The organism is Mycoplasmopsis agassizii (assembly GCF_002276225.1).
Classification (GTDB): domain Bacteria; phylum Bacillota_I; class Bacilli_A; order Mycoplasmatales; family Metamycoplasmataceae; genus Mycoplasmopsis_B; species Mycoplasmopsis_B agassizii_A.
Map to the genome: position 1 here is coordinate 1 of NZ_NQNY01000013.1, position 42,605 is coordinate 42,605.

Annotated in this window: 33 protein-coding genes and 1 other annotated feature; of the genes, 3 read left to right on the top strand and 30 right to left on the bottom strand. The window is 29.8% G+C overall.

Features of this window, described 5'->3' with window-relative positions; genetic code table 4:
- Positions 1-109 precede the first annotated feature (109 nt).
- The 7 genes from CJJ23_RS03700 to CJJ23_RS03730 all read right to left on the bottom strand — a co-directional run bounded on the left by CJJ23_RS03700 (position 110) and on the right by CJJ23_RS03730 (position 11,183).
- A complete protein-coding gene (locus CJJ23_RS03700; protein ID WP_095335017.1) occupies positions 110-4,414 on the bottom strand; it encodes a DNA-directed RNA polymerase subunit beta' in 4,305 nt (1,434 codons plus the stop codon).
- A 181-nt stretch (positions 4,415-4,595) separates the two neighbouring features.
- Complete coding sequence (locus CJJ23_RS03705; protein WP_095335018.1) at positions 4,596-5,423, bottom strand: nitroreductase family protein; 828 nt, start codon at positions 5,421-5,423, stop codon at positions 4,596-4,598.
- A gap of 105 nt (positions 5,424-5,528) precedes the next feature.
- Positions 5,529-9,200 carry a DNA-directed RNA polymerase subunit beta gene (locus CJJ23_RS03710; RefSeq protein WP_095335019.1) on the bottom strand — a complete coding sequence of 1,224 codons (3,672 nt, stop codon included), beginning with the start codon at positions 9,198-9,200 and terminating at the stop codon, positions 5,529-5,531.
- Positions 9,201-9,402: 202 nt separating this feature from the next.
- Positions 9,403-10,137 (bottom strand): DNA-processing protein DprA, encoded by a 735-nt coding sequence (locus CJJ23_RS03715; RefSeq protein WP_095335020.1) that lies wholly within the window; start codon positions 10,135-10,137, stop codon positions 9,403-9,405.
- A gap of 77 nt (positions 10,138-10,214) precedes the next feature.
- Positions 10,215-10,472, bottom strand: a complete 258-nt coding sequence (gene rpmA / locus CJJ23_RS03720; RefSeq protein WP_095335021.1) for a 50S ribosomal protein L27 — start codon at positions 10,470-10,472, stop codon at positions 10,215-10,217.
- 9 nt (positions 10,473-10,481) lie between these two features.
- Positions 10,482-10,781: a 50S ribosomal protein L21 gene (gene rplU, locus CJJ23_RS03725; protein WP_084232005.1), complete on the bottom strand. Its 300-nt coding sequence runs from the start codon at positions 10,779-10,781 to the stop codon at positions 10,482-10,484.
- Between the two features lie 135 nt (positions 10,782-10,916).
- Positions 10,917-11,183, bottom strand: coding sequence for a hypothetical protein (locus CJJ23_RS03730; RefSeq protein WP_084232004.1), 267 nt, complete (start codon positions 11,181-11,183; stop codon positions 10,917-10,919).
- Positions 11,184-11,541: 358 nt separating this feature from the next.
- On the opposite strand from CJJ23_RS03730, the gene CJJ23_RS03735 reads away from it, so the two are divergent.
- On the top strand, positions 11,542-13,560 hold the full coding sequence (locus CJJ23_RS03735) for a hypothetical protein (protein WP_095335022.1): 2,019 nt from the start codon (positions 11,542-11,544) through the stop codon (positions 13,558-13,560).
- A gap of 111 nt (positions 13,561-13,671) precedes the next feature.
- Here the strand turns inward: CJJ23_RS03735 and CJJ23_RS03740 are convergent, their stop codons facing one another.
- The gene (locus CJJ23_RS03740; protein WP_095335023.1) at positions 13,672-15,633 is read right to left on the bottom strand and encodes an MYPU_1760 family metalloprotease; all 1,962 of its coding nucleotides are present in this window, start codon (positions 15,631-15,633) and stop codon (positions 13,672-13,674) included.
- Positions 15,634-16,132: 499 nt separating this feature from the next.
- On the opposite strand from CJJ23_RS03740, the gene CJJ23_RS03745 reads away from it, so the two are divergent.
- Positions 16,133-18,175: a hypothetical protein gene (locus CJJ23_RS03745; protein ID WP_095335024.1), complete on the top strand. Its 2,043-nt coding sequence runs from the start codon at positions 16,133-16,135 to the stop codon at positions 18,173-18,175.
- 52 nt (positions 18,176-18,227) lie between these two features.
- Here CJJ23_RS03745 and hpt read toward each other — a convergent pair whose 3' ends face one another.
- The 22 genes from hpt to CJJ23_RS03855 all read right to left on the bottom strand — a co-directional run bounded on the left by hpt (position 18,228) and on the right by CJJ23_RS03855 (position 41,705).
- Positions 18,228-18,809 carry a hypoxanthine phosphoribosyltransferase gene (gene hpt / locus CJJ23_RS03750; RefSeq protein WP_095335025.1) on the bottom strand — a complete coding sequence of 194 codons (582 nt, stop codon included), beginning with the start codon at positions 18,807-18,809 and terminating at the stop codon, positions 18,228-18,230.
- A 156-nt stretch (positions 18,810-18,965) separates the two neighbouring features.
- Entirely contained in the window at positions 18,966-19,640 is a 675-nt protein-coding gene (locus tag CJJ23_RS03755; RefSeq protein ID WP_095335026.1) for a deoxynucleoside kinase, read from the bottom strand.
- 7 nt (positions 19,641-19,647) lie between these two features.
- Complete coding sequence (gene greA / locus CJJ23_RS03760; RefSeq protein ID WP_095335027.1) at positions 19,648-20,124, bottom strand: transcription elongation factor GreA; 477 nt, start codon at positions 20,122-20,124, stop codon at positions 19,648-19,650.
- 10 nt (positions 20,125-20,134) lie between these two features.
- On the bottom strand, positions 20,135-20,875 hold the full coding sequence (locus tag CJJ23_RS03765; protein ID WP_095335028.1) for a BC85_0335 family putative methyltransferase: 741 nt from the start codon (positions 20,873-20,875) through the stop codon (positions 20,135-20,137).
- Between the two features lie 2 nt (positions 20,876-20,877).
- Positions 20,878-21,354, bottom strand: a complete 477-nt coding sequence (locus CJJ23_RS03770; RefSeq protein WP_095335029.1) for a hypothetical protein — start codon at positions 21,352-21,354, stop codon at positions 20,878-20,880.
- A 9-nt stretch (positions 21,355-21,363) separates the two neighbouring features.
- Positions 21,364-21,777, bottom strand: a complete 414-nt coding sequence (ruvX, locus tag CJJ23_RS03775) for a Holliday junction resolvase RuvX (RefSeq protein ID WP_095335030.1) — start codon at positions 21,775-21,777, stop codon at positions 21,364-21,366.
- A complete protein-coding gene (gene alaS / locus CJJ23_RS03780) occupies positions 21,778-24,408 on the bottom strand; it encodes an alanine--tRNA ligase (protein ID WP_095335031.1) in 2,631 nt (876 codons plus the stop codon).
- Positions 24,401-25,528, bottom strand: coding sequence for a tRNA 2-thiouridine(34) synthase MnmA (gene mnmA, locus CJJ23_RS03785; protein ID WP_095335032.1), 1,128 nt, complete (start codon positions 25,526-25,528; stop codon positions 24,401-24,403). The genes alaS and mnmA overlap by 8 nt, the downstream gene beginning before the upstream one ends.
- 64 nt (positions 25,529-25,592) lie before the next feature.
- On the bottom strand, positions 25,593-29,357 hold the full coding sequence (locus CJJ23_RS03790; protein ID WP_095335033.1) for a lipoprotein 17-related variable surface protein: 3,765 nt from the start codon (positions 29,355-29,357) through the stop codon (positions 25,593-25,595).
- Positions 29,358-29,490: 133 nt separating this feature from the next.
- The gene (gene rplT, locus CJJ23_RS03795; protein ID WP_095335034.1) at positions 29,491-29,838 is read right to left on the bottom strand and encodes a 50S ribosomal protein L20; all 348 of its coding nucleotides are present in this window, start codon (positions 29,836-29,838) and stop codon (positions 29,491-29,493) included.
- A 12-nt stretch (positions 29,839-29,850) separates the two neighbouring features.
- Positions 29,851-30,039 carry a 50S ribosomal protein L35 gene (rpmI, locus tag CJJ23_RS03800; RefSeq protein WP_084231989.1) on the bottom strand — a complete coding sequence of 63 codons (189 nt, stop codon included), beginning with the start codon at positions 30,037-30,039 and terminating at the stop codon, positions 29,851-29,853.
- Positions 30,039-30,692, bottom strand: a complete 654-nt coding sequence (gene infC, locus CJJ23_RS03805; RefSeq protein WP_095335035.1) for a translation initiation factor IF-3 — start codon at positions 30,690-30,692, stop codon at positions 30,039-30,041. The genes rpmI and infC overlap by 1 nt, the downstream gene beginning before the upstream one ends.
- 39 nt (positions 30,693-30,731) lie before the next feature.
- Positions 30,732-30,866 (bottom strand) — a sequence feature (ribosomal protein L20 leader region).
- A 67-nt stretch (positions 30,867-30,933) separates the two neighbouring features.
- Positions 30,934-31,764 carry a bifunctional 5,10-methylenetetrahydrofolate dehydrogenase/5,10-methenyltetrahydrofolate cyclohydrolase gene (locus tag CJJ23_RS03810; RefSeq protein WP_095335036.1) on the bottom strand — a complete coding sequence of 277 codons (831 nt, stop codon included), beginning with the start codon at positions 31,762-31,764 and terminating at the stop codon, positions 30,934-30,936.
- On the bottom strand, positions 31,757-34,231 hold the full coding sequence (locus tag CJJ23_RS03815) for a valine--tRNA ligase (protein WP_095335037.1): 2,475 nt from the start codon (positions 34,229-34,231) through the stop codon (positions 31,757-31,759). The genes CJJ23_RS03810 and CJJ23_RS03815 overlap by 8 nt, the downstream gene beginning before the upstream one ends.
- A 69-nt stretch (positions 34,232-34,300) precedes the next feature.
- Positions 34,301-34,903 carry a transcription termination/antitermination protein NusG gene (gene nusG, locus CJJ23_RS03820; RefSeq protein WP_095335038.1) on the bottom strand — a complete coding sequence of 201 codons (603 nt, stop codon included), beginning with the start codon at positions 34,901-34,903 and terminating at the stop codon, positions 34,301-34,303.
- A 3-nt stretch (positions 34,904-34,906) separates the two neighbouring features.
- Complete coding sequence (gene secE, locus CJJ23_RS03825; protein ID WP_095335039.1) at positions 34,907-35,137, bottom strand: preprotein translocase subunit SecE; 231 nt, start codon at positions 35,135-35,137, stop codon at positions 34,907-34,909.
- Complete coding sequence (rpmG, locus tag CJJ23_RS03830) at positions 35,138-35,275, bottom strand: 50S ribosomal protein L33 (protein ID WP_084231983.1); 138 nt, start codon at positions 35,273-35,275, stop codon at positions 35,138-35,140.
- A 34-nt stretch (positions 35,276-35,309) separates the two neighbouring features.
- Positions 35,310-35,909 (bottom strand): sigma factor, encoded by a 600-nt coding sequence (locus tag CJJ23_RS03835; RefSeq protein WP_095335040.1) that lies wholly within the window; start codon positions 35,907-35,909, stop codon positions 35,310-35,312.
- A 189-nt stretch (positions 35,910-36,098) separates the two neighbouring features.
- On the bottom strand, positions 36,099-36,815 hold the full coding sequence (gene rlmB, locus CJJ23_RS03840) for a 23S rRNA (guanosine(2251)-2'-O)-methyltransferase RlmB (RefSeq protein ID WP_234805558.1): 717 nt from the start codon (positions 36,813-36,815) through the stop codon (positions 36,099-36,101).
- Positions 36,802-37,668 (bottom strand): hypothetical protein, encoded by an 867-nt coding sequence (locus CJJ23_RS03845; RefSeq protein ID WP_143823638.1) that lies wholly within the window; start codon positions 37,666-37,668, stop codon positions 36,802-36,804. Before CJJ23_RS03845 ends, rlmB begins: the two co-directional genes overlap by 14 nt.
- Positions 37,669-37,797: 129 nt before the next feature.
- A complete protein-coding gene (locus tag CJJ23_RS03850) occupies positions 37,798-39,606 on the bottom strand; it encodes a DUF402 domain-containing protein (protein WP_095335043.1) in 1,809 nt (602 codons plus the stop codon).
- Between the two features lie 11 nt (positions 39,607-39,617).
- On the bottom strand, positions 39,618-41,705 hold the full coding sequence (locus CJJ23_RS03855; protein WP_095335044.1) for an MYPU_1760 family metalloprotease: 2,088 nt from the start codon (positions 41,703-41,705) through the stop codon (positions 39,618-39,620).
- 560 nt (positions 41,706-42,265) lie between these two features.
- Here CJJ23_RS03855 and CJJ23_RS03860 point away from each other — a divergent pair.
- On the top strand, positions 42,266-42,481 hold the full coding sequence (locus CJJ23_RS03860) for an MAG6790 family protein (RefSeq protein WP_084231977.1): 216 nt from the start codon (positions 42,266-42,268) through the stop codon (positions 42,479-42,481).
- Positions 42,482-42,605 lie beyond the last annotated feature (124 nt).

Here is a 42,605-nt window from a genome sequence, read left to right on the forward strand (position 1 = left end):
CTTGTTTGTATTTCATATTACTTATATTATAAAAAATAACTACAACCTTTCTGTTGCAGTTATTAGGCCGATGCGGGAAATAGCCTACATTTGAGGCTATTTTTGAGTTTTAAAAGTCCATTCCTTCAATGTCATCTTGGAACATATTCAAGATTTTTTGATCAATTTCGATCGCATGATTATGTTTTTGACGATGTCTAAAGAAGTCTTTAGGATCTTGAATATTAAATTTAGAGTTTTTGCCTGTTGAAACGTTTGTTCCTGCAGGGATTTTGTGCCCTAAAATAATGTTTTCTTTTAGTCCGCTTAATCTATCAATTTTTGATGAAATTGCAGCATTAACAATGATTTTTGCACTTTCTTGATATGAAGCAGCAGCTAAGAATGAATCAGATAATAAAGGAATTTGTTTTGCCCCTAAAATAACTGTTTTACCAAATGGTGGGCGTTTCCCTTCTGATAATAATTTACCTGTAATTTGTCTAAATTTGTCACGGCTAATTAATGAACCAGCAACTAATTGAGAATCACCTGGTAAGCTAACTTGGATTTTTGAAAGCATCTGACTAATAATGATTTCTACATATTTATCGTTAATTGCAATCCCTTGCATACGATAAATTCTTTGGATTTCTTTTAATAAGTAAGACTGCACGGCACGAGGTCCTGCGTATTCTAATAATTGGTTTAGAATAATTGGTCCATCGACAATTTTTTCCCCAGGAGCTACTTTATCGCCAACTTTTACACGAATGCTTGAGGTTGTGTTTGCACTAATTTTATCTTCAATTGTGCCGCCATCTGAAGTTCCGTATAAAACAGTAATTTGATAGTCTCTAAAAGCACCGTTTCGGTGTTTTCTTTCTTCGATATTCATGATTTCACCAAATGTTTTAGCAATTTCAGCTTGACGCCCTCAAGGTTTTTGGTAAGCATCGATTAACTCTGACAAGCGACCAAAACCACCAGTAATATCTTCAACACCAGCAACCCCTCCAGTATGGAAAGTACGCATGGTTAGCTGTGTACCAGGTTCACCAATTGATTGACTAGCTGTAATTCCTACTGCTTCACCAATTGATACTGTTCTTGATGTTGATAAGTCTTTTCCAAAACATTTTTGACAAACTCCATTACGTGTAGCACATGCTAAAACTGAACGAATTTCAACTGCTTCATGATGTTTAATAATTTCACGAGCCATTGATGGAGTAATTAATTCATTTTCTTTTGTAATAGTATTTCCGTAAGGATCTTTGATTTCTCTGATGCTAAAACGACCTTGAATTCTTTCAAATAAAGGTACGATAATTGACTTAGTACGGTTATCAATAATTGACTTAATTACAAATCCACTATCAACACCACAATCAGGTTCACGCACAACAATACTTTGAGCAACATCGATTAACCTTCTAGTTAAATACCCTGATTTAGCAGTGTTTAGAGCAGTATCAGTAAGTCCTTTACGAGCCCCGTGAGTTGATGAATAGAATTCAAAACTTGTTAGTCCTTCTAAGAATGATGACTTAACAGGAATTTCAACGGTTGAACGAATAACACGCTCATTTTCAGCATCGGCTTTCAATCTTTGTGCGTTATTTGCCATCAGTCCACGTAGTCCTGCAAGCTGTACGAAGTTAGAAATAGTTGCACGAGCACCACTATTCATCATAATAAATAGTGGGTTGAAAGTAAAGTCGTTATTTTCAATAACTCGTTTTAAATCACCTTGAATATTTTCTTTAATTTCAGATCATTTTCTAATAGTTAATGAATAACGTTGGTCATCAGTAATTCAACCTTGGTTGTATTTCGATTTCAACTGGTTAGTGTATTCTTCACCTTCACGAATCTTGTCGTTTTTGTTTTCAACTGTCATAATGTCGGCAATTGAAATTGATGTTCCTGAAATAGTTGAGAACTTAAATCCTAGGTCTTTAATCTTGTCTAAGAATGAAGCAATTGAGTTGACATACTCAAATCAAACGTATTCAAGTAGTTCAATGTATTGTTCCATTTCTCATAAAGGTGTATCTAGTTTTCGTTCAATTTTTAAACGTTTATTGATTTTTTCAAAACCAATAATAGTAATTTTTTCTAGCATTGAAATGTGAGTGTAATTTAAATCATAACCTTCAACATCTTTAATATTTGCTAGTAAATCACGTACGTTTATGTAGTTTTCAGCATTTAATTTATCAATCACTTCCGCTAATTCTGCTTTAGAAATACTTGGTAAGTATTTTTCGTAAATAGCACGAATAATACGAGCAACATTTTTCTTAGTTAAAGCATCATTAATAGGTTTTGACTTAATAAATTCTTTGATATCTCCACCATAAGGGACTTGATAATTTTTAAAATAATCATTTCTTGCATAAGTGGCTTCAGTATTATCAAAAATGAAATTAAAACTTTCAGGGAAAGCTTCATTAAAAATGAACTTACCAACTGTTGAAACTACATAACCTTTATTAGTTGAAACTGTTGAAAGTTTGCTTAAGTTTTTGAAAGGCATTGCTACACGAGCATGTAAACTAACAATTCCTGAATCGTATGCTAATTTAATTTCATCTAAATTAGCAAACACATGACCTTCACCTTTAGCACCTGCAATTTCCATTGTTAAGTAGTAAATTCCTAAAACCATATCCTGAGAAGGGTTGATGATAGGTTCACCATCTTTAGGCCCTAGAATGTTACGATTAGCGTATAATAATTCTTTTGCTTCACGCACTGCTTCATCAGAAATTGGTACGTGCACAGCCATCTGGTCACCATCAAAATCGGCATTGAAAGCTTCAGTAACAAGTGGGTGTAGGCGAATTGCACGCCCTCTAATTAATACAGGTTCAAAGGCTTGAATTGATAAACGGTGCAAGGTTGGCGCACGGTTAAGTAGAATTGGTCTACCTTTAATAACTTCAGCAACTTCAGGTCAAATAATTGGGTTTAAGTTCTCAATTAGTTTACGAGCATTTTTAACTGAGTGCGAAATTTCTTTTTGAATTAAGCGTTTAATAATCCATGGTTCAAATAACTTAGCAGCCATTTCACGGGGAATTCCTGCTTGGTGAATTTTTAAATTAGGACCAACAACGATAACTGAACGACCTGAATAATCGACACGTTTTCCTAAAATATTTTGACGGAAACGTCCTTTTTTACCAGTTAAAGCATCTGCTAGTGATTTTAAAGCACGGTTATCTTTTGAAACAACTGGTTTAGGTTTTTTCTTAGCATTATCAATTAAAGCATCTACTGCTTCTTGAATCATTCTAAGCTCATTTTGTAAAATTAGAGTTGGAGCATCTGAATCAAGTCATTTTTTAAGACGGTTATTTCTAATTATAATACGGCGATATAATTCATTAATATCACTAGTTGAGTGACGTCCACCGTCTAGTTGTACAAGTGGTCTAAGTTCAACTGGAATAACAGGTAATTTGTAAATTAACATGTTAATTGGCTCTTGTTTAGAGTCAATAAATGAGTTAATAATTTTTAGTCTCTTATATAGAATTGAACGTTCTTGTTTTTTAGAAACAGGTAAGTGTGAACCTGATAGTTCACCTTTATTAATTTCATTAATTTTTTCACGAACTTTTTCACGTTCTTCTTCTAAATTAATGTTTTTTAGTAAGTACTCAATTGCACGACTCCCAGTTGCAATTTTTGCGTCTGAATATTCTTCGATAACTTCGTTCAATTCGTAAAAATCAACACCATAATCTGGTCCTGATTTTGATTCAGAAATTTCAATAATTTCATTTAATGATTCATCAATAATTTCTTGTGCTTCTTCATCATCTGGTAAGCGTTCTTTAAGTTCAATTAAAACATTTTTGTAAATTTCAGCTGCATTATTAATGTTGATGATTTTGTTTTTAGGTAAGTTTTTTAATCCACCTGATTCTAAAATGATGTGTGACTTATAATAGATAACGTTTTCTAAATCAGTTTTAGAAACGTTTTCTGAACTATTTTCAACTCTTAAACCAAGTAGTTTTGAAATAATTGAGTGGTCAATTTTAAAGAATCAAAAGTGCACAACAGGCACATGTAAAGTGATGTGACCCATTCTTGAACGTCTTGCTAATTTAGGTAAAATTTCAGGTTTTTCAATTTCACAAAGTGAAGTTGCATTACAAATTTGACCTTCGTTTGATTTTTTATATTTACGCCCACAAATAGGACATTTATAGTCAGTTGTAGGACCAAAAATTAACTCATCAAATAGTCCGTATCTTTCAGGTTTATATGATTTATAGTTAATTGTTTCTGGTTTAGTAACTTCCCCATGAGATCATTCTTCAACGTCTTTTTGTGTTACTAATGAAAGCGAAATTTTTTGGATTTTATTTTCGTCAATCGAGTGGTATGCTCGTGTTTTAATAATTTCTTTTTCCATATAGTTCTCCAGTCTTAATTTTTTAATTAAATAAAAATAAGAAAAACAACTTAAGTTATTTTTCCGACTTTAAAATTCTTGTTTCTTATTTAATTTCAATGTTTCATCATTATATAGATTAGCATCAAAAAAAAATAATTATTTTTTGAATTTTTAAGCCTTTTTTTGATATACAAAAAACCTATTTATCTTCGTCTTCAGTAGGCTTTTTAAGACCAAAAGTAACAGCTGTTAAATTTTCTCGTGGCTCATTTGAAAATTCAGGATAGTCTTTGTGTGGATCAAATAATGGTTTCATAAAATCTGTGTAAACGTGTGAAACATCTTTTGCATAAGCATTAACCATTGCTTTGGTTCAACTTGTATCAACATTCATAACTTCTTTTCAGAATTTTGTTTCAACTGCGTCAAAATCTTTAACCTCTTGAGCAACTTCATTTTTATCGTATTTATCGATGTAAACACGATTTAAACGTGGTCTTTCTAATGCTGCACCATCGCTTTTTCCGATATTTACAGCAATCACGGGAAAGACATTTTCTGGTAAGTTATATTTTTCTTGTAAGAATACAGGTAAGCCAAAATGACGTACACCACCAACAATTGTGCTGTTATATCCTAAACTTTCAGCAGCAATAACTGCGTTTTGTAACATGATATAAGCATCACCTCAAGCGTTTAAGAAGTTATCAAAAGTTTTGATTACAACACTTTGATTTTGCACTTTACTTGCTGTTTCAATACGGTTAAAATCAATCATAAAAACAATTGTAATTGCTGAAGTTAAGTAGTGTTTTTGTCTTTCAATATTTACTTTTGCAAAAATTTCTTCTTTAACTTCAGGATCTTTAATTACTAAAGCGCTAACGTGAAATTTATTACTTGATGTAGGTGCTGCGTTCATTGCTTTAACGATTTCATCTAAATCTTCAGGTGTAATTGAATCACCACTCATTTGACGATGTGAACGACGTTTTAAAATTAAATCAATAGTTTGATTTTTAGGCATTTTTTTCTCCAATATTTATTTATTTTTAAGTTTCAAAAAATTGCTTTTTTGTTTATTAAAACAATAAAAACAGCAACATGTATGCTGTTTTTGATCATTTAGACCTTAGTTTTCGTAAGCATCAATGTTGAAATCAGAGTCCATATCTTCAAATTCGATATCATCTAAATCATCAACATCACCGATTTCATTTTCTAAATTATCATCGGTATCTTTTTCATGAACTTCGAACTTAACTCCTAGTCCACGAAGTTCATAAGCAAGCACGCTAAATGATTCAGGAACTCCAGGTTTAGGAAGCGCTGTACCACTAGTTAAAGCACCATATAAGTAATTTCTACCTTCAATATTATCTGATTTATAAGTCAAGATTTCTTGCAAGATATTGGTTGCTCCATATGATTCTAAAGCTCAAGTTTCCATCTCTCCAAAACGTTGTCCACCGTTTTGAGATTTACCTCCAAGAGGTTGTTGAGTAATTAATGAATAAGGTCCAACACTACGTGCATGCATCTTATCATCAACCATATGTGAAAGTTTTAACATGTACATCATTCCGACTGAAACTGGGTGGTCAAAAGGTAATCCTGTTTGAGGATCATAAAGTTTTGTTTTACCACTTCTGTCAAGTCCTGCGTTTTCTAATTCGCTTTGAATGTCTTCTCATTTGATTCCATCAAACACAGGTGAAACAAATTTTGCACCTGTTAAACGACTAACCATTCCAAGGTGAAGTTCAAAAACTTGACCAATATTCATACGAGAAGGAACCCCTTGAGGATTTAATAAAACATCAAGTGGTGTTCCATCTTCTAAGTATGGCATATCTTCTTCAGGTACAATTCTTGAGATAACTCCCTTGTTTCCATAACGCCCAGCCATTTTATCACCGACTTTGATTTTACGTTTTTGAGCGATATAAACTTTAACGATTTTATCGATTCCATCTTCTAATTTATCTCCGAATTTGCGGCTTAGAATCTGAACATCAATAACTGTTCCTTGGTGTCCGTTTTTAACTTTTAATGAAGTATCTTTTTTAGTAGTAATTTTTTGGTTAAAGATGCCATTTAATAGTTTTTCACTAGGGCTAGTGTTTTCATCACCACGAGGTGAAACGCGACCTACTAAAATATCACCTGGTAAAACTTCTGAACCAATATTAACAATACCTTCATCATTTAGATTTCTTCTTGAACGTAAACTAACGTTAGGGATTTCAGCAGTTAATTCATCATCTCCTGCTTTTAATTTTCTGAACTGAATGCTTTGTTCTTCAATGTGAATTGAAGTTAAAGTGTCATCTTTAAATAAGCGTTCGTTAATAATAATCGCATCCTCAAAGTTATAACCTTCAAAAGTTGAAAAACCAACTAATAAGTTTTTACCAATTGACATTTCTCCATTTTTGAAACTACTTCCATCGGTAATAATTTGACCAGCTTCAACTGTATCACCAACTTTAACAATTGGAGTCTGACTCATGACAGTTCCTTGGTTAGATCTTTCATAAGAAAGCAGTTGATAAACATCAGTTCTAGTTTTACTATCACTATCTGAAAAAGGTTGAACTTTAATTTCTTTTCCATCAACATAAATAACTTTACCAGCACGGTTTGCCTTAACGTTAGCTGAAGAATATTTAGCTAAATCAGCTTCAATTCCAGTTGCCACATTAGGTGCTTCAGCAACTAATAAAGGCACTGATTGACGTTGCATGTTCGCCCCCATTAAGGCACGGTTAGCATCGTTATTTTCTAAGAAAGGAATACATGAACTAGCTAGTGAAGTCATTTGATTTGAACTAACTGAAACATAATCAACTTCGGTAGCATCAACAATTGTATATTCACCGTTATATTTAACAGTAACTTTAGGGTCGATAATTCTGTTATTGTCATCTAAATTAATTGTTGATTGTGCAAAATGCAGATCTAATTCTTCATAAGAAGTTAAATAAATAGGTTTTGAAGCATCAACTACACCATTATTTACTCGGTAGTAAGGAGTTTCTAAAAATCCTAAATCGTTAATTCTTGCGAAAGTTGCTAAGTTTAAGATCAGTCCAATATTTTGACCTTCAGGAGTTTCAATTGGACAAATTCTTCCATAGTGAGTTGTATGAACGTCACGAACTTCAAATTGAGCAGTATCACGGTTCAACCCCCCCATCCCTAAAGAGGTAATTTTACGTTTTGAACTAATTTCAGCCAAAGGGTTTGTTTGGTCCATGAACTGTGAAAGTTTTGATGAATTAAAAAAGGTTTTAATTTGGTTTTGTACCATTTTATTGTTAGTTACATTTTTTGGAGTAATCTTAGATGCTTCTCTAGCTGAGATTTTTTCTAAGGTGTTTTTTTCCATTTTGTTTAAACCAATTATGAATTGGTTTAATAATAATTCACCAACTGAAACAATTCTTTTATTAACAAGTGAATCAGGATCATCATCTAAACCGATACCATCACCTAGGTTAAAGTAGTAACCTAAAGCAGCAATAATATCTGAAACTAATAAGTGTCTTTCATTTGAAGAAGGATCGTTAGCAATAACTAAATAACTATTATCTTCTCCAGGATTAGTTTCTGCTAAATCACGGTCACGACGGTTTTTGAAGATACGAACTTTAATCACGTTAACACGTCTTCTTAATTCGCTATCTTCTTCTCCATAACGTGCATAAACATCATCTGATAAAGAAGTTTCTTTAGTTAATTTGCTTAAAGGTAAAATTCCGTCACTAAAGGCTTTTTGAATATCTTTAGCAACTTGCTTATCGATTTTAATTCCTTTTTCAAAGATGATTGCACCCTTAGAAGTTTTTAAATCTTCAGCTAGATAAGTACCTGTAATACGGTCTAATAGGGTTAATTTGCGGTTGATAATGAAACGTCCTGATGCAGTCAGGTTATAACGTTTTTCATTAAATAATAATGAAGCAATTAAATTTTTAGTTGCTTCTTTAGTAACGCGGTCACCCTTACGAATTGTTCTAAAAATTTTCTCTTGAGCATCACGAATAATGGTTCGATGTTCATCTTTAGAAAAATCGTATTTATCTTTTTTCAAGGTTTCTAATAAAGTTTCACTTTTACCAAAAAGGTTGATCATGTCTTCATGTTTTAGACCTAGAGCAACTAAAAATAGTGAAAGTGAAAATTGCTTATTTTTGTCAATTCTAATTTTGACATTATCAATTGAATTACCACTAACTTTATGTTTAATTTCCACTCATGAACCCATACGAGGTAATAAATCGACCTTGTTGAAAAGATCGTCAGATTGCTTGTCACGGGTTTTAGTTGAAAAATAAACTCCAGGTGATCTAATCAGCTGTGAAACAATAATTTTTTCACTACCATTAATAATAAATGAACCACCACGGGTCATTAAAGGAATTTCACAAAGTAGAACTTCATCAGTTGCAATCTCCCCTGTTTCAGTTACTTGTTTTTGCAATTTAACATGAATATTTGCAGCGTAAGTTGAACCTCTTTGTTTTGCTTCACGAATTGCTTTAACTTCTGAAACTAGTGGTTTTTCAATTCTTAGTGAATTATGAACATATGAAATTTCCACTTTTCCATTGGTTGAAACAATTGGATAACTATCTCTTAAAGTTTTCTCGATTTGTTTGTTTAAAAATTCTTCAAAAGAATCTCTTTGCATTTCTAAAATGTCTGTTAATGGTAGGTTATTCTTAGTTTTTGAATAGTCTCTACGCTCGGTGATTGGACCAAATTTTCTTAAGACATAATTAGTTTTATTAGTTGCCATTGTGCTCCTTTAAGCTAGAAAATGTTTCTTTTGCATTCTCTACTTTGCTAACTTTTTAAAATCTTTAAAATATTAATAAAAAGCCATTGCAAAGTAATGCAAATAGCCTTTTTATTTTATAGAATTTTTTAAATAAAATCTGAAAAATTTTATTTATTTTTAGCCCCTATTTTAGGGGCTTTTCGATGTTTTTTAGCTGGTTTTAATTATATTTGAATGTATTCGTAAGGTTGCTTGCACCTTCATCTAGTAAGCCTTGATTTGCTGCATTTTTGTCTTTAGTTTCAAAGACAAAAATCTCTTTTCCTAGTTCTAAAAAGTAGTGCAACTGGTTTAAAATTTTGCTTGATGGTTTCAATTTTAACAAGCTTAATTGCTTAGAAAAATGAGCGATCATTTCATTGCGTTCATAAAATCTTGAATGTTTTACATGAACATATCAAGGGTATTTTGTAAGTAGTAATTCTTTATCAAAATTGATCTGATTATTCCCTAAATACGGGCTTTCTAGACCATTTGCAAGCACATGAATAATGCCAATATTTTGCTCACGAGCCTTATTAATTATCTGACTTTCAAAACCTGGAAAATTACTTGTAACTAAAGTAATTTTAGGATGATTTTCAAAAAAATCATTCATTAAGTGAACTGCTTCAGCATCTTCAATATCACCATTTAAAGTGTGCTTATTAGCTGAATGTAAAAGTTCATAATTACCTTTATAAAATATTACAAGTGGAGGTTTATTACTATTTAAAAGTTCCTTTGGATATTCATCATCTAAGATTGTGATGAACTTAATATCAAGTTCCTTCATCTTGTTTAAGTAAAATAAATAAACTCCATAATCAATGGCATTGCGTTTATTTATATCATTGTAAGCGAGTGTAAAGTCGCCTTTATTTTTGATTCAAAAATATACGATTATATCTTTCATCTAATTCCTTTGTAAATTGCTTAAAAATGAAAAAAGGGCGCCTATAAATAAGCGCCCTTTTTATTGTGTAATGAGTTTTATTTTCTTTCGCTGTATACTGAAGCGTATTTACGATTTCTACGTGATTCGTATTTTACAAATCCGTCAATTTTTGTAAATAAGGTGTGATCTCCACCCATACCTACATTTTCACCAGGAAAAATTTTAGTTCCCCTTTGACGGTAAATGATTGACCCAGCACTTGCAAATTGACCATCACCTAGTTTTGCACCAAGGCGGCGACCAGCTGAATCACGACCATTACGAGTCGAACCACCTGCTTTTGTTTTTGCCATGTTCTGGACCTATCCTTTCAATTCAGTAATTTTTACTCTTGTATATGGCTGTCTGTGCCCATATTTACGTTTATGGGTACTTTTAGCGTTATGACGATAAACAACGATTTTTTTTGCTTTTCCTTGTTTTTCAATAATTCCGCTAACAACAGCTTTTTCTAGGTAAGGAGTACCGATTTTGTCTCCCACCATTAATACTTGATCAAATGATATTGTACTACCTTCGTCACCTTCGACTTTTTCGATAAATATCACATCATCTTTTTTGACTAGTAGTTGCTTACCACCAGTTTTAATAATTGCATACATATTTAACTCCGATATTTAAATATTCATCCTGATGGTGTTCACTATAAGTTTTTAGTGATACTTAAAAAATGACCATTTTAGAATGGTTACAATTGTAACGTTTTTCATTATATACAAAAAGTAAGAAAATAAAAATTAATAACCAAAATAAATTGGTACGTTGTCGGCTTTACTTGAACCTGATTCTGCTGAGGCTTTGGGCGCTTCGTTTTCTCATTTATAATCAAATTCTTTTGTTTTAATTGCTCCTGAACTTGATCCGTTGCTTGTAAAGCTACGGAACAAATTACTAATTGAAGTAATTGCCAAAACAACTGCTGGGATAGCAGCGATAATTGCTAAAAAGGCACCACCATATGTATTTGCCTCTTCTTCTTCGGTTAGTTTTTCTAAATCTAACACATTTTCTCCTTATTAAATTAAAGTCTATTTAGTATTGTTTTTGCTCCTTTCAATTAGTAATAAAGAAAATTAATGAATTTCAAAAAAATGGCACCATTTTTTTACAGATCTTTTTGCACCAAAAAAATCTGGCTTTTTTTCTGGAAAAAATGCAAATAATTTAAAATGTGTTTATGTATTTAAACCAAAAGCAAATAAACGTAGTTTTTAACTATTTTATGATGTCACCTTTTTAGGTTACATTTGTTTTGCTTTCACTCAAAAATCAATTCGCACACAAATGTAACTGATCAGTCAGTTACATTTTTAAATACATGTTTTAAATATTAAGAAAGGTAGTAGAAATATCTACTTATATATGAATAAAATTAAGAAAAAAATCTTATCAACTTTATTAGTTGCCCTTCCTTTGGTAACTATCGCTAGTGCAATTGCTTGCACTAGCATCACAAATCCTGCAGATCCTGAAAAGGATGATCAAAAAGACCTTGAAACGGCTAGTAAAGCATTGGCTGCTAAAACTGATGGTTGAGGTTTGATAGGTAAAAATGCTTTTGCATTAACTTTTAAAAATTTAGAAAAACAACTGGAGAAATATAAAGAAGCAGTCAAGGTTGGTTCTCAAAGAGAAGTAATTACTTTATTAGAAAATCTCTTTAGCAAGTCTTTTACAAAAATACTAGATGGCATTAGCGTTAATAAAATTACTGTCACATCATTAGATAATACAAGTGCAACTTTAAGTTTAAACTTGAAAAAAGATGAAGCAACTTTAAATGATATTAAAGTTAAAGTTATCAACTTAAAAGAACCTGATTCAGCACTTGAAACTATTAAACACGAACTTGAAAATCAAACATTTGAGTTTAAATATTTAACCTACGATCTTGCTGCTAACAAATTTATTGCAGTTGAAAATCCAACTTTAAAATTTGCTACAACAGCTGCTAAAGATTATGAAGACATTTTACATAAACCAGCAACTGAAAATGGTGGAGATGAAGCGGTTTTAAGTACTTTATTAATTCAAACATCAGACAAGTTTAAAGAAACATTAAAAAATGCAACCTTATCTAACTTCAGTTTTAGTGCAGACAATAAAACTAGTACATTAACTATCAAAGCAAAATTAAATCAAACAGGTCAAGCTAGTTTAGATGTAAAAATTAAAATCACTAATTTTTCAAAAGATCTTAAAACAGGTAACCTTTTAAAACTGGCTGAGATCATCAATAATAAAGAATTTGATGCATCTAGAGCACTCACAAGAATAAACACTGACTCATCCGTTTCGGGTACTTATATTCCAATTGAAGTTTCCAATGTTGAAGGTTACAAAAAATATTTTGCAACCTTAAAATCTAATTCTTTGAAACTGTTAACCGACCTAATTAAACAACCAGGAATAAGAAAACCTGGTTTTGAAGATTATCAAGATCTAACTACAATCTTAAACCAATTTGGTTCAGATCAAAAAGTTGTAGTTAATGCATCTTTAGGAGAATCTACAGATACAACTTTAATAATTAATATAACTTTGAAACTAACAGAAGATACCCCTGATTCAGAAATGGTTAAAGCAAGTTTTAAAATAATTAACTTTGATGATCCAAAAGAACTGAAAAAATTTAATGACGTGGTTGAAGTTTTAAAGGCAACTGATTGACCAGTAGATGATACAGTTGAAGATTACAATGTTGCACAGCGCCGTTATTTGTCCCTTATTAAATATAATACAAAACAAGATATCAACTTATCCAATCCAACAGATCTTTTTGGAAGAGATGTTATTTTTTCAAAACTTTTAGGTTCTAAATTTAAAGAAGCGCTAGGTAATGTATCAATTGTATATCCTGATTTTAAATTTAAAGATCGTGATCAAACAACATGAACAATCGGTTTTTTAGCTCGTTATAAAGGTCTTAAAACTACAAAATCTTTTACAATTAATATTACTAATTTAACTAAAGACATTGACTTTGAAGATGTCGAATTGCTTAAAAAAGCAGGCGAGGATATGAATGGCACAATACTTCATACTGAACTTACTCATTTAGATACCGGAGAAAAATCAACAACTGATCAAGCTAATGAGAGATTAAAAAAAGCATATCAAAATAATAAATTAAGTTTATTAGACTTATATGCTTTATTAAAATTTGAAACATCAACAGGTTTGTCTAGCAAACAAAAAATTAACAAAGTTAAAAATACTTTAGCGATTTGGGGTACTTTAGATGGACCAACAATAACTGAAGCACAAGCAATACCTGAAGCTACAAAATTAACCTTAAAATTCAAAATTGGTGTTACTAAGAAAAGTGATTCCACTGAAATTTCAAGTGATTGAATTACTCTAATATTAGTAGGGTTTTAAATAAAATTGATTGCAAAAAAGTACGAATAAAACGTACTTTTTTTAATTCATTTTAATCAATAATTATTCTAAAACATCGGTAAAAAGCCTGTTTCAGAAAACTATCAAAAATTAACTGTCTGCATCAACTGTTAAATCTGTTTGTTTTTCAACCTTAACAATTCCATCTTTATCAGTTACTAATTTGTATGCATATTTTTCATAGTTAGAATACATATATGAAGTGTTTGAAGTTACAAGATTTTGATTTTTATTAACTGGTTTTACTAATTCACTTTCTTGAACAATCGAATCATTATTTTTATCTTCTCAAAAATATAACTCTTTTGCTTTTGAAAAATCAATTCTTGCTCCTGCATAAAAAGCAACTAATTTTTCACCTGAAAAATTGCTTGAAACAGGATCAAGATCCCTTGTCATACTTAATAAAGAACTTTTTGCTCTCATAGTAAAATCATCGGCAGTCTTTGAGTTATTGTCTCAATTTAAAAAAACTAAATCGGTTTTTACATATGGTGTAGCATAATCTCCCTTAACAATTAGTGATTTGTATTTTTTAGCCTTTTCTTCAGTTAAAAAACCACCAACTCTAATGCTATCTTTATTGATTTTATCAAAACCAATTTTACTTGTATCTAAAGATGTTGTTGTGTGAACATCTAAGGAATTTAAAACAGTTAGGCTACTAATTTCATTATCAGCTTTTGCAGCTGCTAAATAAGTGTTGTAAAGAGCTTTTGAATTGTCATTTAAAGTGACGTTTTTATCTATAATTTTTAAAACACCGCCATAAGCAGAATTAGCTGCTATTAGCTTACCGTTTTTACCTTCAAGTCTAATTACTAGATCTGTTTCTCAATTTCCAACACTATTTTTAACAGCACCTGAACGCAATTCAATTGTACGACTTCAATCATCTGCTAGTGCCTGATATGAAGGCCCTGGAGTTCCTGAGGGGGTATAACCTTGCGTATAAAATCAGTTTTGAAATGTGTCACCATTTTCACTTTCATCATAGTTTGAAGTTTGTGAAAGTTTTGTTCATTCACGAGCAATTAATTCAGCCATTGAATAGTGGTAGTTAATTCCTTGTTTGCTAAGTGGCCTAGAAATATAGTTACGATTTTTTGCCCGTTCTTCACTAGTAGGATCTCATTGAGTACCTTTTAATTCTTCTGCTGTTTGATTAGGAGGTAAATTACTTTGAAAAGTGTCATAAGTCAATTGACCATTTCAATCTTTAGAGGCATTTTCAAAAAGTGCTACATCTTCAGAATTTTCTTGTGATGTGCCGTTTGACATATTAAATAATGATGAAGCTGAAAGGTAGTTACATAAACAAGGGCCTTGTTTAATTGAACCATCATAATATGTTTTATTAACTGGTGTATTAGCATAATTTAATAATTTAGTAAAGTTATCGTAAAAATGCTTGTCGTAGTTTTTAATAAATCCATCTCTACCAGTGCGATCGATTGTTGCTTGTGTATTAGTTGAATCTAATACTTTTGAATCAAAGTCTCTATCGATATAAATACTTGCAAAATGATGAATATATTCATGTTTTAAAGTAGGTAAAATATAAGCAACTCGTTGCTGATAAGTTAAATTAGGGTTTCTTGACGCAACATCAGTTGTAGCAAAAACCTGTTTTAATTCAGGAATATATAAGCCTGCTGTGTTAGGAACTATTTCGTTTGCAAAATCAATTACTACTCCATTTAAAGCAGTGATTTCAGGACCATAATCAATTTCCTTCATAAAAGTTCTAACAAATTCGACAATTTCAGCCTTACTAAAAAAGAATTTGTTGCTTGATTTATTTTTGTTTACATAAAATTTTAAACCTGTTAAGCCTTCTTGATAAGTATAAGAATTTTCTGTGTCTTCTAAAAAAGTTGATTCACTTTTTTGCAAATCTGCTTCTAAATTTGTTACTTCTAATTTCAGTTCAGGGCTTTTAGGATCTGATGGTTTGTCTCCTTCATTAGAACAAGCAATTGCTGCTAAAAGTGCTGAAGTTGATAAAACTGCAGCAACAGGTAAAAATATTTTTTTAAACTTTAATTTCATAAATACCTCTTAAAATTTAATAAAAAACGACACTTGTGTGCCGTTTTGTCTTGAAAATTACAATACAAAATGACACACTATTTACTAGTGAAGTACATAATTTTGTTTGTATTAAAATTTTTCATAAGTTTATTATATGAAAAAAATAAATTTTTCTAGAAATTCTCTAAATCAAAAATATTTTCTCCATTTGTGAAAGCAACCAAAATAAAAAACCAAAAAATATTTTTTTCTGCAGTAAAAAATATTTTTTCTTTAAAATAATGTCATGTATTTAAACGGTAAACAAATTTATTGAACCAATAACTTTATCATGATCAAAAAAGTCATGATTACATTTGTTTTACCTAAAAGTTAGAAAATAGTAGCAACATTTATTTATAAAAATCAAGTAAATAACTACAGCAAATGTAATCATCAAACTAGATGATTACATTTTTTTAACTTAAATACTTATCGAAACAACAATTAGAAAGGCTTATAGGAAATCTATAAACATATGAGAAAAAAATTTAAAAAAAATATTTGATTAATTCTTGCATCTTTAGGTGCAGTATCAGTAGTAGCAACCACGATTGCTTGTACGCAAACTCCAGGTGGAGATACTAAAACACCAGAAGATCCACCAAAAACTGCAGATGAAAAAGAACTTGAAGAAGTTAAAACTGCTTTAGGTGCTAAAAGTTGAGGTTTAACTGGTAAAACTGCCTTTGCTAAAACTTTTAAACAATTGGAAACTGAATTTAGTTCGTACAAAAGTGAGGTAAAAGCAACTGACCAAGACATGGTTAAAAAACTGCTTTCAGACAACTTCGGTAAGGAATTTACTAATGCTTTAAAAACTGTGACCTTAACAAAAGTTACTTTAGAAAGTAGTGGAAAAACAACTGCAACCATGAAGTTAATTCTAAAAAAATCTGATGCAACTTTATCTAATGTTGAAGCTAAACTAATAAACTTAAAAGCACCACAAACGAGCCTAGAAAAAATTAAAGAAAACCTTGAGAAAGAAGTTTTTGCTCTGAGGTATTTAGTGCAAGGACAAAATGGTAACTTAATTGATATCCCAAATCCTGAACTTAATTTGGCTTCTGAACAAATAGAAATTTTTAAACAAGTTTTAAAAAGCCCAACTGAACAAGGTGGTGGCGAAGCTTTTAGTGACTACTTAGCCCTTGGTTTACCTACAAAATTTAAATCTGAAATTAAAACTGCAAAACTTGTAAATGTAACTTTTGAAGCAGATGATGATAAAGGAATTATAACAATTTCAGCAACCTTGAAAGACACAGGACAAACATCAGTTCCTGTAACCATAAAAATTTCAAACCTTGCAAAAACTGCTAGTTTAGATGATTTGAAAAAACTAGTAAAATTACTAGAAAACAAATCTTTTGAAGCACCCAAACCACGACAATTTGCTGCTCCAACACCAGAATTTCCTAGAAAATTTAATATTCAAAATGTATCTACTTTAAGTGATTTTAAAACATATTTTGAGAGTTTAAAAAACCATAATCTTCTTTTATTAAAAGAATTAATTGATGAACCCGAAGCAAAATCAACATCATCAGTTGCTTATAAAGAGTTAGTAAAATTCTTGAATGTTTTTGAACTAAGTCCAAAAACTTTTGTCAGTGCAAAGCAAGTTAGTGATGAACAATCAAAATCAACAACTATAACTTTGACTTTAAAAACAAGCAAAGATGCCCCTGATTCTGAAATGCTAACAGCAAGTTTTAAACTTGTAAACTTTGATGATGTTGAAAAAGTTAAAAAACTAGATGACACTATTAAAAAACTTGAAGCAAAAGACTGACAAGTTGATGCCAGTGTTGAAACCCAAAAAAATGATAGACAAAGACAGCTATCATTTGTTCGTTACAATCTTTCAGCGAAATTAGCAGATATTACAAGTGGAGAAAGTAAAAAAACAATCGCTGATGTTTTTAAAGAATTATTGGTAGCAGAATTTGATACATTGCTTGAAAACTTAGAAGTTGTGACTCTGGATAACAACTTCAATAACCGTGATCTAACTACCTGAACAATTGGTCTGCTTGTTACATATCCTGATTTAAAAACTACTAAGTTAGCTAAGATAAATATTACAAATTTAACTAAAGATGTTGATACAACTAGTGAGGTTGAACTTAAGAAAGTTACAGATAAAATTAATGGTCAACATGTAATTTCTAAACTTGCAAAAGCAGAAGGAAATAGACCAAAAAGTACTGCTGCACAAGCTGCTAGCTTTTTAAATCAAGGTTTTGAAAGAAGGCAACTACAGTTAATCAGTTTAATATTCTTTGCAGATTTAGATCAAACCACTTCAACAATTACTAAGGAACAATTAAAAGATTATAATGATGCTTTAGTTTCTCTTTTAGTACAACCAAGTGTAGGTTTCAAAACTTTTAAAGCAACTGCAAAAGGTAAGACAGTTGAAATGAAATTCACAATTCATGGAGCACCTAAAAATGGTAAACCTGGCATAACTAGTGAAGAATTGACTGTTACTTACGAAGGTTTTGAATCATAAAAATCAATAAAAAATACTAGCTAAATGGTGCTAGTATTTTTTATTGACCTGATTAGTTATCGTAATCAGGGTGATTTAAAAAATCTTGGTTAAACTCTCCTACATATGGTATATTTCTTAATTTTTCTTGGTAGTCTAATCCAAAACCAACTAGGAAAACTTTTTGTTCTAGTAAAAAGCCACTTTTTTCAGGTACAAAAGTTTCTTTTCTAAATGGTTTATCAATCAAGGTGATTGTTTTAATTGAATTAGGTTTGCGATCTTTTAAAAGTCTGACAATTTTATTAATAGTGATACCACTTTCGATAATATCTTCGACTAGTAAAACATCTTTACCACGAATATCTGCAGCTAAATCTAGCACAATTTTAACACTACCACTTGATTCATTTGCTCCTCCATAAGATGAGGCGACAATAAAATCAATGGCATGTGTTTTTGTAACGTTACGCATTAATTCAGCCATAAAAGGCATTGAACCTTTTAAAATACCAACAAGAATTAAGTTTTGGCTATCTTTATAAGTTTCATCAACTCACTTAGCAAGCTCTTTAATTCTGTTTGAAATAGTTTGTTCATCATAAATCACTTTTTTAAAGTGAGGATGAATTTTAGTTTTATTTTCTTCAGTCATAAATAAATTTTATAGATTTATCAAAATTTCTTACAATTTTTTTAAAAATTCTTGGTTTGAAGGTAATTTAGCAAAAAATAGGAAATTGCATTAAAAAATTAACCAATAGATGTTTTTTAATAAAAAATGACTCTCTATGAAAGTCAAATTTAAAAATTATATTTTGTTGAACTGGATTTTCTTAGCGTCGCTAATGATTTTTAAGATAGCAACAGTTTTGTCTAGAACACCTTGATGATCCAAATATGTTGTGTCAATTATAGTGTATGGAATTTTGTATTTTCTTGCAAGTTCCTCAAATTTAGGTTTGTAAATTGCATGTAGTTGTTGAAAATAAGATTCATTTAAATTGAAATTTGCAATTTCGACATCACGACCCCTGTTTTTAATTCTTTCAACAAATTTTTCGTAAGTTACATCTAAATAAATTGCATAATCAGGGATTTCATCTTCAAAAATCATCTTACTAAATAGTGAATCATAAGCATTTAAATATTTTTCGCCACTAGGTAGTAAATTTAAATAGGCAAAAATGTAATGCTCAATTGCAAAACGATCTAGAAAGATGTAATCGTAAATAGGATCAAGTTCTTCTTCAACAAATTTTTTCAAAATATTATGGAATTTAGCTGAATGAGATTCAACTACATAAGTTTGAAAAGACATTGTCAAGTGTGGTTTTTTCTCATAAAGTCATTTTAAGAAGGTGTTGAAAATTTCATCTTCTTCTTCAAATTCTGCTAGAAAAAGTGACCTAGGATAAAGTTTTTTTAAACTTTCAACTAGGGTCGATTTTCCAGCACTAATCATTCCTGAAATACCGATAATCATAATAGACCTAGACTGCTAAAATCTGTGCGTTATATTTTGTAGGTGCATCGATTTCAACAGTGTCGCCAACATTTGCTCCTTTTAAACTAATGGCAAGAGGGCTATCAAAAGATACTAGATTATTAAAAGGATCTGCATCAAGAGGTCCGACAATTTTGATTTCAAAAACTTCTGATGTTGTTAAGTTTTTAAACTTAACAGTTGAACCGATTCCGATTGAATCAGTGTTATTACTTTTAATTATTTCAGCACGTGAAATAATATTTTCAAGTTCACTAATACGATCTTCAATGATTCCTTGTTGTTCACGAGCTGCATCATATTCAGCATTTTCTGAAAGGTCACCTTGTGAACGAGCATCTTTAATTTCTTCGATAACTCGTGGACGTTCAACTCTAATCAGATGGTCTAATTCCTTTTTATAAAGTTTCAATGTTTCTTCAGTTAAGTAAATTTTATTATTATCTTGAATAATTTCTGACATATTAATTCCTTTAATTATTTTTTTCTTCAGTAGGTTCAATTTTATTTTCAAGTGCTTGCACTTGAGTAACTGCTTTTTCTACTGGTTTTACTTTTAAATTATAAATGAAAGTTAATGTTTCTTTTGATTTTATACTTGCAGTTGGTATTAATAAGTTGACTAATTTTTTCTCAAGTTTTTTTCATGATTCTTTAATATCTGCTTGCTTAGAATTTTCAATGATTGTAAGCATTCCATTATCATTTAAATCATAAAAATACTCTTCAAAAAGTTTATCGTATTTTATATCTGCCTGATTGACTATTATTAGATCATATTTAGGCAATTTAGTGTTTTCAAATTTTGAATAATCATAGGTTTCACTTAGTTTAGATTTATCTAAATCATCCTTATAATTACTATCAAAAACTGTTACACCTGATTGAATTTGTTTTCAAATGCTAAGTGCTAAAAAATTAGTATCACTTCCATAAACTGCAACACTTTTATAACTCTTTTGGTAGATTAAGTTTAATAGTTCTTCAAGGTCAAAAATGTTGAAAGATGATTTCAAAATAGTTTTTAAAGAACTATCTACATCACCGCTATTTGGTCTTTTGATGTTGCTATTAAAAATATTTGCATCCTCAACTTTGAAAAGCTCTTTCTTTTTTCTAATTACAGCTTTAAACATATAAAAATAAAAAAGAAGACCTAAAATTAAAACGATTACAGCACTAACACCAAGACCAATTTTTAATCCGTCACTCAAGGTTATTTATCCTCGCTTTTTTTGTCTTCATCAGTGCTTACTTTCAGTTTTAAGGCCTTAACCTTCGGTGCATCATTAAGATATTTACGACTTTTTTGGAATAAAAAATCAATATAATCTTTTTCATAAATAAAATCGTATTCGAAGTAATCAAAAACTTTACGTATTAATTTTTCATGAATTTCATCCTCAGACATTCAAAGGTAAAGTATTTCCATTAAACTTTTTCGAAGTATTTCATCATCAACAAGGTTTGCTGACTGGCTTTCTTCTGAAATTTCAAAAGGATAGATTTCTCCTGCTGTAAAAATATAGATATATTTAGAATCAGTATCTACATCACTAGCAGCAAATATGTGAATACCTTCTTCTACTCCATTATCTGTGGTAAATTCAACTGTTGCTTCATCAACAAATTTTTCAAAGTTGTCTAGTTGATCTTTGAAAAATTTTTTTGCAAGTTCATTATCATTTGGCACAATCACTCCTTAGTAATTATTTAAATATTCATTTAGCATTAGTGTTGCAGCAATTACATCTTTATGCTGTTTTGCTTTGCTTGTACTTAGGTTAGCATTTTTTAAATGAGTCATTGCTTTTTTAGTTGTTAACCTTTCATCAAACAAAATAATTTCTTGCTTAAAATTTTCTTCTAATAAAATTTTAAAATCTTCAATCATTAAAGTTGTTTGACTTTTAGTACCAGTCATCCTTAAAGGATAACCTAAAATTATTTTTTGAATTTCATATTCTTGAAAAATTTGCTTTAAGTGATTTATCAAAGCATGAAAATCATTTTCTGAAAACATATAATTTTCTAAGGCAATTGCAAACATATTAAAAGGATCGCTAATTGCAATTCCACAACTTTTAATCCCTAAATCTAAAGCAATTATTCTCATTTATAAAAGTTCTTCAATCTTTTCGTAGTTTGGTTTTTCAAGAATAACACCTTGCATCATTCTCTCATTTCCACCACCACGAATTTTTAAATTCTTAGCTAGTTCATTTCAAATTTGTTTAACATCTTTTTCTTCAGAAGTAATTACAAATTTATTTGAATTAGCATTTTTATTCGAAGATAATAAGACAACTGCAGTTTTGTTTTGCTTTCTTAAAGCAGCAGCTTGATTAGTAATTATTGAATCATCAACATCTAAATTCATAATGAAAAGTTGATCATTTTTAATATAGTTTTTAACGTTGATTTTGTCATCAACTTTTTTAGAATTATTTTTAATTACAGTTTTTAAAGATTCTTTTAATTCTTCACTATATTTGATTAAGCAATCAATTAATAATTCCAGATCATCTTCTTCAATTTTTTTGAATTTAAAATGACTTTCATATTCCAAAATATTTTTCTTTAATCTAGCAATTTCTTCTTTGATTTTTTCTAATCTAGATTTATTAAATTTATCAACTAATTTATGAGTTGTAACAGCAGTTACACGGAAGATTCCTGTACCCTTATTTTCTACAGAAGTGATTTTAAAATTTTCAATTCTTGCTGTGTTTGAAATATGGGTTCCACCACATAAATCACTTGTAATATTTTTAAAACTTACAACTCTAACATTTGAAGGATCCATATATTCTGTTTCTTCAATTGTGATGATAACCCCCATTTTTCGAGCATTTTCAACATCTGTATTAGAATAAGTTCTAGTTACATCTAAGTCAATATAATGTCTAACTAATCTTTCAACTTCAGCGATTTTTTCTGCAGATGGCTTCTTATTTGCAGGCATATCGAAGGTCAAGCGATTTTCATTATTATTAGAACCAAGTTGCTTGATTTCACTTCCAAAAACTTCTCTAAGTGCTTTGAATAATAAGTGCGTTGAAGAGTGGTTTCTTTCAAGATTTACACGGTTATTTGGATCAACAAAAGCATCAATACTTTTTGCTTTATTTATCTTCCCGTTTACATGGTGAACATGGTTACCAAATTTATCTTTGAAGACTTCATAAACTTTAATTTTTCCATCACCTTGTTGGAGATATCCTTGGTCATGTTTTTGACCACCACTAGTTGCATAAAAAGGTGTCTTATCTAGCACTAAAAATGCTTCGCCATTTACTTCATCAATTTCATTTTCTTGATTAGCTAAAAATAAAATTTTGCTTGTTGAATTTAAATTTTCATAACCAATAAATTCACCAATTTTTGATTTTATATCTGCTAATGAATTGACAACGTTTTTCATTGCTAGACCTTTTTTAGAACGAGATCTTTCAACATGCATTTCACGATATTTTTCAAATTCGCTAATGTCTAAGTGAATATTTTTTTCTCTTAAAATTTCTTGTGTTAATTCAATTGGATAACCGTATGTTTCAAATAATTTTCAAGCAAATGCAAAATTAATCTGATTGTTAGTTCGCTCTAATTCTTTTTCTAAAATTTTTAATCCTGAATCAATTGTTTTTGAAAATAAGATTTCTTCTTCTTCAATAATTTTTGAAACTTTATCAATATCATAATCAAAAATTAAAGCATCATGAATTGCTTGAACTAATTTATGTAAGAATGTTTGACTCTTAATTCCTAAGCGAATGCCCATGCGATATGATCTTCTAATTAAACGTCTGATAATGTAACCACGGCCAACATTTGAAGGTTCAACTCCATCAGCAATTGCATTAACTGACGAGCGCATATGATCAGCAATAACTCTAAAAGCAGTATTAATTTCTTTTTGAATTGGTTCATTATCAAAGTAATTTTCAATTACATAATTTTTATTACTTAGTTCTTCAATTTTAGCAATTATAGGTAAAAATAAATCTGTGTCATAGTTAGTGGGAGCATCTTGTGATATGGAAACTAGTCTTTCAAAACCTGCACCTGTATCAATGTTTTTTGATTTTAAGGGAGTGTAATTATTTTTCCCATCATTATTAAATGTTGAAAAAACTAAGTTTCAAATTTCAATGTAGCGGTCATTTTCTAAGTCTTCTTTTAGAAGTTTTATACCAACTTTTTCAGGGTCGTATTTTTCACCACGGTCATAAAAAATTTCGCTATTTGGTCCACAAGGTCCAAGTCCTACATCTCAAAAATTAGTTTTTCTTGACCCTTTGATAATACGATCTTTTTCAATTCCTAAATCTAATCAAATTTGGTATGCATCTTCATCTTCTTCAAAAACTGTAAAATATAATTTATCTAAATCAATTTTTAAAGTGTCTAATAAAAATTCTAAAGCTCATTTTTGTGCTTCCTTTTTAAAGTAATCACCGATTGAAAAATTACCTAACATTTCAAAAAATGTATGGTGTCTTGCAGTTACTCCGACATTTTCAATATCGTTGGTACGAATTGATTTTTGTGAATTAACTAATCTTAATGAAGGTGGAATTTTAATCCCTGAAAAATAGTCTTTTAAGGTTGCAACACCTGAATTAATTCATAATAAAGAAGGATCATTAATTGGTACTAATGATGCTGATGGTAAATAATAGTGATTTTTTTCTTTAAAAAAATCAATTCACATTTGACGTATTTCTTTTGAAGTTAATTTAAGCATTGATGTTTCCTAATTCTAATTTTTTTGAATATGTTTTTTCAATCACAGCACCACCTAAACAGCGTTCACCTTGATATAAAACAACCTGCTGCCCTGGTGTTACTGCCTTAGAACCTTGAGGGTAAAAAACTTTGATATTTTGCTTATCAATAAATTGCACTTTTACAGGTTCATCAACTTGGCGATAGCGAAATTTGGCTGTGATATTTTCTCATTTAATATTATCAAAATCTTCACCGATAAAATTAAAATTTGAAGCATCTAAAGCATATGAAATTAAAGCATCTTCATGTGATTGAGGGCTAACATAAATGATTGCTTTTTCTAGATCAAAACCACTGACAAAATGTGGTTCTTTCATACCACCTAAATTCAAACCTTTACGTTGTCCTAAAGTGTAATACATCGCACCATGATGCTGTCCCACTACTTCATTAGTAACTGTTGAAACAATTTTTCCTGGCTGCGCTGGAATATAATTTTGTAAAAATTGTTGAAAGTTTCTTTCACCAATAAAACAAATTCCTGTGGAATCTTTTTTGCTAGCAGTGATTAAATTAAGGTCTTTTGCAATTGCTCTAATTTCAGGTTTAGTTAGATTAGCAAGTGGCATTAATGTTTTTGAAACTTGATAGGGTGAAAGCTGAGCTAAAAAATAGGATTGATCTTTATTTTGATCTTTTGCTTTATAAAGGTTAGCACCTTTAGTTTTTGCATAGTGTCCCATTGCTATATAATCTGCGTTAAAAGTTTTTAAAGCATAGTTTAAAAACTTGTCAAACTTAATGTATTTGTTACATAAAATGTCAGGATTAGGTGTTCTGCCTTTTTTAAATTCATCAATAAAATTAGTGAAAACATGGTCTCAATATTCTTGAATAAAATCAACTCGATGAAGTTCAATATCTAATGCTTTAGCAACTTTTTGTGCATCTTGATAATCAAGTTCTTGAGGACAAACACTGTCATTGATAGTGCTATTACCTTTAAAATCGTTATTAATATATGAATCTCAATTACGCATAAAAACAGCAATTACCTCATGACCTTGCTGTTTTAATAAATAAGCCGCTACGGAACTATCAACTCCACCTGATAAACCGACTACTACTTTTGCCATTTTGATTCCTTTCTTGTTTATAAAAATAAAACCACAACTGTGGTTTTAATTATAGGTTTAAATTCTATAAGAATGAAGTAACATTTAATTGTGCAGTTGCTGTTTCAGTTCCTGAAGTTAGCGTTAAACTAATTGTAACATTAGGTGCAACATCTGAACCTGCATTAGTTTGTCCTGTAACAGTAACTGTTGCTGCTGTAATTGAACTAATATTTAATAATGCTAAAATTTGCTGGTTAGTATAACTTTTGAATTCTGTGTAACGTGGTGCGTTAGTTGTGTTATATCAAGTAGTTGAACTTGAATTAATTTGACCTTGCAAGGCTGCAATTTGACTTTTTGCACTTTCTAATGAAGCTAGTGAACTTTCTTGCTCAGTTGTAAATCCAGTGACATCAATTGTTTTGTAAACGAAAGCACTTGGATTTGAACGAATAGCAATTTTAATTTGTAAACGAACTGCTTTACCACCTTGTTGTGAAGTAGGTGCCATTTCTGCAGTATAACCTTCAACGTTATTGAACATTAAAGTGTATTCTAAACTAGCTTGTCCATTTGAAATGGTGAAATCTGCTGCATTAACTGCTGTAGGGTTTTTAGTTCTTGAAGCATCATTTAAAGTAACTGTTGGCACGATTGCATTATTAGCTGTAATTTGGTCTAGTGTTTTTAAACCAGTAATTACATGTGTGAATTCTTTTGATTCAACATTATTTCACTTAATTTTGTAAACAATTGTTTTAGTTCCTTGGTTTGCGTTTTCGCTTGTTCGTACTAAAACTAATGAATAAGTTGTTGTGTTTGTGCCACCGTTTTGATCATAAGTAATTGCTTGTCCGTCGATTGTAACTGATGTAATTCAGTTTTGAACAACTGAAGGAGTGAAGGCAATATCTTTAGGTTCGGTAGTTTCTTCACGACCTTTTCCTTCTTTTCAAACAACTGTTGCGGCATTAATTTTTTCTAAATTAGTTGTGATAAATCCTGAAACAGTAACTGTTTTTGTAGATTGCTGAGTAAGACCATTATATGAAAGTGTGTAAGTAAAACTTACAGTTCCATTAGTGTCATTTGCAGTAATGCTTGTAGCATTTACTGTAATTGCATCAATATTATTAGTATTTGTTTGAGCTGCAGTAAAGGCTGTTCCTGCTATTGTAACTCTTTCTAATAAAGAAGAAACGTTTAAAACGGTTACATCTGAAGCTTTTAAAGTAGTGTTATCAGTTTTAAATAAAGCTGTTGCTTCATTTAAATTATTTTGTGCATCAGTTTTAAATCCTGAGACTCTAAAGTTGATTAATTTTGCTTCAATTTTGTTGTATAAAATTCTTAATTGTAAGTTAAGTTCACCAGTTACGTTGAAGGTTTCAGTGATTGAAACAATTTCAACTGTAACAACTTTTGGAGTTTCATTTTCAGTTGTGGCAGTCAATTTATCTAATTGAGCCTGCACATTTGCATTTAAACTAAATTGGCTTAAAGTTGCATTTGAAGGTAAAACTGATTGCTTTTGATCACCAGTTGCTGTTGTACTGAATTTAAAGTCAACAGCATTAGCATCACTTGCAAAAATTTGCTCTGTTTGAGCAATTGCTTCTGCTCTAATTGTTTGTTGATTTCTAAATCCGTTAGTATCAATATTAGCAGTTCTAGTTTCATTACCTTTAACTACTTTAATAACAACACGTAATTGTCCATCGTTAATTTGCTTTTGAGTTGGGGTAGTAATTGACTCAATTGTTACGGTTGCACCCTTAGTATTTAGAGCATCTGGAAGAGCAATTTGATTAACATCTGTAATTGCTGTTGGTATTACCTGAGAAAGGTTAGTAATTTGTGAAGTTTTGTTACTATCTGTATAAAAACGTAAGCGATTTCCCTGAATAGTACCGATTAACTCATTAATAGTTCTAATATCATTTGCAGTTGTAGTTGTAAATCCTGTTAAGGTTGTGTCATAACTATAAATACTTTTATCATTTGTCGCATCACTGTTATAAGCATCTAAGTCTGCTTGGTTTAAAAATACCTTAATATTTGCTCCTAATGAACCTGAATCATTAGTTGCTTGAGAAGCACTTTTTGGTGTTAATGAATATCTTAATGAAGGTCATAAACTAGTGATTCTTAAAGTTATTTGCTGATTAGGTAAATTAAAATATGTTAGTAATTTACTTGTATCGATAACACCATTAAAACCTGATTCGCTAGGGTTTGAAACACCGTTAGCAACAAAATCAGTTGTCAATAATTGATTCAAAGGTTGAGCAATTACTGGCTTAATTGTTAGTGAAGGTGTATCTGCTTTTAAAGCGTTAATTAAAGTTTGGTTATTAGCTAGTTTGGTTAGGTAATCAAAGTAACTAGTTTGGTACTTTTTATTAGGAGCAGCAGTTGTTGCAGCGTTAAGTGAAACAGACATTTGCACTAATATTTGACCTTCTCCAGGGTTTGCTTGCCCTTGATTTACAAATAATTGGTTTTCCTGGATTAAATTTTGATATTGTTCACTACGACCAATTTTTTTCATAAAACGTTCTTGAATAACTGGATCAAGATCAAAATTTACTCAGTTAGCACGGTCAAAAATAATGTTTTCTTCATGGTTAGAACCTGAAACTACACTTGGAATTGTACCTTTTAAACGAGTTTGTAATTGCTCTCCAACATAACCAATTGTAAAGTTTAATTCTTTTGCTAATCAAGCGTTACGTTGCTCTTGAGTAAGCACTGTTCCGTTAGGATTGCGTACTCCTTCTAAGTCTGCAACTGTGATTAAACGGTTAGCATTTGAAGGCTTAACTGTACCTTCAAAAGGATAACTTTGAGTGATCAATTGTGCTCTTGTAATGGCACTTGCTAAAGCCGTATCACGGCTACGAATATTGTCATTATTAATTCTAATATTTGGATAATCTAAACGTGAATTTGCTTCTAATGCAGCAAAATGTTTGTTAACAATTTGATCAGCGATAAATTGATCTGCTGTTGAAATTGTTAAATTTAATGAAAAATCACGTGAAAATGCAGGAGCAACTGATGTTGCTTCTGTTGAACCACGGAAATTTAATTGGATAAATCCTGTTGAATCATCAGCGTTAGAAAAGCCTAAAAATTCAAATTTCATAACAATGTCATTGAAGTTTGGATTACTTTTTAGACTTGCAATCTTAGTTGTATCGATTTTTGGTTCAAAAGTTTTAGTTACTGATGAATTTGGTATTGTATGAACTGAAACAATTGAAGGAACATTTCTAAAAAATGTTCTAAGTGATATTTCAGTTGATGAAGATGCTTGGAAGTTATCAAACTCTAGAAAGTTCACGTTGTGAATATTATTGGCAGCGGTTTGAATTGCTTGAATGTAAGCAATTATTTTATCACGCTCTGTTCGTTGGCCAATTGAAATAAAACTAATTCCTTCTAAATCAACAGTAGTTTGATAAACACGTGGCTCTAAAGTGGGTTGATTAACACCTGAAACTGAAACTGTAACATTGATTGAAGTAGTATTATTTTCAGCGATCGCAATTACTTTATAAGCTAAATTGGTGTTTTTATTATCAATAACTAAATCATCAATTGTGACAGTTGTTAAAGTAATTTCACCGTTTCTTGCTCTTTCTTTAGTTCCATCATTTAAAGTTGGTTTTAAATCAGGTGAAGATGCAATTTGATTCTTCACTTCTTCTAAACTAGCAACAGCACTAATTGGAGAATTATTATTACCAATTACAACTGCTCCAATTGCAAAAGCACCAACTACTGCAACAGCACCAAGTGAAGCACCTAAACCAATTAAAGTCCTTTTGAATCTTTTATCCATATATTTCCTTTACTGTTAAAAAATTTTCTCTTTTTTAAATTTTATAACATGAGTTGAATTTCTATCTTTTTTTACTAAAAAAACTATTTTTAATAAAAAATAGAAAAAACCGCTTACAGCGGTAAAATTTGCTTTAAGCTTTCTTTGCTAAATCAACTAATTTATCAAAGATTTTTGGTTCACGAATTGCTAATTCTGCAAGCATTTTACGATTAATTTCGACATTTGCTTTTTTAAGACCTGCAATAAAACGTGAGTAAGTCATACCTTGTGCACGAGTTGCTGCATTAATACGAGCAATTCATAGTTTTCTAAAATTTCTTTTAACTTGTTTACGATCACGGAAAGCGTATGTTCATGATTTAACAACTGCCTGTTTAGCAACTTTAAATCCGATTGATTTATGTCCGAAATATCCTTTTGCAAGTTTTAATCATTTTTTACGACGTTGTCTTGTTATTGGACCTGTTTTAACTCTCATTTAATACACCTCTTATAACATATCTTTCAATCTTTTGTAATCGCTAGCATGCATCATTCCACCTTTACGTGATTGACGTTTTTGCTTTGTTGATTTATTTTGAGCTAAATGTGAACGATATGCACCACCACGTTTAACTTTTCCTGAAGCAGTAATTTTGATACGCTTTTTTAAGCCACTTTTTGTTTTTAACTTAGGCATTAGTTCTCCTGTTCATCTTCTTCATCATTTGTTTGAAGGTTTTCATTAGAATCTTTTGTTTTAACTGCGTTTTCATTATTTTTTAAATATTTAGCAATTTTCTTTTTATCTGGATGAATCACCATATCTAGGAAGCGACCAGCATTAAGGGCCGCTTCTTTATCAATCTTAGCAACATCTTCAACAAGCGCAAAAAAGCGTTTTAAAGTATCATGACCAATATCTTGGCGAGATAATTCACGACCTCTGAACTTTAAAGATAATTTAACTCTATCACCTTCAAGTAAGAATTCTCTTGCTTTTCTAGCTTTGATTGCTAAATCATTTTCATCGATTAATGGTGTTAATCGAATTTGATGATTTTTAACAACTGTTTGTTTTTCTTTAAGCTCTTTTTCACGGCGCTTTTTATCATATTTAAATTTACCATAATCTAAAATTCTGACTACAGGTTTTGGTTGGGTAGTGATTAGAACTAAATCTTTGCGTTCTTCACGAGCAAGTTCTAGTGCTTTATCACGCTCATAAACCCCTAGTTTTTCTCCATCTGATGAGATTAAAAAAACCTTGTTAAAGGGAATATCCTTATTTAAATACGCCTCTTTTTGAGGACCACGATTTTTTTTGATGTTGCTATTGTTGTTTTGACTCATAGATTAAGACTTGAAAAAGTCTTGTATTTTCTCCGTTTCGATAAAAAATAAAAGTGGCAATACTTAATATCACCACTTTGCTTGCAAACTATAATAAAAATTTAAAAAATTTAAATTGTAGCGCAGACCCATGAACTCTAGTTCATCAGGTGAGAAGTGATTCTACTTTCTGCAATTTAATGCTTTTCAATAATAGCACAATAAATTAAAATTGTAAGTTTTTATATTGTCTTTTTTAGGGCTATTTTTTCAGATTATGTAAGGCTGCAATTAAGATATTTTCAAACAACATTGCAACAGTAACTGGGCCTATACTACCAAGGGCAGGAGCTAGAAATTTGGCTTTTGATGAAACACTTTCTTCATCAATGTCTCCATAAATTTTGTTATCAATTTTGCTAAAACCAACATCAATTAAAATAGCATCTTTTTTTACATTATGAGCTTTGATTAAACCTGGAACACCAGTTGCAACAATTAGTAAATCATGCGTTTCACTATTTGCTAAGGTAGTTTCAATATCATATGTTTTTAAGTTGTTATTTAATCTTGAAATGATTATTTTAAGTGGATAACCAATTAGCCTGCTTTGTCCAATAATCCCAACTGATTGATTAACATAATCTAATTTATGATGATCCATAAATTTGATCACTGCCATTGCAGTTGCTGGTTTTAAATAAAATTCTTGATGATTGTTTAGTAAATATTTTTGGCTTAAAGTTGATAAGCCATCAACATCCTTTTTATAATCAACTGCATCTAAAATTTTTTCTGTATTAAATTTATTAGGTAATGGTAATTGAACAATTATACTGTCAGAAGTCTTGTTTAAATTCTGAATATCATTAATAATTAATTCTTCATCATGTTTTTCAGAATAACGTATTAATTCAGCATCAACACCTACTTCTTTTGCAAACATCATTTTGTAATTTATGTATGTAATTGATGCAGGATTATCTCCAATTAAAATTATTTTTAAAGTAGCCTTTTTATTTAATTTTGAAAACTCTATTTTTAAATTTTCTTTTATATTTAGAGCTAAATCTTTTCCAAATAATTTATCCATTAATTAATTTTTCCAATTGTGTTTTATATAACTCTAATTTGTCTTTTTCTTCTTGAATTTTTTCTGGTTTTGCTTTATCTAAAAAACCTTTATTTGAAAGAATTCTGTTAGCTCTTTCAATTTCAGAATTTAAGAAATTAATTTGTTTTTGTTTTTCATCAGACAATTTCTTTTTAATACTTTCATCTAATTTAATGTATAAATCATAGTTTTTGAAAAACACCTTTTCATCCCTATTTTCCGATGTTTTAGCACTACATAATTTATTAATTACCTCAAAATCTTCTGAACTAAAATTCGAAGAAATTAAGTCATAATAAATAATTTCATCTTTAGTTAAATTTAGATCAACTCTTTTATTTCTTAAAATTTTAACTAATTCAATAATGTCATCAACATTTGTTTTGGATGCTTTATATGTTTTATTAATAGAGTGATTTAATAATTCATCATTATAAATATTTTCAAAAAGATAATCAGTTAAAAAAGGTAAAAATGGATGAATTAAAATTAATAAATCTTTTAATAATTTAAACTGAAAATTAGCATTAGGATTTAATTTTGTTAACTCTAAATAATTAGAAGATAAGTCTTCCATTATAAATTGATAAACGACTTTTCCTATTAATGTGAATTCATATTTTTTAATATATTTCTCGATGTCTTTTACTAACTTAGAAAATTTATTACTAATTCATAAATCAAACTTATTTTGTTTTTTTACAGTGTCATCTTTTTCATAATTTAATTTAATTAAACGTGCCACATTTCAAATTTTATTTTGAAAATTTCATGCTGCAGAAATCTTTTCAAAATTAACTGATAAGTCTTGCCCTGCAGTTGTATTTGTGATTAAAAATCATCTTAATGAATCAGAACCATATTTATCAATTACATCAATTGGGTCAATACCATTACCAAGTGATTTTGACATTTTTCGATTTTGTTCATCACGAACTATGCCGTGGTAAAAAACATCTTTGAAGGGTTTTTTATTTGTAAATTGTATTCCCATAAAATACATTCTTGTAACTCAAAAAAATAAAATATCATAGCCAGTTACTAATAAATCAGTTGGATAATATCTTTCAAGCATTTTAATTTCTTGAGGTCAAGATAGAAATGAAAATGGAGATAAAGCTGATGAAAATCAAGTATCTAAAACATCTTCATCTCGAGTTCAATTTTCACCAGGAGATTCAACTTGAACTTTCACTTCATCCTCTTTATATCAAGCAGGAATTTGATGTCCTCATCAAATCTGACGGCTAATTGCTCAATCGTTTACATTATTCAATCATTGCTTTAAAACATTTTTAAAACGAGTTGGGAAACTTTTAACTGCATCAGTAGTTTCAAGGTGTTTCAAAACATTTTCAGCAAGTGGTTTCATCTTTACAAATCATTGCTTTTTAACTAAAATTTCAATTAATGAATTACTTCGGTCACTATAAGATAAAGCAGAAACTGTTTTTTCTTCTTTAACTAATAAGTTATTTTCTCTCAAATAATCTGCAACTTTTACTCTTGCCTCTAAACGATCTAAACCTTGAAAATCACCTGCATTTTGATTCATTAATCCATCATCATTAATACATTCAAGGATTTCTAAATTATGTTTTTTAATAATATCAATATCATCAGTTGCATGTGCTGAAACTTTCATCACACCTGAACCAAATTTAATATCAACAAAATCATCAGCGATGATTGGAATTAATTTTTTAGATATAGGATGAACTACAAACTTACCTAAATAATATTGATAACGTTTATCTTGCGAATTAACTGCCAAAGCAACATCGCTAAAAAGTGTCTCTGTTCTTACTGTCGCAACTGTTAAAAATTGGTCACTATCTTGCAAGAAATATTTAATGTAATACATGGTTTGCTCAGCATTTTTACTAACTATTTCCATATTTGAAAGTGTTGTTTTTTGTTGCACGTCTCAATTAATTGCTCGATAATCTCGATAAATTAAACCTTGCTCATAAAGCGAAATAAAAACCTTATTAACTGCTTCATTTGCTTTATTATCAAGGGTAAAACGCTCATTTTCATAATCTAAAGCAAGCCCTAGTTTGGCTCATTGCTTATGAATATTATTTGCATATAAGTGTTTTCATTCTCATGTTTTTTCTAAAAAAGCTTCTCTACCTAGATCATAGCGAGTCTTATTACTTTTAGCAAGTTCTTGCTCAACTCTTACTTGTGTTGCAATTCCTGCATGATCAGTTGCTGCTACTCAGAAAACATCATGATCAGTTAATTTTTTATAACGAATCACAGTATCTTGAATGTAGTTATTTAAAGCATGACCAATATGTAAATTACCAGTAACATTAGGTGGAGGTAAAATAATTGAATAAGGTTTTTTTCTCAAATCATGATTTGAGAAAAAACGTTTATCTACTCATTTTTGATTTCTATTTGCTTCAACTAGTGCATGATTAAATTTTGTTTCCATAAGCAACACTCCTTGTTTATGTTTTCTATTTTAATAAAAAGACCTTTACTTTTGTAAAAGTCTTTTGTTTTATTTTTTCATTTTCTCGATATGATCTCATGAAATTTCAGTAACTATTTTACGACCTAATGATTCATAATCAATGGTTACGTATTTCATTTTCTCATTAACTTGCTTTACTTTGTAATAAATTTCTTGTTCTTCATTAACTAAAGGACCAGCAATAATTTTAACTAGATCACCTTCTAAAAATGGCGCTTGATTAATACGCTCTTCAAATGCTTTTTGGTGTTTGATTTCACTATCTAAAAGACGGCGAAATTCACGCTTACTAATTGGTGTTGGTTTAACCCCATCACCATGAGATCCAACTATCCCTGTAACGTATTCCGTATTACGGGTTAAGTATCAGGTGTCATCAGTCATTAGCATGTTGATAAAGACATATCCTTTATAAAGGTTTATATATTTGACAACATAGTTTTCACCACGTTGTTTTTTTTCTAACTCAGTTTTACTAATTTTTGGTTCTTTAAAAATTTTAAAATCCCGGAAAAACTCTCCCATTTTTGTGGCATTGATTTTATTTTTTAAAGACTCAATGACTTGCTCTTCCTTGTTAGGTACAACCACAACTGTATATCAAGCATATCTTTCACTATTGTTACTCATAAATTAAACTCCTACTCCTAAAGCATTTAGCACCGATGAAGATGCTGTAGCAACTGCTAAAACAAATAATGAAAAAACAATTGTAAAAATAATAATTTTTAGAAATTGGTGCGTACTTGTTCTAGTTTTTGGTCAGCGAACTCTTTTAAGTTCTTTAAAAAAGAGAACTAATTGTTTTCACAATCAATTTCTTTTTCTAATTTTTCTAACTCGAGCACTTCTATTTTTAAACATTTATTTCTCCTCTTTATGCATTGTGTGTTTTTTACATACCTTGCAATATTTTTTGATAGCTAAACGTTCTTCTTTACTGTTGGTGCTCTTTATGCGATTTCTACAGATCTCGCATGCAATTGCAATTTTAGTCGACATTGTTAATTATGATAAACAAAAAAATGAAAAATAATTAATTTTGTACTCATTTAAGGTGTTTTTTTCATTCACTTGCAAGTTTTTTCTGCTCATACTTGCTTAAAGGTCTAGATTTATAGACATCTCGTGGGTTAAAATCGTTGACAATAATTTTTCTGACCACGAATGCTAGCTGTTCTGAAAGGTTTTCATTTTTCATCATCAAGTATAAATCTTGCCTTAAAATGCGTTCCTTAATAGTATCATCACCTTCAACTCAATCAAATTCAAAGCCTTCTTTTGCTAGACTCGCATAATTAAAGCGGTTTGATTGTGAATTCATTGATGAAATTTCACCAAGCATTACATTTTTTCATAATGTGTATAGATAACTCAGTAAGGTTTTATCAGCTTCTGGCTGATAGTTTTTCATTAATTCATAAGTTTTGAATAGTGCTATTCAAACTAGATCATCTTCGTTTAGACAGGTTGAATAATGGATACTAAGAAGTTTCCTTGCTATGGTGCGCATTAAAGCTGAATAATCTTGATAATACAATCTTAATTGTCTACTTTTTTTAAGATTGACTAGTTTGCTACTTTTACTCTCTTGCTTTTGATTAATACTGCTGGTGCCTGAAAAATTTTCAGACATTGTCAGTTCTGTCAAAATCTCTCTCATCAGCATACGGTCTATCTAATCTACTGCATATCATTTTGCAAAAAATTTACTAACCATTAAAAATTTTTGATTAAAATCGACATTAAAGATTTGATTAAACTGCAAAATATGGTAATTGATGATTATTTCAACCATTTATGAGACAATGGAGAGTCTAAATACCTATTTTAGAATAAGTCTTTTAGCTTCAATTTTTAGTTTTAAATCGTAAAAAATAATCGCAGAAGCTGCTGAAGCATTTAGTGATTGCACAGTTCCAAAACTAGGTATTTTGAATAATAAATCACTTTCTTTGATTAGTGAATTATTCACTCCTTTATGCTCGTTACCGATGATAACGACACTTTTATTATCAAAATCGACTGATTTTAGATCAACAGTTTTTTCTGATAAGTGTGAAGCATAAACTCAATAGCCTGCTTTTTTTAGTTTTTGAATTGTAGTTGTTAATGATGAAGCTTTATGAAATTTCATATTAATAAAACCTCCTGATGAAGCCTTTAAAACTGCATCAGTTATTTGTACACTTCGCTCTTTTGCAAAAACCATATTTTTAATTCCAAATGAATTTGCACTACGAATTATTGCTCCAAAATTTTGGGGATCTTCTAAATGATCAAGAACAATAATTGGCTCTTGAGTTTTAATTAATTCTTCAATTGTTAAATAATTAAAATCACTAATTTGCGCAATGTATCCTTGATGATTTGTTTTAGTTAATTTATTCATTTCATACTTATCTAAATAAGTAATTTTAATGTCAGTTTCTAGTTCTAATTTCTTACCCTTTTCTAGATAAATTTTTTCGATTTTAAAATTAAATTTTATGGCTTCATAAATTGAATTTTTACCAGTTAAAAATAATTTATTGTTTGTCACTTTTTTTGCCTTGATCAATGAAATCATAAACTGTATATTTGACATCTAAAAGATCTTTGTCGACAGTACTTATAAAGTTCATTGCTTCTTCAATTTTATCTCTACTTTCATTCACAACAAGAAATAGTTTTGCAATCTCCTTATATAATTTACTTCCTTGTTTAATATTAGGAGAATATCTTTCACCAATAATTTTTATTAAATGTAACATAAATCCTATTCCATTAGAAAAATTAAATTTTCCAAAAGCAATATGTATATCTTCAACATATCTATCAGATAAAATGTAATCTAGAAAATCAAATATTGTTTCAATACAATATCCTAAATCAGATGGTATAGGTGAGTCACTATTGGCTATTTTATGAAAACAAATTATATGTTCTCATTGATTTAGACCATAAATATATGTTTCAAATTTATTAATATAATTCAATTCTATCATGCTTGCTAACTCACTATCTTCTTTACTTTGGCTTGATAAAGAATCATCTAATATTGCTAGAACATGTTCTTTTATATCATCTACAGTTTGGTCTGTATCTAATAATAGTTTTACTATTTTGCTATATAGGTGTTTACCTTCTCACATTGTAGACTTAACAACAATTTGAAAACCTTCTTTTATGCTTACGTTATTTACTGTAGAAGCCTCCATAACATCTTCAAAATATTTTTTTATACTTGCTTTATGAGATTGAATTCTTGCACGAAAACCCCTAGAATTCAGGGTTTTGCCTATATAATAGAAAGAATTTTTTTTGTCAATTACAATTTCAAGAACGTAAATTCCTTTACCATTTTCATTATATTTTGTAATTGGCTGCATGTGGTTTTTAATATGATTTTTCATAACTAAATGATAATACATTTGCGACTAATAAATTCATTATTTTGCAATTCATCTTTTTAAAAATAAATAGTAAATGATGAATTAAAAAAAGCACTTTCTAAAAAATGCTTTTTCATAAATTTTTCATTCTTAAATTAAACTTTCACTTAGTAACATTTCACGATATTCATCTGCTTGAATATAGTCTTGATTATCATGATGAATTTTTCAAATACGATATAACTCTAAAAATTTAATTTTGTTTTTCCTTAAATGATCATGTCAATTAAAGTCCATCAAATTAATTAAGGTGTAAATATGTTTTAACGTTTCTTTGTTTAAACTTTTATTGTAATTAGAAATTAATTTATCAATTGAAAATAAATATTTTTGAAAATTTAATTCAACTAAATGATTAACTGCTTCTTTAGTTGTATCATCAACAACGATGCGATCACAGTTATATAACATTGCTTCAAAAATAATTTTCTTATATTTTTTAATAATGTTTTCTTGTTGTTTTATTAAGACATTATTTAAATTAATTGGAGCACTTATTTTTGTTCCTAAAATAATTAATTTAAAAATATCTGGTTCAAAATCATCTGCCTTAATTATATTTCCAAGCGATTTTGACATCTTTTTATTTTCATAAAAAATCTGCCCAGTATGCATTCAATTTTTTGTAATATCTTTGCCATAAATTGCTTGATGTTGAGCGTTTTCATTCTCATGATGAGGAAATTTTAAATCCATTCCACCACCATGATAATCAATTGTTTCACCATGGAAATAATTGTTGATAAAAGCAGCACATTCTGTATGCCATCCAGGTCTTCCAGTGTATTTATTAAAACTATAAAGTGGTTGAATATCTGACTGTTTTCATAGATAAAAATTTGCCTCTTCATAATCTATATCTTTATCACGATTCACGTTTTTACCGTAGTTTTCAACTTTACTAATATCAAGTAAAACTCCATCATCTTCATAAATAACTTTATTAGATTTTAATAATTTATTTAAGTAACCTTTGATCATGACAAGACTTTTTGTAACATAGACTAGATGAGTAATTGTTCTAATTCCATATTTTTTTAAAAGCTGCACATATTCTCTAGAATACTTTTGTGAAATCTCAAATGGGTGCACCCCTTCTTCATCGGCTCGCTGAATTATTTTGTCATCAATATCAGTGATATTGTGGACAAAAGTAATTGCTTTTTGGTGAAATAGATTTGCCTTTGCAAAAATATGAGATGTTAAAACAGGCCTCATATTACCAATATGAGGTGAATCATATACAGTTGGTCCACAAGTATATAACTTGATAATATTATCATGCTTACTTTGCACTAAGGTTTTTAGCCTATTAGTTCTTAAATATTGATTGGCAAAGTATTTTAATTTTTTTTCTTTAAAAAGTAATAAACAATCATTAGCTAGATTTGAGACATAATTATTTAGTGTTTCTTGATTAAAAATATCTTTATGTTGTTCTTTTCAGTCTAATAAAGTATTAACCTCTTTAAACAAAATATTAACTAGCTCATTTGAGTAGTTATATTTAACTTTATTTGCTTTAAATTCAGTAATATCAACGATTTCTAATTCTTTATCAGCATAGTCTTTTAAATCTAAATCATAGTCAATATATTTGACTGTATTATCTTCAAAAAAATATGGACTTGACATATTTATATATAAAAAATTTCCAGTTGGTCTAAGTAAATATAAAGCATTAAAAAAATGCTTTTTATAAAAAAATCAAATCGAAGGCTCAGTTACTGAATACTTGCGATCTTTTATGTCTTGTACTTTAGCCCTGTAAAGATAAAGTACAAGTTTTTCATCATCATCTGCAATTACAATGGCGTTGTTTCATTGCCGGTACAAAGTACCGTCATGTTTAAATCCCTGAATATTAACTTTTTGGTATTTATGTGTTTTTTTATTCATCAAACTTCTCCTTATGAGGATCTTGTCATCTGAACTTGCTGGTCACTATCTTTTGCGATTGTATAAAAATTTCTCGATCCTAATTCGCCTTGTTGGTTTGCTCTAAAAGAGGTAATTGTGCGTGAAGTATTATTAAGTACGGGCGCAAATTTTTCATTTTCTTGAATTTCATCATCATTATTTAAATCATCTCAAAAATAAATTCTTGAGGTCGAAACATGAGTTGAAACATCCATAAAATAAGCATCACTCATTCATGAAACATATTCAGAAGTTGAGTCTGTTATTTTACTTTCAAGTGGACCTAAAGTTTTACTTAAATCGCTAACATTTTGCTTTGCTTTGAAAGTAAATTCACCATCTTTTAATAAGTTTTCAACTGGGTTGAAAACAATATCTTTGGAAGCAAAATCATTATTGTCTGTCAAAATATTTTTATTTGAATTAATATTTTTATTATTCAAATAAGTAATTGCAACCTTAATTTGCTTTGTCCCGTTTTCAATTATTAAAGCATCATACTTAGCAGCTTTTTCTTTACTTAAAAACCCACTCATACGAATATTATTAAACTTATCTCTCATACTTGAATCATTAGGATTTTTTGCTTGCACAATTCCTAATGATTTAACTGCAATATTAGGATTAACATAATAGATCTGATTAATTTCATTATCATAACCCATTGCTTTTAAATAAGCGTTATATAACTCTTTAGTGCGATCTTCAAAAGTAACAATTTTTCTGTTATTAATTTGCAATGAACCTTTACTTGTATTATTTGCAAGCAAATATTGTGCTCCATGATTATCTGAAGCGATGTAAGGAACATCAACATTATTAACACTTTGAGATAAAAGTTTATTACTACGCCCTAAATCTTCAATATAGGTATCTGAATAGGTGCGAATATTAGTAACTGATGTATTAACTGTTTCTGAAACTGAAGTGCCAAAGCCGTTTTGTGCAAACATAAAACGGTTTGAAAAATTGCTTCCCGGATTTTCTACTGAATAAAAAGGTACATAACCAATTTTTTGAAATTCTCGTGGCACTAATTCTGCTTGAGAATAAAAGTAAGCGATCTGCTCAGCACCATAAGTGATGGCTGAATTATTGCGAAAACCACTATTGGTTGAAACTTCAGGTGCACTGACATATAAATTATTAGTAACTGCTTGCAATTGTGCATTAGCAACAGTTGAATTTTCATTAGCCATGGCATATAAAACTGATGCAGCATAAACTGCACAAAGACATTGTCTAGGACCAGCTGCTGAAACTCAAGAACGTAAATGTTCTGATTTTAAAGCGTTATTATCAGCTGTGTTTTCATAATTTAAAAGTTGTTGAAATTCTTCAACGAAACTTTTATTTCACTGGCTAGCAGAAACTGTAACATTATTTTGCCCTGATGTTGAAGTTGAGACTGCTTTAGAAACTAAAGTTGTATTATTAGTTCTTGTAATTTGATTTAAATTGTCACTTTGTAAATATGAATTTGCAAAGTGATGGAAATATTCATGGTAAATAGTTGGTAAAACAGCATCAACTTTTTGCTCAAAGCTCATGTCTTGCATAATGTAACTATTAACACTGATGAAAATCTCATTAGTTGCTGGAAAATATTGCCCATTAACTCCAGTTGATAAAATATCGACATTATTAAAAGAAATTCTTTTTAAGTCGTAAATTTCTGGTCCATAGGCTAGACGATCTAAAATTATTTTATGAAGATCAGCAAGTTCTTCTTTTGAAAAAAATCATTTCTCACTACCATTTGTTAAACGTGCTGCAAATGAATCATATTGGATTCAATTAGTTGCAGGTACATTTGTAGCAGTACCTGCTGAGTTTTGTACTGTCGTTGCAACTGATCAATTCGAATTAGTACTAAAAGGTGATTTAGGCGAGTAAGTTACGAGCGAACCATTTGCGCTAGGATCTAGGGCAATTGGTAAGTTACCTTTTAAAGCTCCCGTAGTTACTAGGATGATTGCACCTGTGGTTGCAGCAATTGAAACAACAAAAACTGATGATAACGCTATCAAAATATTTTTAACGATTTTAACTCTAGTTTTAGAAACAACTTTTTTCATAAAATCATTATATTATTTATTTTTAGTTATTGAAAAAGTTATTGATTTTCCTTAATAACTAAGTTTTTAATAAGTTTTTATTTTTTTTATGCTTAAAAGCATTTTCCGATACTTTTAAGCATTTGTTTTTAGCCAAATTTTAAATTAAAAAAATGGCCCCCTGATAAATCAAGGGGTTAAAACAAAAAAGAAGGTACATACTATAAAAAAACCAAAAATTTAGTTTATTTTAAATAAGTTGTACTGCCTAGGAAGGTAACTTAGAATTCGTCATCTAAGGTGTTCGTTTACCACCTAGGCATTGTCATTATACAAAAAAATCGTTTAATGTGCAAATTTTACCCATAAAATAACGATTTTGTTTTTTGTCTGATTTTTTGCAGTAAAAGTTTTGGATTTTGCCACAATTTTTGCTTGTTTTGCCAAATAATTGATAATAATAAATTAGTTGCAAAACAAATTTAGAGTCAAATAGTAGGATTTAGTGAAATATTTGTGGAAAATTTTGCACTTTTAAATTTTTTACGTCTATGTGGCTTATAATAGAGAAAGGAGGCTATATGTATCAATACAAAGCAATTTTGAAATCAACAAAAGAAGTAGTTGCTGAAGGTCATTCAGTCAAAGATGTTGAAAATGATATCAAAGCATATCGCAGAGCACAGAAAAAAGGTGAACATACAAAAGGTCAAGAACTAATTGAAATTTACCATGTTTTCCGTGAAAAAACTGAGGGTGAAGATAACTCAAAAAAAGAACTGATTAAAACAGTTTAAAAACTAAACTAAATAAAATTTAAAAATAACTCAAGATTGAGTTATTTCCCGCATCGGCCTAATAACTGCAACAGAAAGGTTGTAGTTATTTTTTATAATATAAGTAATATGAAATACAAACAAG